This is a genomic window from Streptomyces sp. SolWspMP-5a-2 (assembly GCF_900091845.1).
Lineage (GTDB): Bacteria > Actinomycetota > Actinomycetes > Streptomycetales > Streptomycetaceae > Streptomyces > Streptomyces doudnae.
Window position 1 is genome coordinate 1 of record NZ_FMCI01000162.1, and the last position, 41,188, is coordinate 41,188.

Genomic DNA, 41,188 nt, shown 5'->3' on the forward strand with positions numbered 1-41,188 from the left:
CGCGCGCCGACCGCCCCGCGGACCGGGCCCCCTGTCTGTCGTGACCTGCGCTACCGTCGTGGCGTCGGGGTATCCAACGCACCCGCCCCGGAGGGGACTTCGTGGGGATCGAGAGCGACCAGGTCGTCTACGAGTATCTGAGCCGCGTCGGCGACGTGGCCCAGCAGCGGCAGTTGCCGTCCGGCGCGCGGATGCGCCTGGTGTCGGAGCTGCGCAACGAGATCGACCGGCGGCGGTCCGGCGCCACCGCCGACACCCCGGCCGCGGTCCGCCGCATCCTGGACCGGATCGGCAGCCCGGACGAGGTGGTCGACGCGGCCGGGTCCGCACCGGCGGGGCCGCGCCCGCCGTCCGCCCAGGTGCCCGTGCAGCGGGACGGCGACGAGCCGGTGCCCGAGCGGCCCAAGGGGCTGCGCCGGATGGTGCCGCGCCCGCGCACCGGCAAGCAGACCGCCCCGCCCCCGGCCCCCGAGCAGCCCGAGGCCCCGGGTCCTCCCGCCGGGATCCCGGCGGCGTCGGCGTACCCGGCGGACTGGTGGCGGGTCGACAGGATGCCGCTGGGCGACCAGGTCGAGGGGTTCGTCGGGGGCATCGAGATCCCCGAACTGCTCAGGCCCTCGCTGCGCAAGGAGCCCGAAGGACCGGCCGACGGGCGGCCGCGCGCCGACGCGCCACCGGCGGACGGCCCGGCCACCGCCGTCGAGGCGGAGGTCGCCGAGGCCGTGCCCAGGCGCCGCTTCGGGGTCCCGCTCCCGGCCGGGAACTGGAGCAACCCGCTGCTGCTCGCCGCCGCGGCGCTCCTCGTCGTCGGCGCGGCCCTCGGCTACTGGGTCGCGCTGCTCGCGGGCTGGCTGATCGCCTACCTGTCCAGGCGGCTGACGCAGAACGAGTCCAAGTGGGCCGTGATGGGCATGCCGGGCCTGGCCCTGGCCGCGGGCGTGGTCTGGCTGTGGGGGCGCGGCGACGGACGCTGGGGCAGCCCGATAGCGCAGGGCCACATGAACGACGCCGTCGCGCAGACCTGGCCCTGGGTGGTGCGGGGGGCCGCGGTCCTGTCGGCGCTCTACGTGCTCTGGCGCTCGCAGCGCAAGGTGTGAGCAAATGGCCGATATGACCATCCCCACCGCCGCCCCGACCGTCGGCTTCGACCTCGACATGACCCTGATCGACTCCCGTCCCGGCATCCGGGCCTGCTACCTCGCGCTCTCCGAGCGGACCGGGACGTACATCGACGCCGATCTCGCCGTCACCCGTCTCGGGCCGCCGCTCGCCGACGAACTGATCAACTGGTTCCCGGCGGAGCGGATACCGGAGATGGCGGACCTGTACCGGGCGATGTACCCGGAGATCGCCGTCGCCGCCTCGCCCGCGCTGCCGGGCGCCCGGGAGGCGCTCGACGCGGTGCGGGCGGCGGGCGGGCGGACGCTCGTGGTGACCGCGAAGTTCGAGCCGAACGCGAAGCTGCACCTGGCGCACCTCGGGCTCGACCCGGACGAGGTCGTCGGGGACCTGTGGGCCGAGCGGAAGGCGGTGGCGCTGCGCGAGCACGGCGCGGCGGTCTACGTCGGCGACCACGTCGGCGACGTCCGCGGCGCCCGCACGGCCGGCGCCCTGTCGGTGGCGGTGGCCACCGGACCGATCGGCGCCGAGGAGCTGCGCGCGGCGGGCGCCGACGTGGTCCTCGCCGACCTCACCGCGTTCCCGCGCTGGCTGACCGAGGACTACCTGCCCGCGCGGGCCTGACGGCGGCCCGCCGCGATCGAGCGGAGCACCCCCGCCCCGGCGACCAGGAATCCGACGCCCATCAGCATGCTCAGGCCGAACATGTACGTCGGAAAGGGCGTCGTGTCGAGGAACAGCGGCACCATCGTGACCAGGGTGGCCAGTGCGCCGGCGAAGAACAGGACGGCACCGGCACGGATCAGTCGGTCGCCGGGCGCGGCGGAATTCGTTTGGGTTTTGTCAGGCACGGGACCAGGGTAGTTCCCAGCGCGGAGGAACAACCGGGTGACGTCTTGTCACCCGCTCCAAGACCATTAGCCTGGGTACCGGCGGGTCGTGGTCGACCCGCCCGAGTGCTATCAAGAGCCCTTTCCCGAAGCAGTTTTCCGACGAGTACGAGGACGAGGACAGACGTGCCCACCGGCAAAGTCAAGTGGTTCAACAGCGAGAAGGGCTTCGGCTTTCTCTCCCGTGACGACGGCGGCGACGTCTTCGTCCATTCCTCGGTCCTCCCCGACGGCGTCGACGCGCTCAAGCCGGGCCAGCGCGTCGAGTTCGGTGTCGTCGCCGGTCAACGCGGTGACCAGGCGCTCTCGGTGGTCATTCTCGACCCGACGCCCTCGGTCGCGGCCGCCCAGCGCCGCAAGCCCGACGAACTGGCCTCCATCGTGCAGGATCTGACGACGCTCCTGGAGAACATCACGCCGATGCTGGAGCGGGGCCGCTATCCCGACAAGGCCGCGGGCAAGAAGATCGCGGGGCTGCTGCGGGCGGTCGCCGACCAGCTCGACGTTTAGGCCAATCCCTTTTTCTTCCCGCCGGGTTCGGTCACGGGAAATCCAGCGCGTTCGGGCCGAGGGGCGGAACCAGTCCCTCGGCCGCCGCGCGCGTGAGCAGTCCGCGCACGGCCGCGTAGCCGTCCTCGCCCAGGTCCGCCGTGAACTCGTTGACGTACAGCCCGATGTGCTGGTCGGCGACCGCCGGGTCCATTTCCTGGGCGTGTTCCATCACGTACCCGCGGGACGCCTCGGGGTCGTCCCAGGCGGCGCGGACCGAGGCGCGGATGGCGTCGGCGAGCCCGGTGAGCGTCCCGGCGCCCAGCGAGCGCCTGGCGATGATCGCGCCGAGCGGGATCGGCAGCCCGGTGGTGGACTCCCAGTGCTCGCCCATGTCGGCGAGCTTGTGCAGCCCGTAGGTGCGGTAGGTGAAGCGGGCCTCGTGGATGACGAGACCGGCGTCGACCTTGCCGTCCCGCACGGCGGGCATGATCTCGTGGAACGGCATGACTACGATCTCGCCGACCCCGCCGGGGACGGTGTCGGCGGCCCACAGCCGGAACAGCAGGTAGGCGGTCGACTTCTCGCTGGGGACGGCGACCGTGCGCCCGGTGAGGTCGGCGCCCGCCTCCCGGGTGAGCACCAGCGGCCCGCACCCGCGTCCCAGGGCGCCGCCGCAGGGCAGCAGCGCGTACTCGTCCAGGACGTAGGGCAGGACCGCGTAGGACACCTTCAGGACGTCCAGCTCGCCGCGTTCGGCGCGGCCGTTGGTGACGTCGATGTCGGCGAACGTCACGTCGAGCGCGGGGGCGCCGGGGATCCGGCCGTGGGCGAGCGCGTCGAAGACGAAGGTGTCGTTGGGGCAGGGCGAGTAGGCGATCCGCAGGGCGGCGTCAGAGGTCATACGGTTTCCAACTCCCGAGGACGGGTGCGAACTTCCCGAAACCCCCGGTCAGTGCGGCGAGGGCGTCGGCGATGCGCCAGGCGGCGCGGTCCCGGGGGCCCACCGGGTTGGAGACCGCGCGGATCTCCACCACGGGCAGACCGGCGGCCGCGGCGGCCTCGGCGACCCCGAAGCCCTCCATCGCCTCGGCGAGGGCGCCGGGGTGGCGGGCGCGCAGCAGGGCGGCCCGGTCGGCGGTGCCGGTCACGGTGGAGACGGTCAGGACGGTCCCCCGGCGGGCACCCGAGGCGGCCGTGAGGTCACGTACGAGTGTTTCGGGCGGACGGTGGGTGACGGTCCCGAAGCCGAGGTCGGTGACCGGCAGGAAGCCGTCGGCGGTCTCGGCGCCCAGGTCGGCGGCGGTGATCGCGTCGGCGACGACGAGCGAGCCGACCGGCGCGTCCGGCGCGAACCCGCCGCCGATGCCGGCCGAGACGACCAGCCGGTAGGGGTCGCCCGCGAGGGCGGCGGCGGTCAGCGCGGCCGCGGTGCGGGCCCCGGCGCTGCCGGGTCCGACGCCGACGACGACGAGGTCGAAGCCCGCGCCGGGATCGCGCGGGAGCACCCCGGGCGGGCGCGTCCCGTGCGGCCGCGCGCCGGGCAACGACCGTGCCACCGCGTCCTGTTCGGCCGGGACGGCGGTGGCCACGAGCACCCGCGGGATCAGTCGTCCTTCTTCAGCCGGAACGACCAGAGCCCGGTCACGGTCTGGCTGCTGGACTTGCCGTCCGCGGCCTTGATCGTCACCAGCGTGGAGTTGCCCTGGGCGCCGTACTGGGCGTTGAAGAAGACGCTGCCGGGGATGGTCCGGTACGTCTTGTCGCTGTCCTCGGTGAGCGGCTGGCCGTTCATCAGGATCGTCCAGCGCTTGTCGGCGATCGCCGGGTCGACGCCGAAGCGGACGGTCTCGTCGGGGTCGACCTTGATGGACTTGATGTCGGTGTCCTTCAGGCACTTCGCGAGCTGCGCGGAGCTGAGGGACGCGCTCTCGCCGCCGCAGGTGGCCCCCTCGTTGACCGAGGAGCTGCCGACGGTGATCGTCGCCACCGGGGTGGGCTTGTCGCAGGCCGACAGGACGAGCAGCCCGGCACCAACAGCGCCGACGGCGGCGACGGCGCGGCGGCGTCGCACAGCGGATTGCATCGAGGTCATGGCCGAAGGCTATCGGGCGGCCCGGCCCCGGGCCCCACGTGGGGTGCGGCGTGGTGCCCGCGGGTCAGACCACCCGGGGCCCGCCACCGCCGTGCCGGGCCGAGCCGAGCAGCCCGCGCGCGGTCAGCAGCCACCCCGCGGCGATGACCGCGGCGGCCACGCAGAGCCCCAGGGTGCCGTTCAGCGGCATGACGATGCCGACGGCGCCGCCGAGCACCCAGGACATCTGCAGAAGCGTCTCGGAGCGGGCGAAGGCCGAGGTCCGCACCGCCTCCGGCACGTCCCGCTGGATCAGCGCGTCCAGGGACAGCTTGGCGAGGGCCTGCGAGAACCCGGCGACGGCGGCGAGGCAGGCGACCAGGAAGGCGCCGAAGAAGACGGCGGCGGTGATCGCGGCGCCGAGCACGAACGCGACCACGACGACCACGATGATCTCCGGGGCGCGGGCCCGCAGCCAGGCCCCCACCGCCGTGCCGAGGGCGTTGCCCGCCCCCGCCGAGACGGCCACTATCCCCAGCGAGACCGCGGCGCTCGACCCGGTCAGCGGATGGTCGCGCAGCAGGAAGGCCAGGAAGAAGGTGAGGAACCCGGACAGCCAGCGCAGCGACGCGTTGGCGCCGAGGGCGTGCGTGACGGCCGTCCCGACGGTCCGCAGCCCCGGCTTCCTGACCGCCTGTCCGGGCTGCTCGTCGGCGGCCAGGAGCGCGAAGGACTCGCCCTTGGCCGAGTCGACCTTCGGCGGCAGCGTGAAGGAGAGAAAGGTTCCGGCCAGGAAGATCACGAAGGCGCCGTAGAGCGGATAGCGTGGCCCGAGCGCCTGGAGCCCGGCCCCGATCGGGGCGGCCACACCGGTGGCGAGCAGCCCGCCGAGCGTGACCCGGGAATTGGCCTTGACCAGCGAGAACCGGGGTGGCAGCAGCCGGGGCACCACGGCGCTGCGCACGACGCCGTACGCCTTGGAGGCGACGAGGACGCCGAGCGCGGCCGGGTACAGCTCCAGGCTGCCGGTGGCGGCCGCACCGGAGATGATCAGGGCCAGCAGCGCGCGGGCCAGCATCGCGCCCGCCATGGCGGCCCTGCGGCCGTGCGGGAGCCGGTCGAGGAGCGGTCCGATCACCGGCGCCAGGACGGTGAACGGCGCCATCGTGATCGCCAGGTAGAGGGCGACCCGCCCCCGGGCCTCGTCCGTGGGGACCGAGAAGAAGACGGTGGAGGCGAGCGCGACGGTGATCATGACGTCGCCCGCGCCGTTCACCGCGTGCAGCTCGATCAGCTTGCCGAGCCCGGACTCCCCGGCCCCGTGGGCGTGCGTGACCTTCCTGATCCCGCGGGCCGCGCCGGTCACCGGGAGGCGCAGCGCACGGCCGATCGCGCGGACGGACCCGCCGAACCGGCCCGAACCGCCACCACGACCCTTGCCCCGGATCTCGCCCACGTCGGCGGCGTCCGGCGGCGTCCTTGCGGCTGCCACCCCGTCATAGTGCCCCGAGAAGGGAGTTCGTAGCGTGGTTACCGCGCGTATGGCCGTCCGAAGGCGACTTGCCCGGTCGGTGAGGAGGGTGAGTCGCCGGGAAACGTCCCGTCGGTGTAGGCCGAGCGGTCGCGAGCAGGTAGCGTGCGTAGCGCGCCGTGGCGAACGTTCTCGGCCGCGCGCCTCTCGGTCATCCCGCAGAATGGGTGGATGAGGTGCGCCCGAGCGCGATCGGGCGCGGACGTCGACGCGGTCCTGCGGTCCGCTCCGTCCGCGTCCACCGCCTTCAGGCCGGCGCATCGAGAGACGGCGTAGGAGAGAAGCGATACCTGTGAGCGCAGCGACAACGCGAAGCCGCACCACCGACCGCCTGTGCGCCGAGGCCGTCGACCTCGCCCGGTCCGCCGCGGAGGAGGCGGCCGCACCCGGCGTGGTCGGCGAGCACGCGGGCCTCGTGAGCGAGGGCGACCGTGTTGTCACGCACTACTTCGAGTGCAAGGAGCTGGGGTACCGGGGCTGGCGCTGGGCCGTCACCGTGGCCCGCGCCTCCCGCGCGAAGGTCGTCACCCTGGACGAGGTGGTCCTGCTCCCCGGCGCGGACGCGCTGCTGGCCCCGGAGTGGGTGCCGTGGAGCGAGCGGCTGCGCCCCGGCGACATGGGCCCCGGCGACCTGCTCCCCACGGACGCGGACGACGCCCGCCTGGAGTCCGGCTACACCGACGACGAGCGCCTGGACCCCGGCTACACGGGCTCCGACGAGCCGACGCCGAACTCGCCGCTCTCCGCCGACATGGCCGAGCTGGTCGAGGCGGAGGACGCCGAGGTCACCCCGGTGGTCCCGGCCCATCTGCCCGCGGCGCCGTCCCGCGGCTCCATCGCGTCGGTCGCCGAGGAGCTGGGCCTGCGCCGGGCGCGGGTGCTGTCCCGGTACGGCCTGCACATCGCGGCGGACCGCTGGGACGACGCGTTCGGCGCGAAGACCCCGATGGCGCAGGCGGCCCCGGCCACCTGTGTGAGCTGCGGCTTCCTCCAGCCCATCGGCGGCACCCTGGGCCAGGCGTTCGGCGTCTGCGCCAACGAGTTCGCCCCGGCGGACGGCAGAGTGGTCTCCCTGGCGTACGGCTGCGGCGGCCACTCCGAGGCAGCGGTGATGCCCAAACCGCCGCAGCCCGCCGAGCCGGTCGTCGACGAGACCCGGGTCGACCCCTTCCCGCTCCGCCCGGCCCAGGACTCGGGCTCGGTCCCGCCCGGGGACGACGACACACCGGCAGACCTCGGCCACTCCTGACCCCGGGCCGCACCGGCCCCCGGGGCGCACCTGCCCCGGGTCACGCCGGACTTCGGGGGCGCTCTTGCTCCCGGGGCACCGGATCTTGGGTCGCATCGGGCTCCGGGGCGCTCCTGCCCCCGGGCTCCGCTCCACCCCGGCCGGGGTGGGCCCGCCCGGTCCCGGGTCGCTTCTGATCCCGGGGGCTCCGCCCCACCCCGCGCCCGCGTCGACCGGGGCGCCACCGGCAGATCCCGGGACGCGGTTCCAGGGGCACCCCGGTCCACTCCGGGAGGTCGTCCCCGGGGGACGGCACGCACCGGGCGTCCGGCGCCGACCCGGTGGACGGGCCGGGGCGGGAGCAGACCGGGGGCACCCGGAGCAGGGGACCCGGAGCCGGGCTCCCAGTGCCCGACCCCGGGACCCAGCGCCCGACCTGCGGGACCTGACCCCCGTCACCGAGCGTCCGGCCGCACCGGTGTCCGACCTCCGGACCCGGCGTCCGACCCCACCGGTGTCCCACCCCCGGTGCCGGACCCCCGGTGCCGGACCGCCGGTCGCCGCCGAGACGGGAGCGGGGCACCGACCCCGGCCGGCACGCGATCCACCGCCCGGCCGGTCACCCGCCAGGTCCGGCCGCCGGGAACCGCGAGCGGCTTGTCCCCGAGCGGTAGCCGTACTCCCTCGGCCTCCCCGAGAGGCGGCCGCATCCCCCCGCCCCGACAGACGCAGCGTTGCCGCCCCCGAACTCCCTGGGGCGGTCGCCCCACCCCCGCACCCCCCACCCCCACCACCCCGGCGCGGTACCTTCAGTCGTCGCCGACGAGGAGAACCAACGTGAGCAAGTTCGTGCGCCCCGCCCCCGAGGGCGCTGACCCGTTCGGGACGGCCCGCCTGCGGCGTGGCGTGCTCGACGCCTGGGCCACCAGCCCCGCCCGTTTCCGCGAGGACTCCAACGCCGAGGAGGACCTCGCCCTGGGCGGCTACCGCGACCGCCTCGTCGTCGAGCTGGCCCAGAACGCCGCCGACGCCGCCGCCCGCGCCGCGGTGCCGGGCCGCCTGCGTCTCACCCTCCGCGACGGCGTCCTGGTGGCCGCCAACACGGGCGCCCCGCTGGACGCGGCGGGCGTCGAGTCGCTCTCGACCCTCCGCGCCTCCGCCAAGCGCGACACCGCCGAGGGCGCTGTCGGCCGCTTCGGCGTCGGCTTCGCGGCCGTCCTCGCGGTGACCGACGAACCCGCGGTGGTCGGCCGCCACGGGGGCGTCCGCTGGTCCCTGGCGGAGGCCCGCGAGCTGGCCGCCGAGACCGCCCGCCACAGCCCCGGCCTCGGCGACGAGGTCCGCCGCCGGGACGGTCATCTCCCGTTGCTGCGGCTGCCGTTCGCCGCGCAGGGCACCGCCCCCGACCCGTACGACACCGCCGTCATCCTGCCGCTGCGCGACCCCGCGGCGGCGGACCTCGCGGCCCGGCTCCTGGACGCGGTCGACGACGCCCTCCTGCTGGCGCTGCCCGGCCTCGCGGAGGTGGTGATCGAGACCCAGGACGGCGAACGCACCCTGCGCAGAACGGCTCCCGGCCCCGCCGAGGACGCCGTCACCGTCATCGAGGACTCCCGGCACGGCACCACCCGCTGGCGCACCCTCTCCGCGCAGGGCGCCCTCACCGCCGACCTGCTCGCCGACCGCCCGCTGGAGGAGCGCCTGCGCCCCCGGTGGTCGCTGACCTGGGCGGTCCCGACGGCCCCCGACGGCGCCCCGGCCCGCCCCCGCACCAGCCCCGTCGTGCACGCCCCCACCCCGAGCGACGAGCCGCTCGGCCTCCCGGCGCTGCTCATCGGCTCGTTCCCGCTGGACACCACCCGCCGCCACACCGCGCCCGGCCCGCTGACCGACTTCCTGGTGGGCCGCGCGGCCGAGGCGTACACGGAACTCCTCGCCGCCTGGCACCCGGTGACGACGGCGGCCGTCGACCTGGTGCCGGGACCGCTCGGCCAGGGCGGCCTGGACGGAGCCCTGCGCCAGGCGGTGCTCGACCTGCTGCCGCGCACCGCGTTCCTGCCCCCGGCGGCGGACGCCGGGGAGAGCGCCGACGACGACGGTCTCCCGCGGGCGCTGCGCCCCACGGACGCCGAGATCGTCGAGGGCGCGGGCGCCGACACCGTGCGGGTCCTCGCCGAGGTGCTGCCGACCCTGCTGCCCGCGGGGCTCGAACGCAGGCCGGAGCTGCGGGCGCTGGGCGTGGCGCGGCTGTCGCTCGCGGACGCGGTGGACCGCCTCGCCGGTCTGGAGAAGGACCCGGACTGGTGGTGGCGCCTGTACGAGAGCCTGGCCGGGGTGGACCCGGACCGTCTCTCCGGGCTGCCGGTGCCGCTCGCGGACGGCAGGACGACGATCGGCCCCCGCCAGGTCCTGCTGCCCGCCCCGCAGGAGGCGACGGCCGACCCCGAGGCGCTGGCCAGGCTGGGCCTGAAGGTCGCCCACCCGGACGCGGCCCACCCGCTCCTGGAGAAGCTGGGCGCGCTGCCCGCGACCCCGCGCGCGGTGCTGACCACGCCCCAGGTGCGGGCCGCGGTCGCCGCCTCCCTGGACGACGACGGCGGCCTCGACTGGGAGCGGGACGCCCCGGACGCGGACGAACTGGCCGAGACGGTCCTGACGTTGGCGCGGGACGCGGCCCTCGAACCGGGCGACGAGCCGTGGCTGGGCGCGCTGGCGCTGCGGGACGAGGACGGCGAGCTGGCGCCCGCGGGTGAACTGGTCTTCCCGGGGAGCCCGTTCGCGCGGGTGATCCGGGAGGGTGAACTCGCCGCCGTGGAACAGGCGCTGGCGGACCGGTGGGGCGAACAGCCGCTGGCGGCCTGCGGGGTCCTCGCCGCCTTCGCCCTGGTCCGGGCCGCCGACGTGGTCCTCGACCCGGACGAACTCGACCCCCGCGAGGGCGACTTCGCGGAGCCGGACGACGCGGGCCTGCTGGACGCCGTCGACGTGTGGAGCGAGGACGTCCTGGACCGGTTCCCGCAGTCCCCGGTGCCGCCGGTGGCGACCGAGCTGGTGGCGGTGCGCGACCTGGACCTGGTGGACGAGGAGAACTGGCCGCAGGCGCTGGCGATGCTGGCCCGCCCGCCGTTCCGCGACGCCCTCACCCAGCCGGTGCGGGTCCTGCTGCCCGACGGCACCCACGAGACGGTGCGCTCGTACACGGCGTGGTGGCTGCGGGGCAATCCGGTCCTCGACGGCCGCCGCCCGGCGGGCCTGCTGGCGGCGGGCGGCGACCCGCTGCTGCGGGGCCTGTACGACGAGGCGGACGCGACCGGCTTCGACGACGAGCAGGTGCTGCGCGCCCTGGGGGTGCGCACCTCGGTGGCGGCCCTGCTGGACGAGCCGGGCGGCGCGGCGGAGCTGCTCGACCGGCTCGCCGACCGGGACCGCACCGTCACCTCCGCGCAACTGCACGCCCTGTACGGCGCGCTGGCCGATCTGGACCCCGAGCAGGTGACGCTCCCCGACGAGCTGCGGGCGGTCGTGGACGGCCGCGTCGAGGTGGTGGACGCGACGGAGGCGATGGTCGTCGACTCGCCCGACCTGCTGCCGTTCACGGCGGGTGTCCCGCTGCTGCCGGTGCGCCCGGCGCGGGCGGCCGAGCTGGCGGAGCTGTTCCAGGTGCGCAGGCTCAGCGAGTCGGTGACGGCGGAGGTGGACTCCGAGGGCACCGAGCACGAGGTGCCGGACGCGGTGCGGGTCCTGCTGGGCCACGGCACCCCGGCCGGGTACGTCGAGCACGAGGAACTGGTCGTCGACGGCACCGAGTTGGACTGGCGTCTCACCAGGGACGGCGTCCTGCACGCGGCCACCCTGGAGGGCGTGGCGGCGGGCCTGGCGTGGGCGACCGGCCAGTGGCCGCGCCGCTTCGAGGTGGCGGCGCTGCTGGAGGACCCGTCGCGGACGGGCGAGCTGGCCCGCGACCGCTGGTTCGACTGAGACGGCGGGCCGTTCCCCCTCGGCCCGGAAAGGTCACACAGAATCCCCACCACTCGTACAACCATTCGTCACACTCGCGTATCTGATCATCCGAGCCGTCCGGCTCACTGATGTCAGTCGGGTCCCGGTGATGCGACGCGCCGTTGGGGGACGACGAGCGCCGGGACCCTCTACGTGGGGAAGCACATGCGTATTCGCGCCACCGTGGCGGCCGTCTCCGGCGCCCTCGCCCTGTCGGCCCTCGCCGTTCCGGCCGCGCACGCGGACGAGGCCGAGGGCGACACGGCCATCTCGAACGTCGTCGTGAACGGCGGCAAGGCGGTCGTCGTCGGGGCGACCGCCAAGAAGTCCGTCACGGTCACCTTCACCGTCAAGGACGCCGCGGGCGTCGGCTGGGCGCAGGCGATCCTGTACCACGGTGCGACGATCGACTCGTCCGACACCGGCGCGCTGGCCAACGGCCGCGACGGGCGGGCGACCTGCACCACCGTCAACGCCACCACCAAGAACTGCACGTCGACCTTCGACCTGGCGCCGGGCCTCAACCTGATCAACAGCTCGGCGGGCGGCTGGAAGGTCTGGGCGATCGCCACCGGCAAGGACGACGACTACGTCCTGAAGGAGTCCGCGAAGTCCTTCACCGTGCAGCGCGCCTCCAAGCTGACGGTGGACGCCACGCCGGAGCCGGTGAAGAAGGGCAGGACGATCACCGTCACCGGCAAGCTGAGCCGCGCCAACTGGGAGACCGGCAAGTACGCCGGGTACACCGCGCAGCCGGTCAAGCTGCAGTTCCGCAAGAAGTCCGCCACCTCGTACACCACGCTGAAGACGGTGAAGACCAACGGGACGGGCGCCCTGAAGACCACGACGACGGCGACCGTCGACGGCTACTACCGGTACTCCTTCGCGGGCACCTCGACCACCCCCGCCGTCAGCGCCGCGGGTGACTACGTCGACGTCAAGTAGCCCCGTCTAGACGGCGAAGCGGCGGTCGACCCATCTCCACAGCACCTCCAGGACGACCGCCGCCACCGCCGCGATGCCGACCGCGAGCCACGGCATCGTCACGCCCACCAGCTTCAGCGCGAAGAAGTGCTGGAGCGAGGGCACGATCAGGACGAAGACGAAGGCCAGGCCCATCGACGCGACCAGCGCCACCCGCCACCAGGTGTAGGGGCGGGCGATGATGGCCAGCACCCACATCGAGATCAGGAACAGGGTGAGGGTCGCGGCGCTGGTCTCGGCGCCCAGCGAGTCGGCGCCCGTGTAATGGTGACGGGCAATCAGATACGTGACGAAGGTCGCCACCCCGGCCACCACCCCGCCCGGGATCGAGTACCGCATCACCCGCTTCACGAAGTGGGGTTTCGCCCGCTCCCTGTTGGGCGCGAGGGCGAGGAAGAACGCCGGGACGCCGATGGTCAGGGTGGACAGCAGCGTCAGATGGCGGGGCAGGAACGGGTACTCGACCTGCCAGCAGACCACCAGGATCGCCAGCAGCACCGAGTAGACCGTCTTCACCAGGAACAGCGTCGCGACCCGGGTGATGTTGCCGATCACCCGGCGGCCCTCCGCCACCACCGAGGGCAGGGCGGCGAAGCTGTTGTCCAGCAGCACGATCTGCGCGACCGCCCGGGTGGCCTCCGAACCGGAGCCCATCGAGACGCCGATGTCGGCGTCCTTGAGGGCGAGGACGTCGTTCACGCCGTCGCCGGTCATCGCGACCGTGTGCCCGCGCGACTGGAGGGCGCCCACCATGTCCCGCTTCTGCTGCGGGGTGACCCGCCCGAAGACCGTGCCCTCGTCCAGCGCCGCCGCCATCTCCCGCCGCTCGGCGGGCAGGTGCCGGGCGTCGACCGTCGCCCCGCTGAGCCCGAGCTTCCCGGCGACCGCGCCCACCGACACCGCGTTGTCCCCGGAGATGACCTTCGCGCGCACGTCCTGCTCGGCGAAGTAGCGCAGGGTGTCCGCCGCGTCGGGCCGCAGCCGCTGCTCCAGCACGACCAGCGCGGTGGGCCGGACGTCCCGGGCGACCTCGGCGTCGTCGAGTTCGCGCTCGGCCCGCGCCAGCAGCAGCACCCGCAGGCCCTGTTCGTTGAGGCGCCCGGTCTCGGCGAGCGCCGGGTCGTCCTCGGCGAGCAGCACGTCCGGCGCCCCCAGCAGCCAGGTGCTGGAGTCGCCGTCGCTCTCGCTGAACCCGGCGCCGCTGTACTTGCGGGCGGAGGAGAACGGCAGCGACTCGACGCAGCGCCAGCCGCGCGGGGCGGGGTAGGCGTCGACGACGGCCTTCAGGGACGCGTTCGGCCGCGGGTCCGACTCGCCCAGCGCGCCCAGCACCGCGCGCACGTACCCCTCGTCGGCACCGCCGAGCAGGCGCAGTGCGGTGACGTCCATGCCGCCCTCGGTGAGGGTGCCGGTCTTGTCCAGGCAGACGGTGTCGATGCGCGCCAGCCCCTCGATCGCGGGGAGTTCCTGCACCAGGCACTGCTTGCGGCCGAGCCGGATCACGCCGATCGCGAAGGCGACCGAGGTGAGCAGCACCAGCCCCTCCGGCACCATCGGCACGATCCCGCCGACGGTCCGCGCCACCGAGTCCTTGAACGCGTGCTGCTTGACGACGAGTTGGCTGATGACGAGCCCGATCGCGGTCGGGATCATCATCCACGTCACGTACTTGAGGATGGTGGAGATGCCGGTGCGCAGTTCGGAGTGGACGAGGGTGAAGCGCGAGGCCTCCTCGGCGAGTTGGGCCGCGTAGGCCGCGCGGCCGACCTTCGTCGCCCGGAACGCGCCGCCGCCCGCCACCACGAAGCTGCCGGACATGACCGGGTCGCCGGGCCGTTTGACCACCGGGTCGGCCTCGCCGGTGAGGAGGGACTCGTCGATCTCCAGGCCGTCCGCCTCGACGCACACCCCGTCGACGACGGCCTTGTCGCCGGGGCCGATCTCGATGACGTCGTCGAGGACGATCGCGGAGGTGCTGACCGCGGTGGCGGCGCCGTCCCGGCGTACCGTCGGCTTCGACTCGCCGATCACGGCGAGGGAGTCGAGGGTCTTCTTGGCCCGCCACTCCTGGACGATGCCGATGCCGGTGTTGGCGAGGATGACGTAGCCGAACAGGCTGTCCTGGAACGGCGCGACGAACAGCATGATCAGCCAGAGCACGCCGATGATCGCGTTGAACCGGGTCAGGACGTTGGCCCGCACGATCTCGGCCAGCGACCGGCTCGACCGCACCGGCACGTCGTTGACCTGCCCGCGGGCGGTCCGCTCGGCGACCTCGGCGGTGCTGAGGCCGTGCACCGAGACCGGCAGGGCCACGGGGTGCACCGGGTCGAGTTCGGCGCCCGCGTCGATGTCCGTCATGCGTCCGACGGTACGTGCGCTCGCCCGGCTTCACCCGCCGAGCGGGCCGAAGATCCGTCCAGAGGACGAGGGGCCGGACGGGGGAGTGATGCCCTGGTTGTAGGGGATGCGCGCCGCCCGCTCAGTCGGTGGCGGCCGGCCCCTCGGCCGCGGCGGCGCGCTTGAGGGCGGCGTCCCGGCCGCGCACGTACCAGATCCCGATCAGGCCGAGCCCGGCCCCGGCCAGGCAGGTCCACACCCACCAGGTGTGGCCGTGGTCGGCGAACCAGCCGTAGAAGGGGAGCTGCACCAGGAAGAGGACGAACCAGAGGAGGGTGCCGCCGATGATGGTGGCGACCACGGGCCCCTCCAGGGGCTCCGGCGCCTCGTGCGTTGGGGTCCACTTCGCCATGGGGACAGCTTACGAGGCGCCGCCGCGGGAACGGTCGGCGGACGCGGTCGCGTCCGGTGGCTGGTGTCTACGCGCGGAGATAGCGTTTACAGGATTCATATGTTCATACTGAAACCGTTTCCTTCTGTCCACTTCTGCTCGTAGGAACCTCCATGTCCACCTCGGCCCCTGCCCAGGTCCCCACCCCCGAGCAGCCGGGGTCACGGCCCGCGTACGGCGCGCTCGACCGCTACTTCAAGATCTCCGAGCGGGGCAGCACGCTCCCGCGTGAGATCCGCGGCGGCTTCGCCACCTTCTTCGCGATGGCCTACATCATCGTGCTGAACCCGATCATCCTCGGCAGCGCGAAGGACATGTACGGGCATCACCTCGACAACGGCCAGCTCGTGACGGCGACGGCGGTGACCGCCGCGTTCACCACGCTCCTGATGGGCGTCATCGGCAACGTCCCGATCGCGCTGGCGGCCGGACTCGGCGTCAACTCGGTCGTCGCGCTCCAGCTCGCGCCCCGGATGACCTGGCCCGACGCCATGGGCATGGTGGTCCTCGCGGGCTTCGTCGTGATGCTGCTGGTCGCCACCGGGCTGCGCGAGCGGGTCATGAGCGCCGTCCCGTACGGCCTGCGCAAGGCCATCGCCATCGGTATCGGCCTGTTCATCATGCTGATCGGGCTGGTCGACTCCGGCTTCGTCTCCCGCATCCCGGACGTCGCCCAGACCACCGTCCCGCTCCAGCTCGGCGGCGACGGTCACCTGAACGGGTGGCCGGTGCTGGTCTTCATCCTCGGCTCGCTGCTGACCCTGGCGCTGATCGTGCGCAAGGTGCCGGGCGCGATCCTGATCTCGATCGTCGCCATGACGGTCCTCGCGGTGATCATCGACGCCGTCGCCAAGGTCCCCTCCTGGGGCCTGACCACCCCGAAGTGGCCCGGCAACCCGGTCGCCACCCCGGACTTCGGCCTGATCGGGAAGTTCAGCCTCTTCGGCGGCTTCGAGAAGGTCGGCGTCCTCACCGGCATCCTGTTCGTCTTCACCGTCCTGCTGTCGTGCTTCTTCGACGCGATGGGCACGATCATGGGCGTCTCCGACGAGGCGAAGCTGACCGACGCCGAGGGCCAGATGCCCGGCATCAACAAGGTCCTGTTCGTCGACGGCATCGCGGTCGCGGCCGGCGGCGCCAGCTCCTCCTCCGCCACCACCTGCTTCGTGGAGTCCACGGCCGGGGTCGGCGAGGGCGCGCGGACCGGCTTCGCGAACGTCGTCACCGGCGCCCTCTTCGCCGTCGCGCTGTTCCTGACGCCCGTCGCCACGATGGTCCCCTCGCAGGCGGCCACCCCGGCGCTGCTCGCGGTCGGCTTCCTGATCCTGGCCGGATCGATCAGGGAGATCGACTGGGCGGACGCCACCATCGCCGTCCCCGCCTTCGTGACGATGGTGATGATGCCCTTCACCTACTCCATCACCAACGGCATCGGCATGGGCTTCATCACCTTCGTGGTCCTGCGCCTGGCGGCGGGGCGCGCCAAGGAGGTCCCGGTGGCGATGTACGCGGTCTCGGCGGTCTTCGCGTTCTACTACCTGATGCCGGCCCTGGGTCTCACCTGACCCGACCGGTGCCCGGCCGGGTCAGGTGATCCGGTCGGCCCCGTAGAACCTGTCCGTCTCCTCGACGGCGGTGTGGAACCGCTCGTCGAAGTCGTCCCGAATGAGCGTCCGGATCACGTAGTCCTGGACGCTCATTCCCCTTTTGGCCGCATGGTCCCGGAGCCGGTCGAGCAGCTCCCCGTCGATCCGCAGGCTGAGCACGCTGGTCCCCATGTACATGAGGGTTGCCGGACGGGCGCGGGCCGCGGGTCGGTTTCCGGAACCGGCTCACTCGTACGGGTGACGAAAGGATTCAGTGGCCGGAGTCACGGGAACGCCTGTGCGTTCCCGCTGGTACTTAGCGAGAGTAATGAGTTACGCTAAAGGAATGTCGGACCTCAGCCATGGCGACGATGCCGCCGCCGTGAATTCCCTCCGGTCAGCCGTGATGCGGCTGTCCCGTCGACTCAAGCACCAGCGGGTCGACGAGTCGCTCAGCCCCACCGAGATGTCGGTGCTCGGCACCCTCTCCACCTGCGGCAGCGCCACCCCCGGCGAGCTGGCCCGCAAGGAGCACGTGCAGCCGCCGTCGATGACCCGCATCGTCGCGCTGCTGGAGGCCAAGGGACTGGTCCGGCTCGAGCCGCACCCCGAGGACCGGCGCCAGAAGGTCGTCACCAAGACCGAACAGGCCGAGGCCATGCTCGAGGAGAGCCGCGCCAAGCGCAACGCGTTCCTCGCCAACCTGGTCGAGGGCCTGGACGAGGACGAGTGGGCGAAGATCCGCGCCGCCGCCCCCGTGCTGGAGAAGCTCGCACACCTGTAACCCAGCCCCCGAGGAGGCGACCCTTTTGAGTACGGGATCCGGAGCAGACTCCGCCCCCGCACCGGCCACCCACGACTCCCCGCCCGCCCCCGCGCGCCCGCGCGCGTCCTCCATGTTCAGCTCCCTGCGGATCAGGAACTACCGCCTGTTCTTCGCCGGCCAGGTCGTCTCCAACATCGGCACCTGGATGCAGCGCATCGCCCAGGACTGGCTGGTCCTGAGCCTCACCGGCTCCGCCACCGCCGTCGGCGTCACGACGGCCCTCCAGTTCCTGCCGATGCTCCTCTTCGGCCTCTACGGCGGTGTCCTCGTCGACCGGCTGCCCCGGCGCCCCACCCTGCTGTTCACCCAGTCCGCGATGGCCCTCACCGGCCTCGCGCTCGCCGCGCTCACCCTCAGCGGACACGTCCAGGTCTGGCACGTCTACCTCGCCGCGTTCGCCGTCGGCCTCGCCACCGTCGTCGACAACCCGGCCCGGCAGTCCTTCGTCTCCGAGATGGTCGGCCCCGACCAGCTCCAGAACGCGGTCAGCCTCAACTCCGCCAACTTCCAGTCGGCCCGGCTCGTCGGACCCGCCGTCGCCGGACTGCTGATCACCGGCGTCGGCACCGGCTGGGCGTTCCTCCTCAACGGCCTCTCGTTCGTGGCGCCCATCACCGGCCTGCTGCTGATGCGCGCCCGCGACCTGCACGCCGTGCGGCGCACCCCCCGCGGCAAGGGCCAGCTCCGCGAGGGGCTGCGCTACGTCGCCGGGCGGCCCGACTTGATCTGGACGATCGTGCTCGTCGGGTTCATCGGCACCTTCGGCTTCAACTTCCCCGTCTACCTGTCGGCCTTCGCGGACGACGTCTTCCACGCGGGCGCCGGCTCCTACAGCCTCTTCAACACGCTGATGGCGGTCGGCTCCCTGGTCGGCGCGCTGCTCGCGGCCCGGCGCGGCACGGCCAGGATGCGGGTCATGATCGCGGCGGCGCTGGCCTTCGGCGCCTTCGAGATCCTCGCCTCGGGAGCGCCGTCGCTGTGGCTGTTCGCGCTGCTGATGGCGCCGATCGGGATGTTCGGCATGACGGTCAACGTCACCGCGAACACCAGCATCCAGATGTCCACCGACCCCGCCATGCGCGGCCGGGTGCTGGCCCTCTACATGATGGTGTTCCTGGGCGGCTCCCCGGTGGGCGCCCCGATCGCGGGCTGGGTCACGGACGCGTACGGGGTCCGCGCGGGCCTCGCCGTCGGCGGTGTCATCTCGGCGGTGGCTGCGGTCGCCATCGGCGTGGTCCTCACCCGGGTCGGCAACCTCCGCCTCTCCGTCGGCTGGAACCGCGGCCACCCGCACGTCAGGTTCGTGCCGCGGACGGCCGACGAGCAGCTCGCGACGGCGTGAGCCCGCGCCCGGCCGCTCCCGGTCCGCCGGGGGTGGTCGGCGCGGGGCCGTCCGGCACGGGCGGCTAGGCTCGACCGCGTGGACCCGAAAACCCGGAACCGGATCATGGCCGGTGCGCTCGTGCTGATGTTCGTGGTGGTCGCGGTGGCGGCGGCGGTCGGCAGGTAGCCGACCACCACCACTGGCCGGGCGCCCGGCCGCCGACCGGGACCGTGCTTGTCGAGCAGGTCCTCGTAGGGCGAGCACCACCTTGTCGCGGCGGTCGCCGCCCTCGGCGGACCAGGTGCCGATGATGCTCTCGGTGCGGCCCTTCTTCTCGCCCCATCCTCACCCGTTGACGGTGTCCCAAGAGCGATTTTGCCGTCATGACCCCGACCGCATAGCGTGCTCGACCGTGCGCGAGACGTGATGCCGGGAAGGGGAGAACGAGCATGGCGAGAGTTCTCGGTGTGGTCCGTCTGTCGAGGGTGTCGGACGAGACCACATCGCCGGAGCGTCAGCGTCGGTCCATCCAGCGATGGGCCGACCAGGAGGGGCATGTCGTCGTGGGGTGGGTCGAGGACATCGACGTGTCCGGTGGGGTGGAGCCGTGGAAGCGTCCGGAGTTCGGCAAGTGGCTGCCTTCGACCATCGGGAAGGAGGTCGGCGCGATCGAGCATCGGATCGCGCCGGAGGAGTCACGTGCCGACGAGTACGACATCCTCTGCGCTTCGAGGATCGACCGGCTCTCGCGGCGCGTGCTGCACGTGCACACCCTCCTGGAGTGGTGCGAGAAGAACGGCAAGGAGGTCGCGACCGTCGAGGACGGGATCGACCTCACCACGCAGATGGGGAAGCTCCTCCTCAGCCTGATCGCGTCCTTCGCCGAGGGTGAGCTCGAAGCCATCAAGGCACGTGCGAAGTCGTCCTACCACCACCTGGTGAAGGAGGGGCGCTGGCGCGGTGGCCGCACTCCGTACGGGTATCGCGAGGAGAAGCAGGAGGGCGGCGACGGGTGGACGCTGGTGCCGGACGACTACGGGACGGACACGGCCGGGACGCTCCACGAGATCGTTCGCCGGCTCATCGAGGGTGAATCGGCGAACAGCATCGCGCAGTCACTCAACGAGGACACGTCCAAGACCCCGACCTCCCTGGACGCTCAGATGATCCGGAGCGGCAAGCCCCCGAAGGGGAGCCGCTGGACCGCAGCGAACCTGTCCCAGGTCGTGCGCTCCCGCTCTGTCCTGGGGCAGATGGAAGTGACTGAGGAGGTCATGGTCGACGGCAGGAAGGTGAAGCGGACCCGAGTAGTCCAGGGCGCCGACGGCCAGCCTCTTCAGCGTGCGGAGCCCTTGATCACGCAGGGTGAGTGGGAGTCGGCCAACAAGAAGCTGGACGAGAACACCAGCAGGCGCAACGGAAACCGCAGAGGCGGTTCGCCCCTGCTGCGGGTCGCGTTCTGCACCTGCGGGGAACCCGCGTATCTCGGTCCCGGTCGTAACTGGCCCTACTACCGCTGCGCCTCGCGGACCACCCACAAGCCGTGCCCGACCGGAAGCAAGAGCATTGCGGCGCACACGCTGGAGGACGCCGTGGAGGAGGCGTTTCTGCTTGCCGCCGGGGACGTCGAGATCGTCCGGAGGGTCTTCCGCCCGGGGGTGGACCACACGCGCGACATCGAGGAAACCAACCGTGCCCTGGCGGACCTGCGGGAGGACCGCGAGGCGGGCCTCTACTCCGGCGAGCTGGGCAGACAGGAGTACCGCGAGGCGTACAAGCGGCTGGAAGCGCGACGCGAGCAGCTCGTCGCCCAGCCCACACGACCTGACGCCTGGGAGGAGATCCCGACCGGAGAGACCTACCGGGAGCGGTGGAGCAAGCTGGCGACTCGGCACGAGAAGGGCAAGGAGCTCCGTGCCGCAGGGGTCAAGGCCATCGTCCATGCCGAGTCGGTGCGGGGGACGACGGCCGCGCAGGCTAAGTCCGTGGACGGTCATGATGGCATGGGGCAGCACCCTGTCGGACGGGTTCAGGTTCTGATCCCGTCGGACCTCAAGCAGCGCGTACGCAACATCGCGGCGGTTCGCAGTGAGGACTGACGAAGCCGAAGTGCGGGAGGAACCGGGAGGGCCCCGAGCGCAGCCTCGTCAAGGAGCGCTTCCGCGCCGGGCTGGACGCGGCCAGGACACAGGGGCGTACGGGTACCCGCCGCCCGCCTGACGTCTTGCGTGGAGTGGACTCGAAGGGGTTCGCTTGGCGTTCATGGAATACACGCAGCTGGGACGTACCGGACTCAAGGTCAGCCGCATCGTGCTCGGCACGATGAACTTCGGGCCTCAGACGGATGAAGCCACCAGCCACGCCATCATGGATGCGGCGCTCGATGCGGGGCTGAACTTCGTTGACACCGCAAATGTGTACGGGTGGGGCGAGAACAAGGGGCGCACCGAGGAGATCGTCGGTACCTGGTTCGCCAAGGGCGGCGGGCGTCGGGACAAGACGGTCCTGGCCACCAAGGTCTACGGGAACATGGGCGCCGACGGACCGGCCTGGCCCAACCATGACCGGCTCAGCGCCGTGAACATCCGCCGCGCCGTGGATGCTTCCCTCAAGCGGCTCCAGACCGACTACATCGACGTCTACCAGTTCCATCACATCGACCGGTCGACGCCGTTCGAGGAGATCTGGCAGGCGATCGGCGTCCTGATCCAGCAAGGAAAGATCCTGTACGCCGGTTCCTCGAACTTCCCCGGTTACAAGATCGCCCAGGCGAACGAGATCGCGAGGACGCACGGTCGGGTCGGGCTCGTCAGTGAGCAGTGCCTGTACAACCTCGCTGAGCGCCGCGCCGAGATGGAGGTCATCCCGGCCGCGCAGGACTACGGACTCGGCGTGATCCCGTGGTCGCCGCTGCACGGCGGGCTGCTCGGCGGAGTCCTCAAGAAGGAGGCCACGGAGGGGCGCCGGACGAGCGGACGGGCCGCCGACGCCCTCAAGGACACCCGCACGCGCGAGCAGATCCAGGCATACGAGGACCTGCTCGACAAGCACGGCATCGAACCGGGCGAGGCCGCCCTGGCCTGGCTGCTCACCCGTCCCGGCGTGACGGGACCGATCGTCGGCCCGCGCACGCAGGAGCAGCTCGACTCGGCGCTGCGCGCCCTCGACCTGGACCTGGACGCGGAGCTTCTCGCGGCTCTCGACGAGATCTTCCCGGGGCCGGGACCGTCCCCCGAAGCCTTCGCATGGTGAGGTAACGAGAATCCGCAGGTGGACCCCTGCCTCCTGCTCTGCGTCCAGGGTGGTTGGGGGAAGTCGGCGCTCAGGCCGCTCGGGTCACTCCCCGTCGTACGCGTCCCCCACGCCCCACCCCTGGTGCAGGGCGTCCGCGAACGCCTCCGCGATGCGGTGCTCGCCCGAGGGGCTGGGGTGGGTGCCGTCGTAGGTGTCCCGGTGGATGTCGTACGACGGCGGCAGCGACGCCAGCAGCAGCGGTGAGCGCGGCTCGTCCAGGTCGGCGACGGCCTTCGCGAGCAGCTCGTTGAAGAGGGCGACCTCGGTGGCGAACGACTCGTCCGCCGCGCACCTGATGTTCGGTATCACCGGCAGCACCACCATCCTGATCCGCGGCGCGGCCGCGCGGGCCCCGGCGACGAACGCGCGCGCGTTCTCGGCCGTCTGCCGGGCGTCGGTGTAGAAGCCGAGGTCGATCAGGCCGAGGGCGACCAGCAGCACGTCGGCGCGGGTCCCGCGGACGGCGTCGCCGATCAGCGGGGCCATGTGCGCCCACCCCTCGCCCCAGCCGGCCAGGTGACTGCGGGGGAAGTCGGGATCGGCGTAGTCGTACGAGGTCGGCGCGTCGGCCGACTTGTCGTAGAGCGTCTCGCGCGGGCCGACGAGGGTGAAGGGGCCGCCGTGCGTCGCGCACAGGTGCTGCCACATCCGGTACCGCCAGGTGTGGTCACCGGCGCTTCCGATCGTCATGGAGTCACCGACGGGCATGAACCTGAGCATCCGCTCATGATGAACGATCGGGGGCCGCGGTGGAGTGTGAGGCCCGACACCCGCACGGGGACGGACCGGGAGGAACCGCCCGCACGGCGCCGGGCCGAACGCGCGGCGGCCCCCGCCGGGGCGGACGGCGGCCGTGGGCGATCCCCGGCAGTGGCAGGCTTGGCCCATGCGCCGACCGTTCGCCGTACTCGCCGTGCTCGCCGCCCTGGCCGGTTCCCTGACCGCCGTCTCCGCGACCCCGGCGTCGGCCGACGGCGACGGCGGATTCACCATCAAGGACCCCCGCGTCACCGAGTCCAGCGGACTGGCCGCCTCCCGGCTCCACCCCGGCGTCTACTGGACCCACAACGACAGCGGCGACGGCCCGTACCTGTACGCCGTCGACGGCCGCACCGGCGAGACGGTGGCCCGGGTCACCCTCAGCGGCATCGGCTCCCCGCGCGACGTCGAGGCGATCTCGATCGGGCCCGACGACCAGATCTGGGTCGGCGACATCGGCGACAACCTCGGCGGCACCTGGCCCTACGTGTGGATCTACCGGCTGCCCGAGCCGAAGACGCTGAAGGACCAGACGGTCCGGGCCACCCAGTACGTCGTCACCTACGAGGACGAGCCGCGCAACGCCGAGTCCATGGTCGTCGACCCGAAGACCGGCCGCGTCTACATCATCGACAAGGACGAGGACGGCGGTCACCTCTACCAGGGCCCGGCCACCCTCTCCCCGACCGGCAGGAACGTCTTCCGGCCCATCGCCCCGGTCGACCTCTGGGCGACCGACGCGGCGCTCTCCCCTGACGGCCGACAGCTCGCCGTGCGCGGCTACTTCGGCGGCGTCTGGTACGACTGGAACGGCGGCCGGATCAAGCGCGGCGGGCGGCTCGACGTCCCGCTCCAGCGGCAGGGCGAGTCGGTGACGTACTCCGTCGACGGCACCGAGCTCCTCTTCGGCAGCGAGGGCGAGGACAGCCCGGTCGAGGTCCGTGACGCGCCGGGTTCCGTGAGCAGTTCGAAGTCCCCTTCCGCGAGCGGGGGTTCCCAGGGGGCAGGGGGCAACGGGGCCGGTGGCGCGGGAGAGTTCAAGGTGGGCGGGCTGATCGCGGTGGCGGCCGTGGTGGCCGCGTTCCTCGGGCTGCGCCGCCGCGCGCGCCGCACGTGACGCCGTAGTCCTTGACGTGTCCCTGATAGCTGGCTTCCATGGAGGTGCCCGGGTGGTGGGAGCGCTCCCACCGGTTGTCCGGACCCGCACTCCGGAGAGGACGCAGCGACATGGCACGCAGCTCCACGTTCGGCAGTTCCACTCTCCGCGGCGCGCGCAGACTGCTCTGCGCCGCCGCGCTCCTGCTCCCGCTCGCCCTCGGCCTCGGACCCGGCGCCCCGCCCGCCGGGGCGGCGACCGCGTCGGCCGACACGGTGGCGCGCGCCGACGCCGGCGCCGGGTACTGGCACACCAGCGGCCGGCAGATCCTGGACGCGGCGGGGCAGCCCGTGCGGATCGCGGGCATCAACTGGTTCGGCTTCGAGACCAGCAACAACGTCGTCCACGGGCTCTGGTCCCGCGACTACAAGAGCATGATCGACCAGATGCGGACGCTGGGTTACAACACCATCCGGCTGCCCTACAGCGACGACATCTTCAAGAGCGGCACGGTCCCCAACAGCATCGACTTCTCCAGCGGCAAGAACGCCGACCTCCAGGGCCTCAACTCCCTCCAGGTGATGGACAAGCTGGTGGCGTACGCCGGTCAGGACGGCCTCAAGGTGATCCTCGACCGGCACCGCCCGGACGCGGGGGGCCAGTCCGCGCTCTGGTACACCGCGTCGGTCCCGGAGTCGACGTGGCTCGCCAACCTCAAGGCGCTGGCGACCCGTTACGCCGGTCAGAGCACCGTCGTCGGGATCGACATCCACAACGAGCCGCACGACCCGGCCTGCTGGGGCTGCGGCGACACGGCGACGGACTGGCGCCTGGCGGCGCAGCGGGCGGGCAACGCGGTGCTGTCCGCCAACCCGGACCTGCTGATCTTCGTCGAGGGCGTCCAGACCTTCAACGGCGTCTCCGGCTGGTGGGGCGGCAACCTGATGGGCGTGGGCCAGTACCCGGTCCAGCTGAACGTCGCCAACCGGGTGGTGTACTCGGCGCACGACTACGCCACCAGCGTGGCCCAGCAGAGCTGGTTCAGCGACCCCTCGTTCCCCGCCAACATGCCGGGGATCTGGGACAAGTACTGGGGCTACATCTTCAAGCAGAACATCGCCCCGGTCTGGGTGGGGGAGTTCGGGACGACGCTCCAGTCGGCGGTGGACCAGAAGTGGCTGGCCGCGCTGGTGACGTACCTGCGTCCGACGTCGACGTACGGCGGGGACTCCTTCCACTGGACGTTCTGGTCGTGGAACCCCAACTCCGGTGACACCGGCGGCATCCTGAAGGACGACTGGCAGACGGTCGACACGGTGAAGGACGGGTACCTGGCGAGCATCAAGGCGGCGGGCTTCCCGAGCGGTGGAGGCGGTGGAGGCGGTGGCGGTGGCGGCGGCACGGGCGCGGCCTGCTCGGCGTCCTACACCGTCAGCAGCGACTGGGGCAGCGGCTTCAACGCGGACGTGAAGGTCACCAACACCGGGACGACGGCGCTGACATCGTGGAAGGTGGGCTGGACCTTCAGCGGCGGGCAGCAGGTCACCAGCCTCTGGAACGGCGCGTACACGCAGACCGGCGCGGCCGTGACGGTGACCAACGCCGCGCACAACGGGGCGGTGGCCGCGGGCGGTTCGGCGAGCTTCGGGTTCGGCGGGGCGCCGGGCGGCGGGAGCGTGAACGGGCTCACCTGCACGGCGAGTTGAGAACGGGGGCGGCGGAGGGTCGCCGCCGTGGCCGGGCGCCGGGTGCCGTGACCGGTGCCCGGCCGCTCCGTGTCCCCTCGCCTTCCGGCCCGCCCCGGCCCGCCCCGGCCCGTTCCCGGGTCAGCCGAGGATGCGGCGGACGCCGTCCTCGAAGCGGTCGGGGAAGGTCTCCCGGGTGAGGGCGGCGCGGGCGGCGAACAGTGCGGGGTAGCGGCCGCTGGACACGGCCTCGGCCAGCCGGGCGGGGTCCGCGTCGGCCTGCGCCTGCTCCTCCTGGGTGAGGCCGAGGGTGAAGTAGATCAGGGCGAAACAGGTGCGCGCCGCGGTCTCCACCGAGCCCGTGTGCTCGGTGAGGGCGCCGATGACCGAGTCGGCGAACCGCAGGGTGTGCGGTTCGGCCGCGTACGTCCCGGTGACCAGGGCGGCGCCGTCCCGGTGGGCGAGGAGGGAGCGCCGGTAGCGGCGGATCAGCTCCCGCGCACGCTCGGCCGGGTCCTCGGGCAGGTCGTCGTAGGCGATGGTGGCGGCGACGCCGTCGGCCATCAGCTCCAGGAGCCGCCGCTTCGTCTTGACGTGCCACAGCACGGTGTTCATGCGCACGCCCAGCCGGTCCGCGACGGCCCGCGTGGTGACCGTCTCCAGCCCCTCCTCGTCGAGCAGCCGCAGCGCGGCGCCGACGACGGCGGCGGGGGTGAGGCGGGTGCGGGGGGTACGGGGGGTACGAGAAGCCGGGGTGGCGGGGGTGTCGGGTCCATCGGGTGCGGTGGGTGCGGTGGGTGCGGTGGGTGCGGTGGGTGCGGCGAGTGTGCCAGGCGTGCTGGGTGACACGGGTGCGCCAGGGGCGGCGGGTGAAGCGGGTGTGTCAGGTGTGCTGGGTGACACGGGTGCGCCAGGTGCGCCGGGTGCGCCGGGTGCGGTGGGTGCGGCGGGGGCGCGGTCGCGGGGTGGGACTTGCTCATTGGTCATTGACCTACTTTACTGCTGTCCTCAGTAATTGGTCACTGACCAAGAAAGGCCGGGTGGGTGTGATGGACGCGACGGAAGAGATCGTGGTGGTCGGGGCGGGGCCGACGGGGTTGTGGCTGGCGGCGGAGCTGCGCCTGCAGGGCGTGCCGGTGACGGTCCTGGAGGCGCGGACGGAGCGCGACCCGCACTCCAAGGCGCTCACCGTGCACCCCCGGACGGTCGAGATCCTGGGGATGCGCGGCCTCGCGGACGCGTTCGTCGACGCGGGATTCCCCCTGCCCACCGGCCACTTCGGGGCCCTGGACACCCGCCTCGACTTCCGGGTCCTGGACACGCCCTACCCCTTCACGCTGTTCCTGCCGCAGGCGCGCACCGAGGAACTCCTGGAGGCCCACGCGCTCGCCCGGGGCGCGCGGATCCTGCGCGGCCACCGGGTGACGGGCCTCGTGCAGGGCCCGGAGTCGGTCCGCGTCGAGGTGGCGGGCCCGGCCGGCGGGTACACCGTCGAGGCGCGGTACGTGGTGGGGTGCGACGGTACCCGCAGCGCGGTCAGGGAGGCGGCGGGGATCGGCTTCCCCGGCACGGACGCGAGCCTGTGGGGGTGGCTCGGCGACGTGGTGGCGGACCTGACGCCGGTCGGGGGCCCGGTCAGCCGGTTCGGCCCGGAGGGCGGGGTGATGGCGGTGCCGATGCCGGGCGGTCTGACCCGCTTCGTCGGGGTGACCCCGGAGGACCGGGGCGCGGCCCACCCCGGTGAGCTGACGCTGGCGGAGATGCGGTCGAGGGTCGTCCGCGTCCTGGGCTCCGACTGCTCCGTCCGCGAGCCGCACTGGCTCTCCCGCTTCGGCAACGCGACCCGCCAGGCGGACGCGTACCGGGCGGGGCGGGTGCTGCTGGCCGGGGACGCGGCGCACATGCACTTCCCGACCGGCGGGGTGGGTCTGAACGTCGGCTTCCAGGACGCGACGAACCTCGGCTGGAAGCTGGCGGCGGAGGTGAAGGGGACCGCGGAGGAGGGCCTGCTGGACAGCTACCACCGGGAGCGTCATCCGGTGGGGGCGCGGCTGCTGGCCTCCACGCGGGCGCAGACCGCGCTGATGGCGGCCTGGTCGGTGGAGACCCAGGCGCTGCGCGACCACCTCTCGGCGGCGATCGCCGAACAGCCGTCGTTCGCGCGAGGGTTGGCGGAGCAGTTGGCGGCGCTGGACGTGAGCTACCCGCCCGTGTCCCCGGCGCACCCCCTGACCGGGACGCGCGCTCCCGACCTGCCGTTCGCGGACGGCACGAGCCTGTTCGCGCTGATGCGGGAGGGGAGGCACGTCCTGCTGGACCTCACGGGCGGCTCCCGCGCCGCCGGGACGGACCGTCCGGTCCCCGGGGGGACCCGCCGACACGCCCTCCGACCGGCAGGGCGGGAGGACGCGTGGGGGGACATCGGCACGGCGCTGATCAGGCCGGACGGCCATGTGGGGTGGGTGGGGGAGTGAGGGGGCAGCCGAGGCGCGGGGCGGCCCGGTTGGGTGAGCAGGTGATCAGGGCGAGGGAGAGGAAGGAGGGGTGTTCGAGGTAGAACCCGAGGCAGACGTCGCCGCCGGACGCCAGGCGTCGGGTGACGGAGGGGGTGAGGTCGCGCGGTGGTTCGCGGGCGAACCGGGGTGCGTGGAGCCGGAGTTGCTCCGTGAGCCAGTCGGCCGCCGGTGCGGCCTCGGTCCAGGTGCCCCTGACGAGCGACGCCGGTTTGACGAGCCAGTAGGCGGGTTCGAGCGGGGGGAGGTCGCAGAGCGGGAACCCGGCGGCGACCTCACGGTGCCGCTGCCGGACCTCGGGCCGGGCGGTGGGGGGCGGGGGATCGGGGTGCGGTGGGCGCCGCAGCGCCTCGTGGTCGAAGCGGGACTTGGGGCCGGTCCAGAGGTAGGCGTGGTGGTGCACGGGGTGGTGCGGCGGGGCGCGGGAGCGGGTCAGCCGCCGAGCCCGAACCGCGCCGGGTCGATCCCGGCGAAGCGCAGCTCCTCGGTGGAGAAGCGGAGGGGTGCGAGATCGGGCCGCTTGCTGTCCCCGAGGGCCCAGCAGCCGTCCCCGATCCGGGCGAGGGTGACACACCCCTCGGTACAGGGCCCGCCACAGGCCTGGACGAAGGAGACGGAGGTGATGTCGAGGGCGTAGAGGTCGCTGACGTTCCGCATGAGGGGTGCCTTCCGGGTCGGTGGAGGGGTCGGGTATCGGCTCGGCACGACCGTAGGGAAGGGGTGGGGCGGGGAGGGAAGAATATTCGCGATTATTCTCGTGTGGTCACTCTGGATGCATGGACATTCACTCAGCGCCGCCGTCAGGCTTTGATCGTCAGCCGGATCGAGCGAGGAGAGGTGTCGCAGGTGGCGCGCAGGCTGCGGTTCAACGGGACGACCAGTGATGAGGACGAGTGTCCGGCGGTGCACGAGGACATGGACACCGGTGAAGTGATCGTGCAGGGCTCTCCCTTGACCAGCCCTGATGAGGTCGGGCAACTGCAGCACCTCTCGGACGGGGAGGTGGCGGTGGTCGTCCCTCGTGAGTTACTCGTGGACTGGGCGCCGAAGGACAGGACGCGCAGGGCACGCGTGATCGGCCGGGACGAGTTCAGCGCGCTGTTCGGCAAGTTCGAGCACACGGCGTGGCGGCTGGAGACCCGGCGCCGGTACGCCAGCGACGAACGCGGAGACCGCTGGCGGCAGTTCGCCGAGACGGGAGTGCTCGACGACGATCCGCAGGGGAGCGACTGGTTCCGGGCGATCGCCGACCGGGTCGCGGCGGGCAAGAGGATCGAGCGGGTGCGTCTCGTGGACGATCCGCCGACGGTCGGCCAGCGCTATCTCCTCGAAAGCGCCAAGCGCAACATCGCAGCGGGTGAGGACATCCGGAGCCTGTGGCGAGCGGAAGCCGAACGGCTTCGGCTTCCCGCCGAGGACTTCTGGCTGTTCGACAGCCGGATCGTCGCCCTCATGCACTTCGACGACGAGGACCGCCTCAAGCACGTCGAGCTGATCACCGAACCGTCGGAGGTGGTGCGCTGCTCCCGATTCAGGGATGCTGCTTGGCATCACGCATCCGAACGGCGGGACTTCCTGGCGGAGCTGGAGCGCGCCGACTGAACGACATGTAGATCACTGAACGGGCACCGGTGAGCACGGATTACCAGAGGGCGCGAGAGGAACTGGGGCGAAGGCTCCGGGAGCTGCGACGCGAGAGTCCTCGGGGCCGTCTCACCGGCGCGGAGTTGGCGCAACGGCTCGGGTGGTCCCAGTCGAAAATCAGCAAGCTGGAGAACGGCAGGCAGACGCCTGCCGACGGTGATCTCCGCGCGTGGGCCGAAGTCACCGGACAGCCCGAGGTCTTCGGCGAGCTGAGCGCACGGCTGAAGGGCTTCGAAAGCCATATCCGCTCCTGGCGGCGCCAGTTGGCGAGCGGCCACCGTGCGGCGCAGGAGAACTACACCACTCTCGTCTCCGGTGCGCGAACCATCCGGGCCTGGCAGACCGGTGTCGTCCACGGCATGTTGCAGACCCCCGACTACGCGCGCGCTCTCTTCGAGAGCCGGGCGAACCTCCGGAACACCCCCAAGGATGCCGATGAATCGGTACGCGCGCGGATGAAGCGGCAGGAATGGCTGTACCGGCCGGGCAAGGAACTGCACCTCATCATGCTGGAGTCGGCGCTCCGGGTCAGGGTGTGTTCGCCCGAGGTCCAAACGGCCCAGCTGGACCGGCTGTTGGGGGCCGTCGGCATGGACACCGTACGGCTCGGCATCGTCCCGCTCGACATCGAGACGGAGCTGACACCGGGACACGCCTTCACGATTCTGGACGACCGGCTGGTCACCGTCGAGACCTGGCATGCGGGACTCTGGCTCGACGACGCGGAGTCGGTCGCTCTGTACGGCCGGATCTGGACCGTGCTCGCCCGCGGTGCCGTGTATGGTCCCGACGCACAGAGAGTCATCACCCGAGCACGGAGCGGTCTGATCCGCTGAGGAAGGCTGGTGGGCCCATGGGCACCGACTCCGGACGGACGCGTCCTTGGCAGGGGCGGCTGGACGCGGGGCATCGCCCGGTCCAGGACGAGTGGAACTCCCTGGTGCTCAACGCGCGCACCGTACGTTCCTGGGAGCCCGGCATCATCCCCGGTCTCTTCCAGACCGCCGACTACGCGCGGTGCGTCTTCGACGGCCTGGGGGAGCTGCGGGACATTCCCAAGGACACCGGCGACGCCGTGGGCGCGCGTCTGCAACGCCAGGAGTGGCTGCGGCTTCCGGACAGGACGTTGCATCAACTGATCTGGGAGGGCGCGCTGCACGCCCGGCTCGGTCCGCCGTCGGTCATGGCGGCACAACTGGACCGGATCCTCGCGGTGTCGGAGCTGGACACCGTCAGCCTTGGGGTGGTGCCGTTCAGCGCCGGACTGCGCCTGCTGGTCGGCAGCTCGTTCACGATGGTGGACGAACGTCTCGTCGTCGTCGAGGACTGGCACGCCGAGCACTGGCTCGACGACACCGACGCGGTCGCCCTGCACCGGAAGGTCTGGGACGCGCACGCCCGGTCCGCCGTCTACGGCGACGACGCCCGGCAGATCATCGAACGGGCCCGGCGGAGCCTCGCGGACTGAGCGCGCAGGGTCGGCCGGTGGAAGCCGCGGGTGGCGCCGGGGACCGGGAGGCGCCACACGTACGGGTCCGGTGTCCTTGCCTCGCGGGCGAGTTCGCGGTCGTCCCGCTGTCTATCCCGTCGCCGGAACATCGGCGCCCTCCGCTTCCGGGAGCCCGAACCGCGCCCCCACGCGGAGGTGGGTAAGCGGAAGAACGTCACGATCCAGGTACTGCCCTTCAGTGCGGGCGTGTTGGCCGGTTACACCTCGGCCTTCTCCTCCTTCAGCTTCGCCGAGGAGCCCACCGTCGAGGCGGTGACGCGACCTACTACGATCGGCGGCGTTGGCGCCGGACGCGAGTGCGAAGCGCATCCGGGACATACTGCGGAGCTTGAAGGAAGTCGCATCGTGACCGGAGCCGTTGGTCCCTTCCGGAGGTCGTCGTACTCGGGGCAGGAGAACAACTGCGTCGAGGTCGCCCCGGCCGCCGGTCTCGGGCGGGTTGTCCGGGACAGCAAGTGGCCCGCAGGGCCGCTCCTCGCCGTCTCCGGTGAGAGCTGGCGCCGCTTCCTGCGCGGGCTCTGACCGCTGCGCCAACCCGCTCGTCCCCCAGGACGCCGTGCTCACCCTGCGTCAGGGCGAGGACCTCGGGCGGCCGGGCGAGCCGACCGTCACCCTGCGGGCCGGTGATCCGCGCGTGCGCGTCGGCGGGACCGGGACGCGCGTCGGCCGCTGAGCGCCCGCCGCACGCACGAGGGCGCCCCGCGCACGTGCCGCGGGGCGCCCTCGCTCGTGGTGCGGGAGCCGTTACAGCTTCTCGATCACGTAGTCCACGCAGCGGGTCAGCGCCTCGACGTCCGCCGGGTCGATCGCCGGGAACATCGCCACCCGGAGCTGGTTGCGGCCCAGCTTGCGGTAGGGCTCGGTGTCGACGATGCCGTTGGCGCGCAGCACCTTGGCGACGGCGCTCGCGTCGACCTCGTCCGAGAAGTCGATCGTGCCGATGACCTGCGAGCGCTTGGCCGCGTCCGTGACGAACGGGGTCGCGTGCTTCGACTCCTCCGCCCAGCCGTACAGACGGGTCGAGGAGTCCTTCGTGCGCGCCGTCGACCAGGCGAGCCCGCCCTGGCCGTTGATCCACTTCAGCTGCTGGTCGAGCAGGAAGAGGGTGGCGAGCGCCGGGGTGTTGTACGTCTGGTTCTTGCGGGAGTTGTCGATCGCCGTCGGCAGGCTGAAGAACTCCGGGACGTGCCGCGCGGAGGCGTGGATGCGCTCCGCCCGCTCGATCGCCGCCGGGGAGAACACGCCGATCCACAGGCCGCCGTCGGAGGCGAACGACTTCTGCGGGGCGAAGTAGTAGACGTCCGTCTGCGCGATGTCGACGGGCAGGCCGCCGGCGCCGGAGGTGGCGTCCACCAGGACGAGCGCGCCCTCGTCGGCGCCCGCCACCCGCTGGATCGGGGCGGCGACACCCGTGGACGTCTCGTTGTGGGTGAAGGCGTAGACGTCGGTGCCCGGCTCGGCGTGCGGCTCCGGGTGGGTGCCGGGGTCCGAGGAGACGACCGTCGGGTCGGCCAGCCACGGCGCCAGCTTGGCCGCCTTGGCGAACTTGGAGCTGAACTCGCCGAACGTGAGGTGCTGCGACTTGCTGTCGATGAGGCCGTGCGTCGCGACGTCCCAGAACGCGGTCGAGCCGCCGTTGCCGAGGACGACCTCGTAGCCGTCGGGGAGCTGGAACAGGTCGGACACGCCCTCGCGCACCGAGCCGACCAGGTTCTTCACCGGAGCCTGGCGGTGGGAGGTGCCCAGCAGGGACGTGCCGGTCGCGGCGAGGGCGTCCAGCGCCTCGGTCCGCACCTTGGAGGGTCCCGCGCCGAAGCGTCCGTCCGCGGGCTTGATGTCGGAGGGAATCTGGATCTCAGCCACGCAGGGAGGGTATCGGCTGGAGGAAACGCGGGCGAAACCTCGTCCGTCGGGTGAGACGCCGCCGGAGCGGGCAGGGGACCGTGAGCCCGTCCCGCGCCCGGCGGACGGGCCGCCGGGTTCCGCCCGCGATACCGGGCGGAAGGGCCGGTTCCGCGGGGCGGGGGAGGCTCTTCCGGAGACGTTCTCGGCGGGCGCGCCGAAGCGTTCCGATGGCCCGTCGGGGCCGTTCCGGTGGCGTTGCCGGGCCCGGCGCGGCGGCCCGGCGCGGCGCGGCGGCGCGGCGGGGTGGGGCGGGATGGGGTCCGGCGGGGCCGTTCCGGGGGACCGGCGGGCCGGTTGCGGTGGCGCGGCGGCGGGGTGCCGCGGACCATCGCGGGAGGCGGCGGAAGCGGAGGGCGCAAGCGGAGAACGGAAGCGGAGGAAGCAAGCGGAAGTCGGAGGCCGAAGTCGGAGGCCGAAGTCTGACGCGGAAGACGGGGGCCGAAGACGGAGGCCGAAGTCGGAGGCCGAAGTCTGACGCGGAAGACAGGGCCGAAGACGGAAGCGGAAGACGGAGGCGGAAGGTGGGAGAGGGAGAGCACATGGCGGAACGTGACGGGTCACTCGCGCGGGAGCTGCGCCGCGCCGTCCGCGGCGAGGTCGGCTTCGACGCCACCTCCCGGGCGCTGATGACCATGGACGCCTCCAACTACCGGCGCGTCCCGCTCGGCGTCGTCGCGCCGGTCGACGCCGACGACGTCGCCGCCGTCCTCGCCGTCTGCCGCGCGCACGGCGTGCCCGTCGTCGCCCGGGGCGGCGGCACCTCCATCGCCGGGCAGGCCACCGGCACCGGCGTCGTCCTCGACCTCACCCGGCACATGAACCGCCTGCTCGACCTCGACGCCGAGGCCCGTACCGCCGTCGTCCAGCCGGGGCTCGTCCTCGACCGGCTCCAGGCCGCCGCCGCCCCGCACGGCCTGCGCTTCGGGCCCGACCCGTCCACGCACGGCCGCTGCACCCTCGGCGGCATGATCGGCAACAACTCCTGCGGGTCGCACAGCGTCGCCTGGGGGACCACCGCCGACAGCGTGCGCGGCCTGGACGTGCTCACCGCGCGCGGGGAGCGGCTGCGCGCCGGGCAGGGGTGGGACGGGGCCCCGGCCGGGCTGCGGACGCTCGTCGAGGAGAACCTCGCCCTGCTGCGCACCGGGTACCCCGACCTGCCCCGGCGCATCTCCGGGTACGCGCTGGACGCCCTGCTGCCCGAGAACGGCGTCGACGTCGCCCGGTCCCTGTGCGGTTCCGAGGGCACCCTCGGCGTCGTCACGGAGGCGCGGGTGCGGCTGGTCGAGGCACCGGCCGCGCGCGCCCTCGCCGTCCTCGGGTACCCGGACGAGGCGGCCGCCGCCGAGGCCGCCGCCGGGCTGCTGCCCCACGGTCCGCTCACCGTGGAGGGCATGGCGGCCGACCTGGTCCCGGCCTCCGGCACCGGACTGCCGCGCGGCGGCGCCTGGCTGTTCGTCGAGACCGGCGGCGGGAGCGACGGCGAGGCACGCGCGCGTGCCGACGCGATCGTGCGGGCCGCCGACTGCCTCGACGCGCGGGTCGTCACCGACCCGGCCGGGCAGCGCGCCCTGTGGAGCGTCCGGGAGGACGCCAGCGGCACCGCCACCCGCATCCCGGGCCCCGGGGGCGGCTCCGAGGCATGGCCTGGCTGGGAGGACTGCGCCGTCCCGCCCGCCCGGCTCGGCCCCTACCTGCGGGCGTTCCGCGCGCTGCTGACCGCACACGGGCTGCGCGGCACCCCCTACGGGCACTTCGGCGACGGCTGCATCCACGTCCGCATCGACTTCGACCTGCTCACCGACGCGGGCGTCGCCCGTTTCCGGCGGTTCTCCGAGGAGCTGGCCGCGCTCGTCGTCGCGCACGGCGGATCGCTCTCCGGGGAGCACGGCGACGGGCAGGCCCGCGCCGAACTCCTCCCCGCGATGTACGGCGACGACCTGGTCGCGCTGTTCGAGCGGGCCAAGGGCGTGTGGGACCCCGACGACCTCCTGAACCCCGGGATGCTGGTGCGGCCCGCCCCGCTCGACAGCAACCTGCGCTTCGCCGTCCTGCCCCGCGGGCCCGTCGACGTCGCCTTCGGCTACCCCGCGGACGGCGGGGACTTCCCGGCCGCCGTCCGCCGCTGCGTGGGCGTCGCCAAGTGCCGCACCACCTCGTCGACCGGGGCCGCGGTGATGTGCCCGTCCTTCCGGGCCACCGGCGAGGAACGGCACTCCACCCGGGGCCGGGCGCGGCTGCTGCACGAGATGCTCGCCGGGGAGGTCGTCACGGACGGCTGGCGCTCCACCGAGGTCCGCGACGCGCTCGACCTCTGCCTCTCCTGCAAGGGCTGCCGCTCGGACTGCCCGGTCGGGGTCGACATGGCCACCTACAAGGCGGAGTTCCTGCACCAGCACTGGGCGGGACGGCGCCGTCCCGCCGCCCACTACACGATGGGGTGGCTGCCGCTCTGGCTCCGCTGGGCCTCCCGCACCCGCACCGCCGCCCTCCTCAACGCGCTGGCCCGCGTCCCGGTCCTCGCCGACGCGGCGAAACGCCTCGGCGGGATCGCCCCCGAACGGGACATCCCGGAACTGGCGAGGGAACCGTTCAGCCACTGGTGGGCGAGGCGGGGCAGGCCGGGAGGGGACGGGATGACCGGCGCGGACGGCACCTCGGCCACATGGGCCGACGGCGGTGACGACGGCGACGGCGACGGCAACGGCGGCGGCACCGGGGGCGGGGCGGGGGCGCGGGGGCGGGAGCCGGAGTGGGTGCCGAGGATGGCCGGGGTGTCGACGGCGGCCGGGGTGCCGAGGGTGGCCGGGGTGACGGCGGGAGGCTCGCCGTGCTGTGGCCCGACACCTTCACCGAGCACCTCTCGCCGTCCGTGGGCCGGGCCGCCGTGCGCGTGCTGGAGGCGGCCGGGATCACGGTCGTCCTGCCGCCGACCCGGAGCTGGGCGGCCGGGCGGATCGCCGACGGGCGCACCCGCCTCCTCACCCCCTTCGCCCCGCGCGGCCGGGTCTGCTGCGGCCTGACGTACGTCTCCACCGGCCAGCTCGACCGCGCGCGAGCCGTCATGCGCCGCACCCTCGACCTGCTCGCCCCGCTCCTCGACGACGACGGGGGGCCGCCGCTCGTCGTCCTCGAACCGAGCTGCGCCGCCGCCCTCCGCACCGACCTGCCCGACCTGCTCCACGACGACCCGCGCGCCGCCCGCCTCGCCGCCCGCGTCCTGACGTTCGCGGAGGCCCTCGAACGCCTCGCCCCCGGCTGGACCCCGCCCGCCCTTGACCGTCCGGTCGCCGGGCAGACCCACTGCCACCAGCACGCGGTCCTCGGCGACGCCCCGGACCGCAGGCTGCGCGAGGCGGCGGGACTCACCGGGGAACTCTCCGGCGGCTGCTGCGGCCTGGCGGGCAACTTCGGCTTCGAGAAGGGCCACGCCGAGGTCTCCGCGGCCTGCGCCGAGGAGCGGCTCCTGCCGTCGGTGCGGGCCGCCCCGGAGGGCACGGCGATCCTCGCGGACGGCTACTCCTGCCGGACCCAGCTCCGCCAACTCGCCGGGGTACGGGGGCGGCACCTGGCGGAGGTGCTGGCGGAGGGGTTGGATCGTGGAGGTGCCTCGCCGCCGGGTTCGCCCGACGCGTGACGCGGCAGGCTCGGGCAGAGGTCTTCGGACGAGGGTGCGGGAGGGTGTCGTGGGTGGCGATGGGTGGATCAGTGCGTCCGTGCCGTATCTGACGCCGCGGGCGGCCGGGCAGCAGGACGCCTGGGCCGCCGAGGCGGCGGCCCGCGGGCGGCGGGGGACCCAGCGGATCGTGCGGGCCGGTGAGGTGCCGGCGCCCGCCGAGGTCGCCGCGCTCCTCGGTGTCGACGACGGCGCGACGGTCGTCGTGCGCAGGCGGGTGATCCTCCTGGACGACGAGCCGACCGAACTGACCGACACCTACTACCCGCTCGCCATCGCCCGGGGCACCGCACTCGCGGGCACCGCGAAGATCCCCGGCGGCGCCGTCACCCTCCTCGCCGCACTGGGGCACGTCGGCGCCCTCGTCCGGGAGGACGTCACGGCGGACCTCCCCGACGACGACGAACGGCGGGCGCTGCGCACCGCTGCGGGCGAGCCAGTGCTGCGCCTGACCAGAGTCACCCTGGACCGCGACGAGCGGCCCCTCCAGGTCGACCGCATGGTCATGCCCGCGCGACGGCAGCGGCTGCGCTACGAGATCAGGATCGGGTGACGGCGGCCCCGACCCGAGCCTTCCCCGCCGCCCCCGCCGATCGACCCTCACCCCCCGCCCGCCCCCCGAGTGGTGTGCGCCACCCCGCGTCAGCGGCATAACCGGTTCACGCGCCTGACCAAGTCCACTACCCTGGACTCAGAAGTTCATCGCACTGCACGCACCGCGCCCGTCCGTCAGGCCCCGAACCCCGTGGAACGCCCGTGAGCACCCCCGACGCCTCCCTCGCGTCCGCCGTCCAGACGCCGTCCTCCTCCTCTCCCTCTTCCTCCGTCCCTTCCGCCCCCGGACCAGGGCGGCGTGGCCGTCTCGGGCCGGTCGGGCTGGTGCTGGCCGGGGGTGTCTCGGTGCAGTTCGGGGCCGCCCTCGCGGTGTCGCTGATGCCGAGGGCCGGGGCGCTGGGCGTGGTGACCCTGCGGCTGCTGGTCGCCGCGATCGTCCTGCTGCTGGTCTGCCGACCGGGGCTGCGCGGCCACTCGCGGGCCGACTGGGGCACCGTCGTCGTCTTCGGCGTCACCATGGGCGCCATGAACGGCCTCTTCTACCAGGCCGTCGACCGCATCCCGCTCGGCACCGCCGTCACCCTCGAAGTGCTCGGCCCGCTCGCCCTCTCCGTCCTCGCCTCCCGGCGCGCCGTCAACGTGGTCTGGGCCGCCCTCGCCCTGGTCGGCGTCTTCCTGCTCGGCGGCGGGGGCTTCGGCAGCCTCGACCCGCTCGGCGTCGCCTACGCGCTCGGCGCCGGGGCCATGTGGGCCACGTACATCCTCTTCAGCGCGCGCACCGGCCGCCGCTTCCCGCAGGCGGACGGGCTGGCCCTCGCCATGGTGGTCGCGGCGGTGCTCTTCCTGCCGCTGGGCATCGCCGAGTCCGGCGCGAAGCTCCTGAACCCGACGACGCTGCTGCTCGGCGCTGGTGTCGCGGTGCTCTCCTCGGTGCTGCCCTACACCCTCGAACTCCTCGCCCTGCGCCGCCTCCCGGCCTCCACCTTCGCCGTCATGATGAGCCTGGAACCGGCCATCGCCGCGACGGCCGGGTTCCTGGTGCTGCACCAGGCGCTCTCCGCCACCCAGGCGCTGGCCATCGCCTTCGTCGTCGCGGCGAGCATGGGCGCGGTGCGCACCCAGGTCGGACGCGGGGGCGGCGCGAGGATCAGGACACGGCTCCGGGCGCGCGGCCGGGGCCCAGGCCGGTCAGGTCCCGCTGCGACGGTCCCCGCCGGGGAGGCCACGCTGTCGGATGTCGGGGAGCGCGCGCGGTCGGACGCCGGGGAGGCCGCGCTGTCGGGTACCGGGGAGGGTACGCGGTCGGATACCGGGGAGCGCGCGCGGCCGGACGCGGACGCCGCTCAATAGTCCGGAGTCCGCCGCCCCTGCCCTTCCCCGGCCCGCCTCCCCTCTCCCGGGGCTCTCCCTCCCGGCCCGCCTCTCCCCTCCCGGGGCTCTCCCTCCCGGCCCGCCTTCCCCCAGCCCTCCCCCCCGCCTCGCACACTCCGTACCGCCGAGCGGCCCGCCCCTTCCCGGGTGGGCCGCTCTCCTCGTGCCCGGTGCCCGGTGCCCGGTGCCCCGCCGTTTCCCCCTCCCCAATTCATGCAAGCACGCTTGCTTGTTTATCGTCGCGCTGCCATGCTCCCTCCCATGTCCGACCCGACGCCCGTCATCGACGACCTGCGCGCGGAGAGCGGTGAACTCGACCTGATCGTGGCCGGGTTGGCGCCCGAGGCGTGGGCGCTCGACACCCCCGCCGCCCGCTGGAGCATCGCGCACCAGATCGCGCACCTCGCCTGGACCGACCACTCCGCCCTGCTCGCCGTGACCGACCAGGACGGCTTCCGGACGCTGGTGGAGCAGGCCCTCGCCGCACCGGAGTCGTTCGTCGACGCCGGTGCGCGGGAGGGGGCCGCGCTGCCGCCCGCCGAGCTGCTGGCCCGCTGGCGGGCCGGGCGCGCGGCGCTGGAGGAGGCGCTGCGCGCCGCCCCGCCCGGCGCCCGCTTCCCCTGGTACGGGCCCGCCATGTCGGCCGCGTCCATGGCCACCGGGCGGCTGATGGAGACCTGGGCCCACGGCCAGGACGTCGCGGACGCGCTCGGCGTCGTCCGGGCGCCCACCGACCGGCTGCGCCACGTCGCGCACATCGGCGTGCGGGCCCGTGACTTCGCGTTCGCCGCCCGCTCCCTGCCCGTCCCGGCCGGGCCGTTCCGGGTCGAACTGACGCTGCCGGGAGGGGATTTGTGGGTCTCCGGCCCCGAGGACGCCGTCCAGCGGGTCACCGGGCCCGCCCTCGACTTCTGCCTGCTGGTCACCCAGCGCGCCCACCGCGCCGACCTCGCCGTCACCGCCGTCGGCCCGGACGCCGACCGCTGGCTGGACATCGCCCAGTCGTTCGCGGGCCCGCCGGGTCCCGGACGCCCGCCGCGCGGGGGCACGCGGTGACCGCCCCGCTGCGGATCGGCAACGCCTCGGGGTTCTACGGCGACCGCTTCGACGCCCTGCGCGAGATGCTCACCGGCGGTGAACTCGACGTCCTCACCGGCGACTACCTCGCCGAGCTGACCATGCTGATCCTCGGCCGGGACCGGCTGAAGGACCCCCGGGCCGGGTACGCCCGCACGTTCCTGCGGCAGTTGGAGGAAGGGCTCGGGCTCGCTCTGGAGCGCGGGGTGCGGATCGTCACCAACGCGGGCGGCCTCAACCCGGCCGGACTCGCCGACGCGGTACGGGAGTTGGCGCGGCGGCTCGGGCTGTCCGTGCGGGTCGCGCACGTCGAGGGGGACGACCTCACCGCCGCGCACCCCGGCAGCCTCACCGCGCACGCCTACTTCGGCGGGTTCGGCATCGCCGCCTGTCTGACGGCCGGGGCCGACGTCGTCGTCACCGGGCGGGTCACGGACGCGGCGCTGGTCACCGGGCCCGCCGCCGCCCACTTCGGCTGGCGGCCCGGCGACCACGACCGGCTCGCCGGTGCCGTCGTCGCCGGGCACGTCCTGGAGTGCGGGACGCAGGCCACCGGCGGCAACTACGCCTTCTTCGGCGAGATCCCCGGCGGGATCGGGCACCCCGGGTTCCCGCTCGCCGAGATCCACGAGGACGGCACCGCCGTCGTCACCAAGCACCCCGGCACCGGCGGGGCGGTCGACATCGGCACCGTCACCGCGCAGTTGCTCTACGAGACCGGGGGCGCCCGCTACCCGGGACCCGACGTCACCGCCCGCCTGGACACCGTGCGGCTCGAGCGGGACGGCGCCGACCGGGTCAGGATCGAGGGGGTGCGCGGCGAGGCCCCGCCGCCGACCCTCAAGGTCGGCCGCACCCGGCTCGGCGGCTTCCGGGGCGAGGTCGTGTTCGTCCTCACCGGCCTCGACATCGAGGCCAAGGCCGACCTGGTGCGCGCGCAGATGACCGACGCCCTCGCGCCGTCGCCCCCCGCGCAGACGCGGTGGGAGCTGGTGCGCACCGACCGGCCCGACGCGCCGACCGAGGAGACCGCGAGCGCCCTGCTCCGGCTCGTCGTCCGCGACCCCGAAGAGCACGTCGTCGGACGGTCGTTGGGCGCGGCGGCGGTCGAGCTGGCGCTCGCCAGCTACCCCGGCTTCCACGTCCTCGCGCCGCCCGGGAAGGGCGCGCCCTACGGCGTCTTCGAGGCCGGGTGGGTGCCGCAGGAGGACGTCCGGCAGGTCGCCGTCCTGCCCGGTGGCGAGCGCCGTCCCGTGCCGCCG

General features: G+C 73.3%; 35 protein-coding genes and 3 pseudogenes. 25 read left to right on the forward strand and 13 right to left on the reverse strand.

Features of this window, described 5'->3' with window-relative positions:
• Nucleotides 1–101 precede the first annotated feature (101 nt).
• A complete protein-coding gene (locus tag GA0115242_RS16740) occupies nucleotides 102–1,097 on the forward strand; it encodes a hypothetical protein (RefSeq protein WP_093829191.1) in 996 nt (331 codons plus the stop codon).
• 4 nt (nucleotides 1,098–1,101) lie between these two features.
• The gene (locus tag GA0115242_RS16745; RefSeq protein WP_237549105.1) at nucleotides 1,102–1,743 is read left to right on the forward strand and encodes an HAD family hydrolase; all 642 of its coding nucleotides are present in this window, start codon (nucleotides 1,102–1,104) and stop codon (nucleotides 1,741–1,743) included.
• Here the strand turns inward: GA0115242_RS16745 and GA0115242_RS16750 are convergent.
• Nucleotides 1,722–1,970, reverse strand: coding sequence for a hypothetical protein (locus GA0115242_RS16750; protein ID WP_093829195.1), 249 nt, complete (start codon nucleotides 1,968–1,970; stop codon nucleotides 1,722–1,724). The genes GA0115242_RS16745 and GA0115242_RS16750 overlap by 22 nt on opposite strands.
• Before the next feature lie 165 nt (nucleotides 1,971–2,135).
• On the opposite strand from GA0115242_RS16750, the gene GA0115242_RS42305 reads away from it, so the two are divergent.
• The gene (locus tag GA0115242_RS42305; RefSeq protein WP_093829197.1) at nucleotides 2,136–2,519 is read left to right on the forward strand and encodes a cold-shock protein; all 384 of its coding nucleotides are present in this window, start codon (nucleotides 2,136–2,138) and stop codon (nucleotides 2,517–2,519) included.
• A gap of 31 nt (nucleotides 2,520–2,550) precedes the next feature.
• Here GA0115242_RS42305 and GA0115242_RS16760 read toward each other — a convergent pair whose 3' ends face one another.
• The 4 genes from GA0115242_RS16760 to GA0115242_RS16775 form a co-directional block, all read right to left on the reverse strand.
• Nucleotides 2,551–3,402, reverse strand: coding sequence for a 1,4-dihydroxy-6-naphthoate synthase (locus GA0115242_RS16760; protein WP_093829199.1), 852 nt, complete (start codon nucleotides 3,400–3,402; stop codon nucleotides 2,551–2,553).
• Nucleotides 3,392–4,090: a futalosine hydrolase gene (locus GA0115242_RS16765; RefSeq protein WP_093829255.1), complete on the reverse strand. Its 699-nt coding sequence runs from the start codon at nucleotides 4,088–4,090 to the stop codon at nucleotides 3,392–3,394. Before GA0115242_RS16765 ends, GA0115242_RS16760 begins: the two co-directional genes overlap by 11 nt.
• A 14-nt stretch (nucleotides 4,091–4,104) precedes the next feature.
• Nucleotides 4,105–4,593, reverse strand: a complete 489-nt coding sequence (locus tag GA0115242_RS16770; protein WP_093829201.1) for a DUF2771 domain-containing protein — start codon at nucleotides 4,591–4,593, stop codon at nucleotides 4,105–4,107.
• Nucleotides 4,594–4,657: 64 nt separating this feature from the next.
• Nucleotides 4,658–6,064 carry an MFS transporter gene (locus GA0115242_RS16775; protein WP_093829203.1) on the reverse strand — a complete coding sequence of 469 codons (1,407 nt, stop codon included), beginning with the start codon at nucleotides 6,062–6,064 and terminating at the stop codon, nucleotides 4,658–4,660.
• Nucleotides 6,065–6,395: 331 nt separating this feature from the next.
• Between GA0115242_RS16775 and GA0115242_RS16780 the strand changes: the two genes are divergently transcribed.
• The 3 genes from GA0115242_RS16780 (at nucleotide 6,396) to GA0115242_RS16790 (ending at nucleotide 12,275) form a co-directional block, all read left to right on the forward strand.
• Nucleotides 6,396–7,352: a DUF3027 domain-containing protein gene (locus GA0115242_RS16780; RefSeq protein WP_093829205.1), complete on the forward strand. Its 957-nt coding sequence runs from the start codon at nucleotides 6,396–6,398 to the stop codon at nucleotides 7,350–7,352.
• An 816-nt stretch (nucleotides 7,353–8,168) separates the two neighbouring features.
• A complete protein-coding gene (locus GA0115242_RS16785) occupies nucleotides 8,169–11,309 on the forward strand; it encodes a sacsin N-terminal ATP-binding-like domain-containing protein (RefSeq protein ID WP_093829207.1) in 3,141 nt (1,046 codons plus the stop codon).
• Nucleotides 11,310–11,495: 186 nt separating this feature from the next.
• Nucleotides 11,496–12,275, forward strand: a complete 780-nt coding sequence (locus tag GA0115242_RS16790) for a calcium-binding protein (protein WP_093829209.1) — start codon at nucleotides 11,496–11,498, stop codon at nucleotides 12,273–12,275.
• A 6-nt stretch (nucleotides 12,276–12,281) separates the two neighbouring features.
• On the opposite strand, the gene GA0115242_RS16795 is transcribed toward GA0115242_RS16790, so the two are convergent.
• Together GA0115242_RS16795 and GA0115242_RS16800 are read right to left on the reverse strand one after the other, a co-directional pair.
• Entirely contained in the window at nucleotides 12,282–14,675 is a 2,394-nt protein-coding gene (locus tag GA0115242_RS16795; protein ID WP_093829211.1) for an HAD-IC family P-type ATPase, read from the reverse strand.
• Between the two features lie 121 nt (nucleotides 14,676–14,796).
• Complete coding sequence (locus GA0115242_RS16800; protein WP_093829213.1) at nucleotides 14,797–15,066, reverse strand: DUF2530 domain-containing protein; 270 nt, start codon at nucleotides 15,064–15,066, stop codon at nucleotides 14,797–14,799.
• 152 nt (nucleotides 15,067–15,218) lie between these two features.
• On the opposite strand from GA0115242_RS16800, the gene GA0115242_RS16805 reads away from it, so the two are divergent.
• The gene (locus tag GA0115242_RS16805; RefSeq protein ID WP_093829215.1) at nucleotides 15,219–16,670 is read left to right on the forward strand and encodes an NCS2 family permease; all 1,452 of its coding nucleotides are present in this window, start codon (nucleotides 15,219–15,221) and stop codon (nucleotides 16,668–16,670) included.
• A gap of 21 nt (nucleotides 16,671–16,691) precedes the next feature.
• Here GA0115242_RS16805 and GA0115242_RS16810 read toward each other — a convergent pair whose 3' ends face one another.
• Complete coding sequence (locus GA0115242_RS16810; protein WP_093829217.1) at nucleotides 16,692–16,889, reverse strand: ribbon-helix-helix protein, CopG family; 198 nt, start codon at nucleotides 16,887–16,889, stop codon at nucleotides 16,692–16,694.
• Between the two features lie 148 nt (nucleotides 16,890–17,037).
• On the opposite strand from GA0115242_RS16810, the gene GA0115242_RS16815 reads away from it, so the two are divergent.
• From GA0115242_RS16815 to GA0115242_RS16830, 4 genes are all read left to right on the forward strand, one after another.
• Nucleotides 17,038–17,475 carry a MarR family winged helix-turn-helix transcriptional regulator gene (locus GA0115242_RS16815; RefSeq protein ID WP_093829219.1) on the forward strand — a complete coding sequence of 146 codons (438 nt, stop codon included), beginning with the start codon at nucleotides 17,038–17,040 and terminating at the stop codon, nucleotides 17,473–17,475.
• A 25-nt stretch (nucleotides 17,476–17,500) separates the two neighbouring features.
• The gene (locus tag GA0115242_RS16820) at nucleotides 17,501–18,859 is read left to right on the forward strand and encodes an MFS transporter (protein ID WP_093829221.1); all 1,359 of its coding nucleotides are present in this window, start codon (nucleotides 17,501–17,503) and stop codon (nucleotides 18,857–18,859) included.
• Nucleotides 18,860–19,290: 431 nt separating this feature from the next.
• Nucleotides 19,291–20,940, forward strand: coding sequence for a recombinase family protein (locus tag GA0115242_RS16825; protein ID WP_093829223.1), 1,650 nt, complete (start codon nucleotides 19,291–19,293; stop codon nucleotides 20,938–20,940).
• A gap of 163 nt (nucleotides 20,941–21,103) precedes the next feature.
• Nucleotides 21,104–22,093, forward strand: coding sequence for an aldo/keto reductase (locus tag GA0115242_RS16830; RefSeq protein WP_093829225.1), 990 nt, complete (start codon nucleotides 21,104–21,106; stop codon nucleotides 22,091–22,093).
• 84 nt (nucleotides 22,094–22,177) lie between these two features.
• Here GA0115242_RS16830 and GA0115242_RS16835 read toward each other — a convergent pair whose 3' ends face one another.
• The gene (locus GA0115242_RS16835; protein WP_093829227.1) at nucleotides 22,178–22,855 is read right to left on the reverse strand and encodes a GDSL-type esterase/lipase family protein; all 678 of its coding nucleotides are present in this window, start codon (nucleotides 22,853–22,855) and stop codon (nucleotides 22,178–22,180) included.
• A gap of 166 nt (nucleotides 22,856–23,021) precedes the next feature.
• On the opposite strand from GA0115242_RS16835, the gene GA0115242_RS16840 reads away from it, so the two are divergent.
• The gene (locus GA0115242_RS16840; RefSeq protein WP_093829229.1) at nucleotides 23,022–24,011 is read left to right on the forward strand and encodes a hypothetical protein; all 990 of its coding nucleotides are present in this window, start codon (nucleotides 23,022–23,024) and stop codon (nucleotides 24,009–24,011) included.
• Between the two features lie 110 nt (nucleotides 24,012–24,121).
• Nucleotides 24,122–25,696 carry a cellulase family glycosylhydrolase gene (locus tag GA0115242_RS16845; protein ID WP_093829231.1) on the forward strand — a complete coding sequence of 525 codons (1,575 nt, stop codon included), beginning with the start codon at nucleotides 24,122–24,124 and terminating at the stop codon, nucleotides 25,694–25,696.
• 120 nt (nucleotides 25,697–25,816) lie between these two features.
• Here the strand turns inward: GA0115242_RS16845 and GA0115242_RS40770 are convergent, their stop codons facing one another.
• Entirely contained in the window at nucleotides 25,817–26,362 is a 546-nt protein-coding gene (locus tag GA0115242_RS40770; protein WP_202555426.1) for a TetR/AcrR family transcriptional regulator C-terminal domain-containing protein, read from the reverse strand.
• A 362-nt stretch (nucleotides 26,363–26,724) separates the two neighbouring features.
• Here GA0115242_RS40770 and GA0115242_RS16855 point away from each other — a divergent pair, with 362 nt between their 5' ends.
• Nucleotides 26,725–28,149 carry an FAD-dependent monooxygenase gene (locus GA0115242_RS16855; protein WP_093829235.1) on the forward strand — a complete coding sequence of 475 codons (1,425 nt, stop codon included), beginning with the start codon at nucleotides 26,725–26,727 and terminating at the stop codon, nucleotides 28,147–28,149.
• Here the strand turns inward: GA0115242_RS16855 and GA0115242_RS16860 are convergent.
• Nucleotides 28,112–28,591 carry a hypothetical protein gene (locus GA0115242_RS16860; protein ID WP_093829237.1) on the reverse strand — a complete coding sequence of 160 codons (480 nt, stop codon included), beginning with the start codon at nucleotides 28,589–28,591 and terminating at the stop codon, nucleotides 28,112–28,114. The two genes, GA0115242_RS16855 and GA0115242_RS16860, sit on opposite strands and share 38 nt — an antisense overlap.
• A 29-nt stretch (nucleotides 28,592–28,620) precedes the next feature.
• Nucleotides 28,621–28,845 carry a DUF397 domain-containing protein gene (locus tag GA0115242_RS16865; protein WP_093829239.1) on the reverse strand — a complete coding sequence of 75 codons (225 nt, stop codon included), beginning with the start codon at nucleotides 28,843–28,845 and terminating at the stop codon, nucleotides 28,621–28,623.
• Between the two features lie 189 nt (nucleotides 28,846–29,034).
• Between GA0115242_RS16865 and GA0115242_RS16870 the strand changes: the two genes are divergently transcribed.
• The 6 genes and pseudogenes from GA0115242_RS16870 to GA0115242_RS16895 form a co-directional block, all read left to right on the forward strand.
• Nucleotides 29,035–29,790: a DUF6879 family protein gene (locus GA0115242_RS16870; protein WP_093829257.1), complete on the forward strand. Its 756-nt coding sequence runs from the start codon at nucleotides 29,035–29,037 to the stop codon at nucleotides 29,788–29,790.
• A gap of 29 nt (nucleotides 29,791–29,819) precedes the next feature.
• Entirely contained in the window at nucleotides 29,820–30,668 is an 849-nt protein-coding gene (locus GA0115242_RS16875; protein WP_093829241.1) for a helix-turn-helix domain-containing protein, read from the forward strand.
• A gap of 17 nt (nucleotides 30,669–30,685) precedes the next feature.
• The gene (locus GA0115242_RS16880) at nucleotides 30,686–31,300 is read left to right on the forward strand and encodes a DUF5753 domain-containing protein (RefSeq protein WP_237549106.1); all 615 of its coding nucleotides are present in this window, start codon (nucleotides 30,686–30,688) and stop codon (nucleotides 31,298–31,300) included.
• A gap of 174 nt (nucleotides 31,301–31,474) precedes the next feature.
• A pseudogene (locus GA0115242_RS41650) lies at nucleotides 31,475–31,691 on the forward strand (Scr1 family TA system antitoxin-like transcriptional regulator); the annotation flags it as partial.
• Entirely contained in the window at nucleotides 31,688–31,864 is a 177-nt protein-coding gene (locus tag GA0115242_RS16890) for a DUF397 domain-containing protein (protein ID WP_093829243.1), read from the forward strand. The pseudogene GA0115242_RS41650 and the gene GA0115242_RS16890, both read left to right, overlap by 4 nt.
• Before the next feature lie 13 nt (nucleotides 31,865–31,877).
• A pseudogene (locus tag GA0115242_RS16895) lies at nucleotides 31,878–32,015 on the forward strand (phenazine biosynthesis protein PhzF); the annotation flags it as partial.
• A gap of 71 nt (nucleotides 32,016–32,086) precedes the next feature.
• On the opposite strand, the gene serC reads toward GA0115242_RS16895, so the two are convergent.
• Nucleotides 32,087–33,205: a phosphoserine transaminase gene (gene serC / locus GA0115242_RS16900; protein ID WP_093829247.1), complete on the reverse strand. Its 1,119-nt coding sequence runs from the start codon at nucleotides 33,203–33,205 to the stop codon at nucleotides 32,087–32,089.
• A gap of 581 nt (nucleotides 33,206–33,786) precedes the next feature.
• On the opposite strand from serC, the gene GA0115242_RS16905 reads away from it, so the two are divergent.
• The 5 genes and pseudogenes from GA0115242_RS16905 to GA0115242_RS16925 form a co-directional block, all read left to right on the forward strand.
• Nucleotides 33,787–36,270, forward strand: a complete 2,484-nt coding sequence (locus tag GA0115242_RS16905; protein ID WP_237549107.1) for an FAD-binding and (Fe-S)-binding domain-containing protein — start codon at nucleotides 33,787–33,789, stop codon at nucleotides 36,268–36,270.
• Nucleotides 36,271–36,933: 663 nt separating this feature from the next.
• Nucleotides 36,934–37,476: a GntR family transcriptional regulator gene (locus tag GA0115242_RS16910; RefSeq protein WP_093829249.1), complete on the forward strand. Its 543-nt coding sequence runs from the start codon at nucleotides 36,934–36,936 to the stop codon at nucleotides 37,474–37,476.
• A gap of 203 nt (nucleotides 37,477–37,679) precedes the next feature.
• Nucleotides 37,680–38,612 (forward strand): annotated as a pseudogene (locus tag GA0115242_RS16915) (DMT family transporter); the annotation flags it as partial.
• A 498-nt stretch (nucleotides 38,613–39,110) separates the two neighbouring features.
• Nucleotides 39,111–39,905 carry a TIGR03084 family metal-binding protein gene (locus GA0115242_RS16920; protein WP_093829251.1) on the forward strand — a complete coding sequence of 265 codons (795 nt, stop codon included), beginning with the start codon at nucleotides 39,111–39,113 and terminating at the stop codon, nucleotides 39,903–39,905.
• Nucleotides 39,902–41,188: acyclic terpene utilization AtuA family protein (locus GA0115242_RS16925; RefSeq protein ID WP_093829253.1), on the forward strand; the 1,287-nt coding region annotated here is incomplete at its 3' end. The genes GA0115242_RS16920 and GA0115242_RS16925, both read left to right, overlap by 4 nt.

Excerpts from the sequence above, each read along its gene's own strand:
- GA0115242_RS16745 (WP_237549105.1), top strand. The coding sequence starts at position 1,102 with ATGGCCGATATGACCATCCCCACCGCCGCCCCGACCGTCGGCTTCGAC.
- GA0115242_RS16760 (WP_093829199.1), bottom strand. The coding sequence starts at position 3,402 with ATGACCTCTGACGCCGCCCTGCGGATCGCCTACTCGCCCTGCCCCAAC.
- GA0115242_RS16770 (WP_093829201.1), bottom strand. The coding sequence starts at position 4,593 with ATGACCTCGATGCAATCCGCTGTGCGACGCCGCCGCGCCGTCGCCGCC.
- GA0115242_RS16790 (WP_093829209.1), top strand. The coding sequence starts at position 11,496 with ATGCGTATTCGCGCCACCGTGGCGGCCGTCTCCGGCGCCCTCGCCCTG.
- GA0115242_RS16795 (WP_093829211.1), bottom strand. The coding sequence starts at position 14,675 with ATGACGGACATCGACGCGGGCGCCGAACTCGACCCGGTGCACCCCGTG.
- GA0115242_RS16800 (WP_093829213.1), bottom strand. The coding sequence starts at position 15,066 with ATGGCGAAGTGGACCCCAACGCACGAGGCGCCGGAGCCCCTGGAGGGG.
- GA0115242_RS16805 (WP_093829215.1), top strand. The coding sequence starts at position 15,219 with ATGTCCACCTCGGCCCCTGCCCAGGTCCCCACCCCCGAGCAGCCGGGG.
- GA0115242_RS16810 (WP_093829217.1), bottom strand. The coding sequence starts at position 16,889 with ATGTACATGGGGACCAGCGTGCTCAGCCTGCGGATCGACGGGGAGCTG.
- GA0115242_RS16815 (WP_093829219.1), top strand. The coding sequence starts at position 17,038 with ATGTCGGACCTCAGCCATGGCGACGATGCCGCCGCCGTGAATTCCCTC.
- GA0115242_RS16825 (WP_093829223.1), top strand. The coding sequence starts at position 19,291 with ATGGCGAGAGTTCTCGGTGTGGTCCGTCTGTCGAGGGTGTCGGACGAG.
- GA0115242_RS16830 (WP_093829225.1), top strand. The coding sequence starts at position 21,104 with ATGGAATACACGCAGCTGGGACGTACCGGACTCAAGGTCAGCCGCATC.
- GA0115242_RS16835 (WP_093829227.1), bottom strand. The coding sequence starts at position 22,855 with ATGCTCAGGTTCATGCCCGTCGGTGACTCCATGACGATCGGAAGCGCC.
- GA0115242_RS16840 (WP_093829229.1), top strand. The coding sequence starts at position 23,022 with ATGCGCCGACCGTTCGCCGTACTCGCCGTGCTCGCCGCCCTGGCCGGT.
- GA0115242_RS16845 (WP_093829231.1), top strand. The coding sequence starts at position 24,122 with ATGGCACGCAGCTCCACGTTCGGCAGTTCCACTCTCCGCGGCGCGCGC.
- GA0115242_RS16855 (WP_093829235.1), top strand. The coding sequence starts at position 26,725 with ATGGACGCGACGGAAGAGATCGTGGTGGTCGGGGCGGGGCCGACGGGG.
- GA0115242_RS16865 (WP_093829239.1), bottom strand. The coding sequence starts at position 28,845 with ATGCGGAACGTCAGCGACCTCTACGCCCTCGACATCACCTCCGTCTCC.
- GA0115242_RS16880 (WP_237549106.1), top strand. The coding sequence starts at position 30,686 with ATGGGCACCGACTCCGGACGGACGCGTCCTTGGCAGGGGCGGCTGGAC.
- GA0115242_RS16905 (WP_237549107.1), top strand. The coding sequence starts at position 33,787 with ATGGCGGAACGTGACGGGTCACTCGCGCGGGAGCTGCGCCGCGCCGTC.
- GA0115242_RS16920 (WP_093829251.1), top strand. The coding sequence starts at position 39,111 with ATGTCCGACCCGACGCCCGTCATCGACGACCTGCGCGCGGAGAGCGGT.